Origin of the sequence: Bradyrhizobium sp. BR 1433, assembly GCF_051547665.1 — a bacterium.
Taxonomy (GTDB): domain Bacteria; phylum Pseudomonadota; class Alphaproteobacteria; order Rhizobiales; family Xanthobacteraceae; genus Bradyrhizobium; species Bradyrhizobium australafricanum.
This window is the reverse complement of sequence record NZ_JBPUGG010000001.1, coordinates 8555046-8612231: the sequence shown is the minus strand read 5'-3', so window position 1 is coordinate 8612231 and position 57186 is coordinate 8555046. Positions and strand designations below refer to the sequence as shown.

General features: G+C 64.7%; 47 protein-coding genes, 1 tRNA gene and 7 pseudogenes (1 of these 55 cut by a window edge). 25 read left to right on the top strand and 30 right to left on the bottom strand.

The features are described from left to right. The first annotated feature begins 160 nt into the window (after positions 1 to 160). The 4 genes from ACSKB9_RS41245 (at position 161) to ACSKB9_RS41230 (ending at position 4958) form a co-directional block, all read left to right on the top strand. Complete coding sequence (locus ACSKB9_RS41245) at positions 161 to 1189, top strand: LacI family DNA-binding transcriptional regulator (protein WP_438079948.1); 1029 nt, start codon at positions 161 to 163, stop codon at positions 1187 to 1189. Between the two features lie 210 nt (positions 1190 to 1399). Next, positions 1400 to 3238: an IlvD/Edd family dehydratase gene (locus tag ACSKB9_RS41240; RefSeq protein WP_253609134.1), complete on the top strand. Its 1839-nt coding sequence runs from the start codon at positions 1400 to 1402 to the stop codon at positions 3236 to 3238. Positions 3239 to 3351: 113 nt separating this feature from the next. Continuing rightward, the gene (locus tag ACSKB9_RS41235; protein WP_438079946.1) at positions 3352 to 4086 is read left to right on the top strand and encodes an SDR family oxidoreductase; all 735 of its coding nucleotides are present in this window, start codon (positions 3352 to 3354) and stop codon (positions 4084 to 4086) included. A gap of 125 nt (positions 4087 to 4211) precedes the next feature. Next, positions 4212 to 4958, top strand: a complete 747-nt coding sequence (locus tag ACSKB9_RS41230; RefSeq protein ID WP_438079944.1) for an SDR family NAD(P)-dependent oxidoreductase — start codon at positions 4212 to 4214, stop codon at positions 4956 to 4958. Here the strand turns inward: ACSKB9_RS41230 and ACSKB9_RS41225 are convergent. Further along, entirely contained in the window at positions 4955 to 5827 is an 873-nt protein-coding gene (locus ACSKB9_RS41225; protein WP_438079943.1) for a LysR substrate-binding domain-containing protein, read from the bottom strand. The genes ACSKB9_RS41230 and ACSKB9_RS41225 overlap by 4 nt on opposite strands. 92 nt (positions 5828 to 5919) lie before the next feature. Between ACSKB9_RS41225 and ACSKB9_RS41220 the strand changes: the two genes are divergently transcribed. The 4 genes from ACSKB9_RS41220 (at position 5920) to ACSKB9_RS41205 (ending at position 9532) form a co-directional block, all read left to right on the top strand. Next, positions 5920 to 6822, top strand: coding sequence for a DMT family transporter (locus ACSKB9_RS41220; protein WP_438079941.1), 903 nt, complete (start codon positions 5920 to 5922; stop codon positions 6820 to 6822). Positions 6823 to 6907: 85 nt separating this feature from the next. Beyond that, positions 6908 to 7588, top strand: coding sequence for a site-2 protease family protein (locus tag ACSKB9_RS41215; protein WP_438079939.1), 681 nt, complete (start codon positions 6908 to 6910; stop codon positions 7586 to 7588). Positions 7589 to 7691: 103 nt separating this feature from the next. Further along, positions 7692 to 8099, top strand: a complete 408-nt coding sequence (locus tag ACSKB9_RS41210) for a hypothetical protein (RefSeq protein ID WP_438080621.1) — start codon at positions 7692 to 7694, stop codon at positions 8097 to 8099. 284 nt (positions 8100 to 8383) lie between these two features. Then, positions 8384 to 9532 (top strand): ABC transporter substrate-binding protein, encoded by a 1149-nt coding sequence (locus tag ACSKB9_RS41205; protein ID WP_438079938.1) that lies wholly within the window; start codon positions 8384 to 8386, stop codon positions 9530 to 9532. Positions 9533 to 9670: 138 nt separating this feature from the next. Here the strand turns inward: ACSKB9_RS41205 and ACSKB9_RS41200 are convergent, their stop codons facing one another. The 7 genes and pseudogenes from ACSKB9_RS41200 to ACSKB9_RS41170 all read right to left on the bottom strand — a co-directional run bounded on the left by ACSKB9_RS41200 (position 9671) and on the right by ACSKB9_RS41170 (position 16358). Next, on the bottom strand, positions 9671 to 9802 hold the full coding sequence (locus tag ACSKB9_RS41200; protein ID WP_438079936.1) for a hypothetical protein: 132 nt from the start codon (positions 9800 to 9802) through the stop codon (positions 9671 to 9673). A gap of 672 nt (positions 9803 to 10474) precedes the next feature. Further along, positions 10475 to 10939, bottom strand: a complete 465-nt coding sequence (gene exbD / locus ACSKB9_RS41195; RefSeq protein WP_137479631.1) for a TonB system transport protein ExbD — start codon at positions 10937 to 10939, stop codon at positions 10475 to 10477. Between the two features lie 3 nt (positions 10940 to 10942). Then, positions 10943 to 11989, bottom strand: coding sequence for a tonB-system energizer ExbB (exbB, locus tag ACSKB9_RS41190; RefSeq protein WP_438079934.1), 1047 nt, complete (start codon positions 11987 to 11989; stop codon positions 10943 to 10945). 3 nt (positions 11990 to 11992) lie between these two features. Further along, a pseudogene (locus ACSKB9_RS41185) lies at positions 11993 to 12682 on the bottom strand (Fe2+-dependent dioxygenase). A gap of 20 nt (positions 12683 to 12702) precedes the next feature. Next, positions 12703 to 15270 (bottom strand): TonB-dependent receptor, encoded by a 2568-nt coding sequence (locus ACSKB9_RS41180; RefSeq protein ID WP_438079932.1) that lies wholly within the window; start codon positions 15268 to 15270, stop codon positions 12703 to 12705. Between the two features lie 259 nt (positions 15271 to 15529). Next, entirely contained in the window at positions 15530 to 15769 is a 240-nt protein-coding gene (locus ACSKB9_RS41175) for a hypothetical protein (RefSeq protein WP_438079930.1), read from the bottom strand. A gap of 127 nt (positions 15770 to 15896) precedes the next feature. Next, a complete protein-coding gene (locus ACSKB9_RS41170; RefSeq protein ID WP_438079929.1) occupies positions 15897 to 16358 on the bottom strand; it encodes a MarR family winged helix-turn-helix transcriptional regulator in 462 nt (153 codons plus the stop codon). A 182-nt stretch (positions 16359 to 16540) separates the two neighbouring features. Here ACSKB9_RS41170 and ACSKB9_RS41165 point away from each other — a divergent pair, with 182 nt between their 5' ends. The 3 genes from ACSKB9_RS41165 to ACSKB9_RS41155 all read left to right on the top strand — a co-directional run bounded on the left by ACSKB9_RS41165 (position 16541) and on the right by ACSKB9_RS41155 (position 21471). Next, entirely contained in the window at positions 16541 to 17710 is a 1170-nt protein-coding gene (locus ACSKB9_RS41165) for an efflux RND transporter periplasmic adaptor subunit (RefSeq protein ID WP_076826513.1), read from the top strand. After that, the gene (locus tag ACSKB9_RS41160) at positions 17707 to 20859 is read left to right on the top strand and encodes an efflux RND transporter permease subunit (protein ID WP_310884787.1); all 3153 of its coding nucleotides are present in this window, start codon (positions 17707 to 17709) and stop codon (positions 20857 to 20859) included. The genes ACSKB9_RS41165 and ACSKB9_RS41160 overlap by 4 nt, the downstream gene beginning before the upstream one ends. A gap of 105 nt (positions 20860 to 20964) precedes the next feature. After that, positions 20965 to 21471, top strand: a complete 507-nt coding sequence (locus ACSKB9_RS41155; protein ID WP_438080619.1) for an invasion associated locus B family protein — start codon at positions 20965 to 20967, stop codon at positions 21469 to 21471. A gap of 10 nt (positions 21472 to 21481) precedes the next feature. On the opposite strand, the gene ACSKB9_RS41150 is transcribed toward ACSKB9_RS41155, so the two are convergent. The 3 genes and pseudogenes from ACSKB9_RS41150 to ACSKB9_RS41140 form a co-directional block, all read right to left on the bottom strand. Next, positions 21482 to 21889 carry a GNAT family N-acetyltransferase gene (locus tag ACSKB9_RS41150; protein WP_283062031.1) on the bottom strand — a complete coding sequence of 136 codons (408 nt, stop codon included), beginning with the start codon at positions 21887 to 21889 and terminating at the stop codon, positions 21482 to 21484. A 183-nt stretch (positions 21890 to 22072) separates the two neighbouring features. After that, positions 22073 to 22146: transfer RNA gene (locus ACSKB9_RS41145), tRNA-Gln, on the bottom strand. A 183-nt stretch (positions 22147 to 22329) separates the two neighbouring features. Continuing rightward, a pseudogene (locus tag ACSKB9_RS41140) lies at positions 22330 to 24811 on the bottom strand (penicillin-binding protein 1A). 466 nt (positions 24812 to 25277) lie between these two features. Here ACSKB9_RS41140 and ACSKB9_RS41135 point away from each other — a divergent pair. Continuing rightward, on the top strand, positions 25278 to 25706 hold the full coding sequence (locus tag ACSKB9_RS41135; RefSeq protein WP_253587137.1) for a hypothetical protein: 429 nt from the start codon (positions 25278 to 25280) through the stop codon (positions 25704 to 25706). 118 nt (positions 25707 to 25824) lie between these two features. Here the strand turns inward: ACSKB9_RS41135 and ggt are convergent, their stop codons facing one another. From ggt to ACSKB9_RS41095, 8 genes and pseudogenes are all read right to left on the bottom strand, one after another. Next, entirely contained in the window at positions 25825 to 27561 is a 1737-nt protein-coding gene (gene ggt, locus ACSKB9_RS41130) for a gamma-glutamyltransferase (RefSeq protein ID WP_438079926.1), read from the bottom strand. An 84-nt stretch (positions 27562 to 27645) separates the two neighbouring features. Next, positions 27646 to 29145, bottom strand: a complete 1500-nt coding sequence (locus ACSKB9_RS41125; protein WP_438080617.1) for an amino acid permease — start codon at positions 29143 to 29145, stop codon at positions 27646 to 27648. Between the two features lie 146 nt (positions 29146 to 29291). Beyond that, positions 29292 to 29600: a BA14K family protein gene (locus ACSKB9_RS41120; RefSeq protein WP_438079924.1), complete on the bottom strand. Its 309-nt coding sequence runs from the start codon at positions 29598 to 29600 to the stop codon at positions 29292 to 29294. 137 nt (positions 29601 to 29737) lie between these two features. Then, a complete protein-coding gene (locus tag ACSKB9_RS41115) occupies positions 29738 to 30238 on the bottom strand; it encodes a c-type cytochrome (RefSeq protein WP_438080615.1) in 501 nt (166 codons plus the stop codon). A 34-nt stretch (positions 30239 to 30272) separates the two neighbouring features. After that, the gene (soxC, locus tag ACSKB9_RS41110; RefSeq protein WP_438079923.1) at positions 30273 to 31550 is read right to left on the bottom strand and encodes a sulfite dehydrogenase; all 1278 of its coding nucleotides are present in this window, start codon (positions 31548 to 31550) and stop codon (positions 30273 to 30275) included. Between the two features lie 221 nt (positions 31551 to 31771). Continuing rightward, a pseudogene (locus ACSKB9_RS41105) lies at positions 31772 to 32241 on the bottom strand (DUF1801 domain-containing protein). Between the two features lie 160 nt (positions 32242 to 32401). Further along, positions 32402 to 33358 carry a catechol 2,3-dioxygenase gene (locus ACSKB9_RS41100; protein ID WP_438079921.1) on the bottom strand — a complete coding sequence of 319 codons (957 nt, stop codon included), beginning with the start codon at positions 33356 to 33358 and terminating at the stop codon, positions 32402 to 32404. A gap of 180 nt (positions 33359 to 33538) precedes the next feature. Next, a complete protein-coding gene (locus ACSKB9_RS41095) occupies positions 33539 to 35431 on the bottom strand; it encodes a putative bifunctional diguanylate cyclase/phosphodiesterase (protein ID WP_438079919.1) in 1893 nt (630 codons plus the stop codon). Positions 35432 to 35829: 398 nt separating this feature from the next. Here ACSKB9_RS41095 and ACSKB9_RS41090 point away from each other — a divergent pair, with 398 nt between their 5' ends. From ACSKB9_RS41090 to ACSKB9_RS41080, 3 genes are all read left to right on the top strand, one after another. Further along, entirely contained in the window at positions 35830 to 37578 is a 1749-nt protein-coding gene (locus ACSKB9_RS41090; RefSeq protein WP_438079918.1) for an ATP-binding protein, read from the top strand. A gap of 98 nt (positions 37579 to 37676) precedes the next feature. Then, on the top strand, positions 37677 to 38255 hold the full coding sequence (locus tag ACSKB9_RS41085) for a peroxidase-related enzyme (protein ID WP_438079916.1): 579 nt from the start codon (positions 37677 to 37679) through the stop codon (positions 38253 to 38255). 13 nt (positions 38256 to 38268) lie between these two features. Then, the gene (locus ACSKB9_RS41080; protein ID WP_092085555.1) at positions 38269 to 38781 is read left to right on the top strand and encodes an MgtC/SapB family protein; all 513 of its coding nucleotides are present in this window, start codon (positions 38269 to 38271) and stop codon (positions 38779 to 38781) included. Here the strand turns inward: ACSKB9_RS41080 and ACSKB9_RS41075 are convergent. After that, a complete protein-coding gene (locus ACSKB9_RS41075) occupies positions 38742 to 39368 on the bottom strand; it encodes a ParB-like protein (RefSeq protein ID WP_016848428.1) in 627 nt (208 codons plus the stop codon). The two genes, ACSKB9_RS41080 and ACSKB9_RS41075, sit on opposite strands and share 40 nt — an antisense overlap. A gap of 409 nt (positions 39369 to 39777) precedes the next feature. Between ACSKB9_RS41075 and ACSKB9_RS41070 the strand changes: the two genes are divergently transcribed. The 6 genes from ACSKB9_RS41070 to ACSKB9_RS41045 all read left to right on the top strand — a co-directional run bounded on the left by ACSKB9_RS41070 (position 39778) and on the right by ACSKB9_RS41045 (position 44600). Further along, positions 39778 to 40119: a hypothetical protein gene (locus ACSKB9_RS41070; RefSeq protein WP_057019710.1), complete on the top strand. Its 342-nt coding sequence runs from the start codon at positions 39778 to 39780 to the stop codon at positions 40117 to 40119. Positions 40120 to 40300: 181 nt separating this feature from the next. Then, entirely contained in the window at positions 40301 to 40600 is a 300-nt protein-coding gene (locus ACSKB9_RS41065) for an acyl carrier protein (protein WP_028334296.1), read from the top strand. Positions 40601 to 40609: 9 nt separating this feature from the next. Then, complete coding sequence (locus ACSKB9_RS41060) at positions 40610 to 41086, top strand: 3-hydroxyacyl-ACP dehydratase FabZ family protein (protein WP_438079914.1); 477 nt, start codon at positions 40610 to 40612, stop codon at positions 41084 to 41086. After that, positions 41079 to 42263: a beta-ketoacyl-ACP synthase gene (locus ACSKB9_RS41055; RefSeq protein ID WP_438079913.1), complete on the top strand. Its 1185-nt coding sequence runs from the start codon at positions 41079 to 41081 to the stop codon at positions 42261 to 42263. Before ACSKB9_RS41060 ends, ACSKB9_RS41055 begins: the two co-directional genes overlap by 8 nt. Positions 42264 to 42369: 106 nt before the next feature. Then, on the top strand, positions 42370 to 43647 hold the full coding sequence (locus ACSKB9_RS41050; protein ID WP_028334293.1) for a beta-ketoacyl-ACP synthase: 1278 nt from the start codon (positions 42370 to 42372) through the stop codon (positions 43645 to 43647). 17 nt (positions 43648 to 43664) lie between these two features. Next, positions 43665 to 44600, top strand: coding sequence for a lipid A biosynthesis lauroyl acyltransferase (locus tag ACSKB9_RS41045; protein ID WP_057019707.1), 936 nt, complete (start codon positions 43665 to 43667; stop codon positions 44598 to 44600). Between the two features lie 92 nt (positions 44601 to 44692). Here the strand turns inward: ACSKB9_RS41045 and ACSKB9_RS41040 are convergent. The 7 genes and pseudogenes from ACSKB9_RS41040 to ACSKB9_RS41010 form a co-directional block, all read right to left on the bottom strand. Further along, positions 44693 to 45803: pseudogene (locus ACSKB9_RS41040) on the bottom strand (polyamine ABC transporter substrate-binding protein). Positions 45804 to 45809: 6 nt separating this feature from the next. Next, positions 45810 to 46978 (bottom strand): annotated as a pseudogene (locus ACSKB9_RS41035) (aminotransferase). An 8-nt stretch (positions 46979 to 46986) separates the two neighbouring features. Further along, positions 46987 to 47316 (bottom strand): rhodanese-like domain-containing protein, encoded by a 330-nt coding sequence (locus ACSKB9_RS41030; protein WP_016848419.1) that lies wholly within the window; start codon positions 47314 to 47316, stop codon positions 46987 to 46989. A gap of 137 nt (positions 47317 to 47453) precedes the next feature. Next, positions 47454 to 49379, bottom strand: a complete 1926-nt coding sequence (locus tag ACSKB9_RS41025; RefSeq protein ID WP_028334288.1) for a potassium transporter Kup — start codon at positions 49377 to 49379, stop codon at positions 47454 to 47456. 155 nt (positions 49380 to 49534) lie between these two features. Continuing rightward, positions 49535 to 51433, bottom strand: a complete 1899-nt coding sequence (locus tag ACSKB9_RS41020) for a potassium transporter Kup (protein ID WP_438079909.1) — start codon at positions 51431 to 51433, stop codon at positions 49535 to 49537. A 112-nt stretch (positions 51434 to 51545) separates the two neighbouring features. Beyond that, positions 51546 to 52377, bottom strand: a pseudogene (locus tag ACSKB9_RS41015) (flagellar motor protein MotB). 28 nt (positions 52378 to 52405) lie between these two features. Then, the gene (locus ACSKB9_RS41010) at positions 52406 to 53179 is read right to left on the bottom strand and encodes a motility protein A (RefSeq protein WP_016848416.1); all 774 of its coding nucleotides are present in this window, start codon (positions 53177 to 53179) and stop codon (positions 52406 to 52408) included. 374 nt (positions 53180 to 53553) lie between these two features. Between ACSKB9_RS41010 and ACSKB9_RS41005 the strand changes: the two are divergent. The 3 genes and pseudogenes from ACSKB9_RS41005 to ACSKB9_RS40995 form a co-directional block, all read left to right on the top strand. Then, positions 53554 to 53817, top strand: a pseudogene (locus ACSKB9_RS41005) (alcohol dehydrogenase catalytic domain-containing protein); the annotation flags it as partial. Positions 53818 to 53938: 121 nt separating this feature from the next. Further along, the gene (locus ACSKB9_RS41000) at positions 53939 to 54535 is read left to right on the top strand and encodes a zinc-binding dehydrogenase (protein ID WP_438079907.1); all 597 of its coding nucleotides are present in this window, start codon (positions 53939 to 53941) and stop codon (positions 54533 to 54535) included. Positions 54536 to 54828: 293 nt separating this feature from the next. Next, positions 54829 to 55017 (top strand): hypothetical protein, encoded by a 189-nt coding sequence (locus tag ACSKB9_RS40995; RefSeq protein ID WP_016848414.1) that lies wholly within the window; start codon positions 54829 to 54831, stop codon positions 55015 to 55017. Between the two features lie 6 nt (positions 55018 to 55023). On the opposite strand, the gene ACSKB9_RS40990 is transcribed toward ACSKB9_RS40995, so the two are convergent. Then, positions 55024 to 55335, bottom strand: coding sequence for a hypothetical protein (locus ACSKB9_RS40990; RefSeq protein ID WP_229189756.1), 312 nt, complete (start codon positions 55333 to 55335; stop codon positions 55024 to 55026). 42 nt (positions 55336 to 55377) lie between these two features. On the opposite strand from ACSKB9_RS40990, the gene ACSKB9_RS40985 reads away from it, so the two are divergent. Next, positions 55378 to 55611 (top strand): hypothetical protein, encoded by a 234-nt coding sequence (locus ACSKB9_RS40985; RefSeq protein ID WP_057019701.1) that lies wholly within the window; start codon positions 55378 to 55380, stop codon positions 55609 to 55611. 20 nt (positions 55612 to 55631) lie between these two features. Here ACSKB9_RS40985 and ACSKB9_RS40980 read toward each other — a convergent pair whose 3' ends face one another. Both ACSKB9_RS40980 and ACSKB9_RS40975 read right to left on the bottom strand, forming a co-directional pair. Next, positions 55632 to 56903, bottom strand: coding sequence for an NAD(P)/FAD-dependent oxidoreductase (locus ACSKB9_RS40980; RefSeq protein WP_438079905.1), 1272 nt, complete (start codon positions 56901 to 56903; stop codon positions 55632 to 55634). A 42-nt stretch (positions 56904 to 56945) separates the two neighbouring features. Continuing rightward, a protein-coding gene (locus ACSKB9_RS40975; RefSeq protein WP_253587145.1) for a thiamine pyrophosphate-binding protein crosses the window boundary here: on the bottom strand, positions 56946 to 57186 show its final stretch. 1421 nt of this gene lie beyond the right edge of the window; the window shows 241 of its 1662 coding nt (coding positions 1422-1662); the start codon falls outside the window, past its right edge; the stop codon is at positions 56946 to 56948.

The window sequence follows — 57186 nt, the reverse complement described above, 5'->3', positions numbered from 1 at the left end:
ACCGCTCTGTTTTGTTCCGGCCGCGCTGGGTGCGCGGCGCTGTTGGACTGACGTTATTGTCCGCAGTTTATCCGGTTTTGGCAATCGTTCGATTAGCAATCGCTTGGTAGCGCTGTCAATATCAGTTTGTCTGCGACGAACGTCGTGATATGAGCGGCAAATGGCCCGAAAGCGCATCACGCCAGGCAAGATCCGGCTCGCCGAAGTCGCGAAGCTCGCCGGTGTCAGTCCGATTACGGCCTCACGGTTCTTCAGGAATCCGGAAGCACTTTCGGCCGGCAAGCGCGCGCGGGTCGATAGTGCGGCAAAAGAACTCGGTTACGTGCCCAATCTCGCGGCACGCGCGCTTGCGTCGCAGCGCACCGAGGTGATCGGTGTCCTGATCCCGTCGCTGACCAACAACGTGTTCTCCGACGTGCTGCGCGGCATCTATGATGCGCTCGACGGCAGCCGCTACAGCATTCAGCTCGCCAACACCCGCTACAGCATCCTGCAGGAAGAGCGCCTGCTGCGTCTGTTTCTGGCACAAAAGCCCGCCGGGCTGATCATTACCGGCATCAACCAGACCGCCGATTCCCGCCGCATCATGGAGACGGTCGATTGTCCGATCGTCCAGATCATGGAGGTCGGTCCCTCCCCGATCGACATGATGATCGGATTCTCGCATTTTGACGCCTCAAAAGCGGCCATCGCCCACCTGCTCGCGCAGGGCTACCGGCGGATCGGATTCCTCGGCGCGCGGATGGATCCGCGGGTGCAGCGCCGGCTTGACGGCTATCGCTCCGCGATGACCGACGCTGGGCTGTTCGATCCACAGCTTATTGTGACAACGGCGGTCCCGACCTCGGTCACGCTCGGCGGCACGCTGTTTGCCGACCTGCTCGCCAAGGCGCCCGACATCGACGCCGTGTTCTGCGTCAATGACGACCTTGCGCTCGGCGCGCTGTTCGAATGCAAGCGGCGGCACATGGCAGTGCCGGAGCAGATGGCGATCGTCGGCTTCAATGACCTCGAATTCATGGCGTCGAGCGAGCCGACCTTGAGCAGCGTGCGTACCAATCGTTACGAAATGGGCAGAAACGCTGCCGTGATGGTGATCGAGACGCTGGAAGGGCGCCGGCCCGCCGAACCCGTCGTCGATCTCGGCTTCAGTGTCATGGAACGGCAAAGCTCGGCGCGACGCAATTGACGTCGCCCGGCAGCTGCCGGTCACAAGGGACGCGAAAAATGATAAAATGATAGCGCAACCAAGACCCTTCAACTAAGGTCCAATCCATCACACGAAACACCTGTGCGTGATCGGTCGGGTTTGTAATGCACGACGATTTGCGCAAGGTAGCAACGACGTTGAACCAGAGCCCTTGAATGGGCCCACCAGTTTGCATTGCGGGAGAAACCAATGACAAAATCCCCCACCAACGGGCACGACGCCGCAGGCGCGACCAGCAAGGGCAAGGGCCGCAGGCTCCGCTCCCAGGAATGGTTCGACAACCCGCACAATCCGGGCATGACCGCGCTCTATCTCGAGCGCTATCTCAACTACGGCCTGACGCGCGAGGAATTGCAGTCGGGCAAGCCGATCATCGGCATCGCACAGACCGGCAACGACCTGTCGCCCTGCAACCGGCATCACCTCGAGCTCGCACACCGCGTCCGCGAGGGCATCCGCGCCGCCGGCGGCATCGCCATGGAGTTTCCCACCCATCCGATCCAGGAGACCGGCAAGCGCCCGACCGCGGCGCTCGACCGCAACCTCGCCTATCTCGGCCTGGTCGAGGTGCTGTTCGGCTATCCGCTCGACGGCGTGGTGCTGACCACCGGCTGCGACAAGACCACGCCGGCCTGCATGATGGCGGCGGCGACCGTCAACCTGCCGGCGATCGTGCTATCGGGCGGCCCGATGCTGAACGGCTGGCACGAGGGCCAGCGCACCGGCTCCGGCACCGTGGTGTGGAAGGCGCGCGAGCGGCTCGCTGCGGGTGAGATCGACTATGAGCAATTCATCGAGATCGTGGCCTCCTCGGCCCCCTCGGTCGGCCATTGCAACACGATGGGCACCGCCTCCACCATGAACTCGCTCGCGGAAGCGCTCGGCTTCTCGCTGCCGGGCTGCGCGGCGATCCCGGCGCCGTATCGCGAGCGCGGCCAGATCGCCTACGAGACGGGAAAACGCATCGTCGACATGGTCTGGGAGGATTTGAAGCCGTCGGACTTCCTGACGCGCGAGGCGTTCGAGAACTGCATCGTGGTCAACTCCGCGATCGGCGGCTCGACCAATGCGCCGATCCACATCAATGCGCTGGCGCGCCATGTCGGCGTCGAGCTGTCGATCGACGACTGGCAGAAATATGGCCATGACGTCCCGCTGCTGGTGAACATGCAGCCGGCCGGCTTCTACCTCGGCGAGGAATATCACCGCGCCGGCGGCGTGCCCTCGGTGGTGCGCGAGCTGATCAAGCACAAGCGCATCCACGAAGGCGCCCTCACCGTCAACGGCCGCACCATGGGCGAGAACTGCAAGGAAGCACCTGCGCCCGACGGCGACGTGATCTGGGGCTACGACAAGCCGCTGGTGAAGGACGCCGGCTTCATCGTGCTGCGCGGCAATCTGTTCGATTCCGCGATCATGAAGACCAGCGTGATCTCGAAGGAATTCCGCGACCGCTACCTGTCCAACCCGAAGGACCTCAATGCCTTCGAGGGCCGCGCCATCGTGTTCGAGGGGCCGGAGGATTATCACAACCGCATCGAGGATCCCGCGCTCGACATCGATGAGCACTGCGTCCTGTTCGTCCGCGGCACCGGCCCGATCGGCTATCCCGGCGGCGCCGAGGTGGTGAACATGCAGCCGCCCGCCGCGCTGATCAAACGCGGCATCCTGTCCCTGCCCTGCATCGGCGACGGAAGGCAGTCCGGCACCTCGGGCTCGCCCTCGATCCTCAACGCCTCGCCCGAGGCCGCCGCCGATGGCGGGCTCGCAATCCTGAGGACCGGCGACAAGGTGCGCATCGACCTCAACAAGGGCAGCGCCAACATCATGATCTCGGAGGATGAGCTGCGCACCCGCCGCGCCGAGCTGAAGGCCAAGGGCGGCTTCCCGCACCCGGCCAACCAGACGCCGTGGCAGGAGCTCTATCGCAAGACCGTCGGCCAGCATGCGACCGGCGCCTGCCTCGAGCTCGCGACGCGCTATCACGACATCGCCGGCAAGGTCGGCGTGGCGCGCGACAATCACTAGGACGCAAATCGTCATTGCCGGGCGCGACCCGGCAATCCATCGTTCTTCGAAAGATGGATGCGCGGGTCAAGCCCGCGCATGACATTCCCAATCGCCAAAGAAGGAAGAAACGCATGTCAGACCGCCTGAAGGGCAAACGCGCATTCGTAACCGCAGCGGCCGTCGGCATCGGCCGCGCCTGCGCGCTGGCCTTTGCCCGCGAGGGTGCGACCGTGTTCGCGACCGATATCGACGAAGGCAAACTTGCGCTGCTCAAGCAGGAAGGCGTCGCCGAGGTTGCGAAGCTCGACGTGCGCGATACCGCAGCGGTCGAGGCAATGGCAAGACGCGCCGGCAAGACCGACATCCTGCTCAATGCCGCGGGCTTCGTGCATCACGGCACAGTGCTGGAGTGCTCGGACGACGACTGGGACTTCTCCTTCGACCTCAACGTCAAGTCGATGCACCGCACCACGCGCGCTTTCCTGCCCGGCATGCTGGCGCAGGGCGGCGGCGCCATCGTCAACATCGCCTCCGCCGCCGGCGCGGTGAAGGCGGCGCCGAACCGCTACGTCTATAGCGCCACCAAGGCCGCGGTCGCGGCACTGACGCGCTCGGTCGCGGCCGACTTCATCGCCAGGGGCATCCGCTGCAACTGCATCTGCCCCGGCACCATCGAGACGCCTTCGATGCTCGAGCGTGCGGCGGCTGCCGGCCCGCAGGGACGCGAGATGTTCGTTGCGCGCCAGCCGATGGGCCGGCTCGGCACTGCCGAGGAAATCGCTGCGCTCGCCGTCTATCTTGCCAGCGACGAAAGCTCGTTCACGACAGGCGTCGCGCACGTCATCGACGGCGGCTGGACGCTTTAGCTCGAACCTCTCCCCGCGCTTCTGCGGGGAGAGGTCGGATTGCGAAGCAATCCGGGTGAGGGGCAAGGCACGACATCTCCGCCAACGGATGTGGAGCATCTGAGGAAACGTCAAAGGAAAAAGCAATGAACAAGATCGATCTCAACGGCCGCTGTGCCGTCGTCACCGGCGGCGCGCAGGGATTTGGCCGCGCCATCACCGAGCGCTTTGTCGCGTCGGGCGCCAAGGTCGCGATCTGGGATTTCGACCAGCCGCTGGCGGAGAAGACCGCGCGGGCGATCGGCGAGAACGTGATCGCGATCAAGACCGACGTCACCAATCCCGACGCTGTCGACGCCGCGCGCGATCAGACGCTGCGGGCGTTCGGCAAGATCGACATTCTCGTCAACAACGCCGGTATCACCGGAGCCAACAAGCCGGTATGGGAAACCGATCTCGACGACTGGCGCAGGGTGATGCGCATCAATCTCGAGGGTCCCTTCATCTGCTGCAAGGCGATCGTGCCGACCATGATCGGCCAGAAATACGGCCGCATCGTCAACATCGCCTCGATCGCCGGCAAGGAAGGCAATCCGAACGCCGCGCATTATTCGTCGTCGAAGGCGGGCCTGATCGCGCTCACCAAATCGCTCGGCAAGGAGCTCGCGCAGCACGACATCCTGGTCAATGCGGTGACGCCGGCCGCGGCGAAGACCGCGATCTTCGACCAGATGACGCAAGCGCACATCGACTTCATGCTGTCGAAGATCCCGAAGGCCCGCTTCGTCCAGGTCGAGGAACTCGCCTCGATGGTGGCGTGGCTGGCGTCGGAGGATTGCGCCTTCTCCACCGGCGCGGTGTTCGACATCTCCGGCGGCCGCGCGACCTATTAACTCGCCGCTCGCCTCGCCGGCTGTCGCAGCGCCGCGACGAGATGATTGGCCAGCAGTGACGCCGCGTGCGACAGGTTTTGCGCGCGATGCAGCCGTATCTCGGCCCGCGGCAGCAGCGGCATGCCGTCGCGCGCGGTCAGCCGACGCAGCGTCGGCGGAAACGTCCCCGACTTGACCACGGTCACGGCAAGACCCTGCGCCGCGATCGCCTCGACCGCGGACAGGCTGTGGCTGACAAAGGCGAGCCGCCACGGCCGGTTCGCCTCGTCCAGCGCCTGCATCGCCCAGCTCCGGAACAGGCAGCCCTGCGGATAGAGCGCGACCGGCAGCGGATCGAGCTCCTCGACGCGATGCGCAGCGCTCGCGGCCCACACCGCCTGCTCGGTGCGCAGCAACTCGCCCTCGCCGCGTCCCTCGGGGTGCATCGCGATCACGAGGTCATAGGCTTCGCCGAGCCGATCGGTCATTGTCGACGTCAGCCCCGTCTCCATCTCGACATGGATCAGCGGATAGCTGGCGATGAAGTCCTTGAGCAGCGGCGGGACGATCATCGTCCCATAGTCGTCCATCACGCCGAGGCGAACCCGTCCATCCGTGCCGTGCGCGCGCACCCGGCCGACCGCCTCCGCGTTGAGGCTCAGAATGCGGCGGGCATAGCCGAGCAATCCCTCGCCTGCCGCACTCAGGTCGACACTGGACGTGCTGCGGTGAAACAGTTCGGCCTGCAGCCGCTCTTCCAGCCGCTTCACCTGCATGCTGACGGCGGATTGGGTCCGGTTCAGCGCCGAGGCCGCGCGGGTGAAGGAGCGATGCTCCGCCACCGCGACAAAGGCCTGCAGAAGATCGGGGTCCAGGATGGGGGCGCTCATAACGATCTGTGATTTAGTCGATCAAATCTATTTCATTCCCTGATTATGTCGCTGTCCCTAGATTGCGCAAGCAAAACCAAGGGGCGAACGGAATGGGCGAGATCTGGGGGGTGTTGGCGGCGGTGGCATCGAGCGCGCTCGGCGGCACTTCGATCGGGGCGACGCGGTTTCTGGTCGGCGCCATCGACCCGCTGGCGATCGGCGCGTTCCGCTTCGGCATCGGCGTCCTGCTGCTGCTGCCGCTGGCACTGCTGCAACGCCGCAGCTGGCCGACGCGGCACGACTGGCTCGGCGTCGCCGGCCTCGGCCTACTGTTCTTTGCGGCGTTTCCGGTCCTGTTCAACGCCTCGCTGATTTTCACGACCGCCGCGCGCGGCGCGCTCGCGCTGTCGACACTGCCGCTGCTGACCATGCTGGTCGGCGCGGCGCTGGGCGCCGAAGCGCTCACCGCACGCAAAACCGCAGGCGTCCTGATCACCATCCTCGGCGTCTCGATGGCGCTGCTCTCCGGCCTCGCCACGGCGCCACCCGGCGCCTGGCGCGGCGACCTCTTGATGGTCGCAGCCGCGCTGTGCATGGCGCTCTACAGCATCTGGTCAAAACCCTATATCCGCCGCTCCGGCCCGATCCCCTTCACCACGCTCGCGATGGCCGCCGGGGCGGTGGTGCTCATCGTCGCCTCGCTGCTGCGCGGCAGTTTTGCGCCGGTTGCCGATTTCGGCGCGCCGCAATGGTTCGGCGCGATCTATCTCGGCGCCTTCGGCGCCGCACTCACCTTCTATCTCTGGGCCTTCGCGCTGGATCGGACGACGCCGACCCGGGTGGCGATCTCGGTCACCGTCAATCCGATCGCGGCCTCGCTGGTCGGCGCAGCCCTGCTCGGCGAGCCGCTGAGCTGGAATCTGGTGGCCGGCATCGTCACCGTTTTTGTCGGCATCTGGATCGCGACCACCCAGCCGCCCCTGACGAACGCGGTCGCCCCCGACATGCGTTGACCTGCGGCAACGCTCGCCAGCAAGGCCTTCGGCGAATCCGTGCTAGCCTGACCTCCGGTCCCAGCGAACCCGAGGCGGCACGCCATTGAACATCTCCCTCTATGACATCTCCGTCTGGGTACTGCCGGTGATCATTGCGATCACGTTTCACGAAGCCGCGCACGGCTTCGTCGCGCACCGGCTCGGCGACGACACCGCCTGGCAGCTCGGCCGCGTCAGCTTCAACCCGCTGAAGCACATCGATCCGTTCGGCACGCTGATCCTGCCTGCGGTGCTGCTGTTCGCGCATTCGCCGTTCCTGTTCGGCTATGCCAAGCCGGTGCCGGTGAACTTCCGCAAGCTCAATCATCCCAAGCTCGATATGGTGTGGGTGGCGCTGGCCGGCCCGGCCACCAACATCATCCTGGCGATCGCCGCGGCGCTGGCATTCCACGCGCTGCCATTGGTGCCGGCCGATGCCGCAAAATGGACCGCGGACAATCTGAAAAACGCCTTCCTGATCAACATCGTGCTCGCGATCTTCAACATGATGCCGATCCCGCCGCTGGACGGTGGCCGGGTCGCGGTCGGACTGCTGCCAAGGCCGCTGGCGATCCCGCTCGCCCGGCTGGAGCCCTACGGCATGCTGATCCTCATCGGGCTGTTGATCCTGCTACCGGTGATCGGCCAGCAAGTCGGCCTAAATCTTGATGTTATTTCAACGATACTAGGAATTCTGACCGGCTATGTGAGGAACGCCCTTCTCCTCATTACCGGAAACACATAGCCTTGATTTGCGCACGACCCGATCGAAAAACCGGTAGCCAATTTTCCCGGTCATGCGTTGAGGACAGGAACGCTTCGAGGCCATGGTGATCAAAGCTGCCGATATGCTGATTGCACGACGCGCCGACACCCGCGCGCGGGCCGACTTTGCGACCTGGAAGATGATGGCCAAGCTGAACGGCGCCTCCGCCTTGCCGCCTGAGGCGCAGAATTTCCTGGCCATTTACAACAAGCTGCTGGGACAGATGAGCGAAGCCGACGCCGGCGAGGCGACCATCCAGGAGATGTACCGCACCTACTATGTCGAGATGGGCGGCGCCGGCAAAGCGCCGGAGGTTCCGGCGCGCGCGCGCGAGCCGGTCGCCGACAATGGCAACGTCACGACGTTCCGCCGCCTGCCCCCCAAGAAGACGAGCACCTTCGACCCGAACGCCAAGCGTTCGATGCCGGTGGCACTGATCTTCGCCTGCCTCGTCGTGGTCTACGTCGCGATCCGGTACTACTGGAAATAGCGCCGTCCGCGCTTCACCCTATCCGCGTCTGATGATCGAACTCCGCGCACCGCGGCATCCCGTCGCGCGTCACCGGCTGCGCAATCGCCGTGGCGTGGAATATCGCGCGCGAGCGATCGCGCCGGCGCTCTAGGCGATGCGCCCGATGCCGGGCATAATCCGGAACTGAAAAAAACAAAATCATACTGGAGGGAAGATGAAGCGTTCCATTGCAGCCTCGGTCACGACGGCCTTGGTCATGGCCACGAAGTCTTGCGTTCTGCGGCGGTGCGTCGGCGCAGACGATGGACAAGGTCGCCAAGGTCGGCGCGCTCGGCGATCAGTCCGGCCTCTATCAGGATATCGGCGGTCCCGGCTCGACGGTGGCGGCGCAGATGGCGATCGAGGATTCCGGGCTGCTGGCGAAGGGCTGGAAGATCGATCTGATCTCGGCCGATCACCAGAACAAGCCCGATGTCGCGGTCAACATCGGCAAGCAGTGGATCGACGTCGAGAAGGTCGACGTGTTCGTCGATCTCGCGGCCTCCAATGTCGGGCTCGCGATTGCCAACCTTTCGAAGGAGAAGAACGTCGTCAACCTGAACTCGGGCTCCGCCTCGTCCGATCTCACGGGCGCGCAGTGTTCGCCGAACACGGTGCACTGGGTCTATGACACCTACATGCTCGCCAACGGCACCGGCAAGGCGCTGGTCAAATCCGGCGGCGACACCTGGTTCTTCCTCACCGCGGACTATGCGTTCGGCCAGGCGCTCGAGCGCGACACCTCGGCGGTGGTCACCACGAACGGCGGCAAGGTGCTCGGCAGCGTCAAGCATCCGCTCAACAATGCCGACTTCTCGTCCTTCCTGCTGCAGGCGCAAAGCTCGAAGGCCAAGATCGTCGGTCTGGCCAATGCCGGCGGCGACACCACCAACGCGATCAAGCAGGCCGCGGAATTCGGCATCGTCTCGGGCGGCCAGCGGCTTGCCGGCATGCTGCTGTTCATCACCGACATCAACGCGCTCGGCCTCAACGTGGCGCAGGGGCTGAACTTCACTGAGACATTCTACTGGGACATGAACGACCAGACCCGCGCCTTCTCCAAGCGCTTCATGGAGCGCTTCAAGAAGAACCCGCCGACCATGGTGCAGGCCGGCGTCTATTCGTCGCTGATCCACTATTTCAAGGCGCTGGAAGCGCTCGGCGGCAATCCGCATGACGGCCGCGCCGTGGTCGCCAAGATGAAGGAGATGCCGACCGACGATCCTCTGTTCGGCAAGGGCTCGATTCGCGTCGACGGCCGCAAGATCCACCCGGCCTATCTGTTCGAGGTGAAGAAGCCGTCCGACTCGAAATATCCGTGGGACTATTACAAGCTGGTCGCCACCATCCCCGCGGACGAGGCCTTCCTCCCGCTCGAGAAGAGCGTCTGCCCGCTGGTGAAGAAGAGCTGAGGCAACGTCGTTCCGGGCCGCGTGAAACTGCGAACCCGGAATCGACCAGCGGCACATTCAATGGAGAAATGGATTCCGGGTTCGCGACTTGTCGCGCCCGGAATGACGCCGGGTCTGATCGCAGCGGGCCGCGGCTCGCTACTTCTTCGGCTTGTTGTAGTTGACGTCGAGGCTGAACGAGAACTGATCCTGGTTCAGTCCGGCCGGCGGTGCCGGGACCGGATCGGAACGGTGGACCATCGAGATCGCCGCGTCGTCGAAAGCGGGCATCGCCCGACAATTCCATCACCGCGACCGACAACACCTTGCCGACGCGGTTGAGCACGAGAGCGATCTTCACCTTGGCCGCTTTGGCCTTGCCGTTCTCCGGGAATTTCTTGTGCAGGTCGAGATAGGCGCTGATCTTCTTGCCCCATTGGGCGGTCAGCAGCAGCTTGTCCTTGCCGATGCCGGGGTTGGGCGCCTTGGTGGTCTCCGACTGACGGGCGTCCTCCAGCTTGGTTGGCGATTGGTCTTGGTGCTTCTCGGCGGCCTCGCTCGTCTCGGTCTGTACCTTGGCGACCTGGGCTTCCTCCTCCGTCGGCTTCTTGCTGTTGTCTTCCGTGACGATGCGGTCGGCGTCCTCGGTCTCGGTCGGCTTGGCCTGCGGAAGGTCGGTCTCCTTGACCTCCGCCCTCTGCTGGGTCATTTCCGGCGCAGCTTCCTGTGCACGGTCCTCCGGTCCGGGGGGCGCCGGGTTATCCTCGTCGGTTGCTGAGGCGAGCTCGACGGCGTATTCCGCACCGGCAGCGCCGAGCCCCTCGCCGTCGTCGCCGCGCAAATTGGTCAGTGCCAGCGCGGCACCGCCTAGATGCAGCCCGACTGCCGTCACGGCAGCGATCACCCAGAGCCGCTTCGAGGTCCGCAGATCGAGATCGGGGTTGGTGGACATCGCGTTCGCCGTCAGGGTTTGGCAGGATCGGCCTGCGCCGCCGCGGGCGCTCCCGGAACGCCCTCGAGCGCGACCAGCTTCACGTGCGTGTAGCCGCCGGCGCGCAGCAGCTCCATCACGCCCATCAGCTCGCCATAGGGTACCATCCGATCGGCCCGCAGGAACACGTATTTGTCCCGGCTCATGTCGGGCACGGCATCCAGCGAATTGACCAGGTCGACGCGCTTCACCGCGTTCTCCCCGATCGCCAGCGTCAGATCCGGCTTGATGCTGACATAGGTCGGCTTGTCCGGCTTCTTCTGCGGCGTCGCGCTGGAGGTCGGCAGATCGATCGGAAGATCGACGGTCGAAAGCGGTGCCGCCACCATGAAGATGATCAGCAGCACCAGCATGACGTCGATGAACGGCGTGACGTTGATCTCGTGGGATTCCGCGAAATCGTCGTCGCCGTCGTTCTCGGAGATCGAGACCGCCATCGCCTACTCCGCCGCAGCGGCGCGCGCATGCGCGCTGCGCGGAACGTCGCCATGGGTGCGGTCGAGATCGCGCGACAACAGCCGTCCCGCGGCGCCCGAGGCGCGGTTGACCAGCTCGAGATAGACCTTCGTGACGCGCGAGAAGTGGTTGTAGATGATGACCGCAGGGATCGCCGCGACGAGGCCGATCGCGGTCGCGAGCAACGCTTCCGCGATGCCCGGCGCCACCACGGCAAGGTTGGTCGTCTGCGACTTCGAAATGCCGATGAAGCTGTTCATGATGCCCCAGACGGTGCCGAACAGGCCGACGAAGGGCGACGTCGCGCCGATGGTCGCGAGCAGGCCCATGCCGATGCGGATCTTGCGGGCTTCGGCGCGCACGATCTCGGCGAAGCTCGACGCCGCGCGCTCCTTGATGCCGCTGTCGCTCGAGATGCCCGCCGACAGGCGCCCCTCGCGCATCGCAGCTGCGATGAACGACGACAGCACGCTGCCCTTGGCGCCGAGCGCGAACTGCGCTTCGGCCAGCGAGCGCGATTCAGCGATCTTGGCCAGCGCGCCGCGCAGCTTGCGCTGCGCCACGGTCAGCTCGACCATCTTGGCGATGAATACGGTCCAGGTCACGAGCGACGCGAAAGCGAGACCGAGCATCACCGCCTTCACGATGATGTCGGCGTTCAAGAACATATTCCACGGCGACAATTCGTGCAGGCCGGTCGAGGTCGACTTCAGCGACTTGCTGTCGCCGCTCGCGGGCGCAGCCAGGGACGCCTCGTTCGCCGTCGGAGCCGGAGCCGCCACCGCAGGGGCCGGCGCAGCCTGAGCCTGCGGCGCCGCTTGTGCCGGCTGGGCGGCCACCGGCGCGGCCTGGGCGGCCGGCGCGGGCTGGGCAGCCGCCGGCTGGGCTGCGGGTGCGGCCTGAGGCCGGGTCACGGGTGCGGGCTGCGCTACGGGCGCCGTTTGCTGCTGCGCCGAAGACGGCGCGGCCAGCATCAGCATCGCCAGCGAGGCGATCATGGCGGATGCAGCGGGGAACTTGAATGTCATCATCAGTTACACTTCAGCCCAGTGACGGATCAGGTTGTGATAAATCCCGGTCAATTTGACCGTTTCGGGGTCATCGCGCCCAGCCGCTCCACCAGAGCCTGGATCGCGGTATCGAGATCAAAGATCAGGCTGCGCCCGTGTGCATCCCGTACCATGCTCTGCAGCCAGAAAAAAGACGCTACCCGGGTCCCCCGCGTGACCGGCGTGACCAGATGCAAACTGGAAGCGGGATAAACTACGAGATCGCCCGCCGGCAGCTTGATTTCATGGGATCCGTAGAGGTCTTCGATGACGAGCTCGCCGCCGTCGTAGTCCTCCGGCTCCGATAAAAACAGCGTGACCGATAGGTCGGTGCGGATCCTCATGCCCGTCAGCCTGTCGCCGCGCACCGCATTGTCGACGTGCAGGCCGAAATGGTGCCCGTCGCTGGCGGCATAGCGGTTGAACAAGGGTCGGAAAGATTCTAAGCGGGATCGCCGCCGAGATGAAGCGCGGGCTCGCCGACAGCGCCGACAGGATGCGGTTGCCGAGCTGCCGTGCGACCTCGCTGTCGGGCGGCAGCTGCTCGTTGCGCTTGACCATCGCGGACGCGGCGCCGGCGGTCGAGCGGCCGTCCTCCCATTCGGCTTGCGCCATGATGCGGCGGAAGTCCGCCACATCAGCCTTGCTCAGTACGTTGGGAACACAGACCAGCATCTCGTGCCGCGAAGCCTCCGTCAGTAACGCGCAGAAACAACCAGATACGCGGCGCGTCCCGGCGCTTCGAGCACGAACGGCGCCGCGCTCTGGTACAGCGCGTCGTAGTAGCGCTTGTCGAAGATGTTGTTGACGAACAGCTTCATGGTCCAGTGCTTGTCGATCTTAGCTTCGGCAAAGGCGTCGAAGCGCCAATAGCTCGGGATCGAGGTGCCCTGGTTGGCCGCGAGCAGCGTGCCGCCATAGACCTTCGAGCGATACACCGCCTGCCCGCCAAGCTCCCACATGTCGGTGAGCTGGTACTTGGTCAGCATGCTGAACGACTGATGCGCGACGTTGGCGAGCGGCAGTCCGACATTGCTGGAATACAGGATGGTGTTGGCCGGCGGCGCCAGCGACCTCGTCACTGCCGACTGCATCAGCACGAGACCGCCGAACACGCTCCATTTGTCGGTGATCTTGCCGCCGACGCCGAGATCGATGCCGCGGATGCGGTAGGCCGCGCCCGCGGTGATGCAGGAGATATTGCCGGTCGTCCCGGTCGGATAGGAGCAGCCAAGCGCCGCGGCCGCGGTTGCGTTGTTCACGTTCTGCGATTCGCGCGCATTTTCCTTCTCGGTCTGGAACAGCGCCGCCGTCACCAGCAGATGACGATCGAACAATTCCCACTTGGTGCCGACTTCGATCGCCTTGTTCTTTTCCGGCCCGAAGATCTGGGTATTGCCGCCGTTCAGCACGGGAGACAGGCCGCCATACGCCGTGCTGGTGCCGTCGAATTCGGCGCCAACCGGATTGGATGAGGTCGCATAGGCCGCATAGACGCTGCCGTTCGGCAACGGCTTCAAGGTGAGGCCGAGGTTGAAGTTCGGCATCCCGAAGTCGGCCGACTGACTGCCGAATGTCGTCCTGCCGCCCGAAGTCAGATATCCCGACGTGTTGATCTTGTAGTCGTCGTAGCGGATGCCGCCATTGAGGATCACGAAGTCATTGTAGTTCGCGGTATCCATGATGTAGCCGCTGGTGGTGTCGATCCCGATCTTGGTCGGCAGCCCGGACAGCCCCGACGGAATCGGGAACGGAATGTTGGTGTATTGCGGATTGAACACGCTGACGCCGGAGAGCGATCCGCTTCCCGTGAATGCCGATGTGCCGGTCGTTATTTCCGAGCTCAGGCCGAGATATCTGTCGATCGACGACCGCTCGTTGTCGTATTCGACGCCGGCCGTGGTCGTGTGCTTGAAGCCGAGGCCGTCGACCGACTTGTAGGTCGCCTCGGTCTGGTTGGCGAACACGTCGGTGACCTGGTAGCGGCTTTGCGGATTGGCGCTCAGCGTATACGCCGTGAACGGAGCGCCGGCGGCCAGCGTCGGCGCTTCCGGCAGCGTGCCGATGTAGTTCTGGGTCGAACGCGATTCCCGGATCTTGTTGCTGACCACGAGGTCCGGCGTGATCTGCACCTCGGCGTTGATGGTGCCGATGTCCTGCCCGGTCCTGAAGAAGTCGCGGTTGACGAAACCGTACCAATTGTTGCGGTTGACGCCGAAATCCGGGAACGGGCCGCCGGCCGTGCTCGCGGTGCTCGGCCGGTAATACGGCACGCCGAAATCCGGGAGTCCGGTCAGTTCAGTGTGGATGTAGTTGCCGGTGATCTTCACCGCATCGACCGGCTTCCATGTTCCGGCGACGAACGCGCCGTTGCGGTCGTCGGTGACATAGCTGCGGCCGGCGACGCCGGCATCCTGGAACAGGCCGCCGGCGCGGATCGCCAGCGTCGGGCTGATCACCTGGTTGACGTCGAGCGTCACGCGCTTGGTGCGATCGGTGCCGAACGTGGTGTCCATGTTGTAGAAGCTGTTCTGCGTCGTCGCCTGCTTGGTGACGATGTTGATCGCGCCGCCGGTGGTGCCGCGGCCGGCAAAGGACGAGCCCGGGCCGCGCAGGATCTCGACCTGCTCGGTGAAGAAGTTCTCGCGGACGCTGACGCCGGAGTCGCGCACGCCGTCGATGAAGATGTCGTTGCGTGCGTCGAAGCCGCGGATGAAGAAGCGGTCGCCGAAGGCATTGCCGCCCTCGCCCGTGCCGAGCGTGACGCCGGCCGTCGACAGGATCGCCGACTTCAGCGATGTGGCGTTCTTGTCTTCGAGCACGTCCTTGGTCAGCACCGTGACCGATTTCGGCGTGTTCAGGATCGGCTCGGGATATTTCCCGGACGACTGCAAACGGTCGCCCTTGTACGGCGCGGCCGGATCCGCATAGGGATCGCGGTCGGCGGGAAGACCGCCGGCGTTGGGAAACGGCACCGGCGCTTGCTGTGCCTGCTGGTTGTTACGGCGCGCGGCGCGGCGCAGCGCGTTGCGGGCGCGGACCTGGTCCGCAGTGGGCCTTGACGTCACGGGCCGCGGGCGAGCGACCGGGGCATCGACATTCACCGGCGGCAGGTTGGATTGCTGCGCTTCAGCCCCCGAAAACGACGCCACCGCGATCAGGCTCGCGACTGCGGAGACCTTCGTGGCGGAATAACCGGTGTCATCAGCCGAACCGATCGCTGCATCAAAGCGCAGCGATCTCGGCGCCTTCACATTGCTCATGTCTTGCTCGCCCCAGAAAAATCAGCTCGTTCGCGAAATGAAGCTGCGACGAACTGTCTCCATCGGTTATCGAGCGTGACCTTTTTTATCAATGCGGCGAGCGCAACAGTCGGCTTAAATCGCCCCAATTCAAAGCGATTCTAATCTACGGTTTGAAATCGTTCTAAACTGTAGTTTTTAAGCGTTCTAATAATCCTTCTAAATCGCTGCCACCCGTCATTCGCTGCCGCGTGCGGGCGCTGTCCATGCGACTACGCGATCACTCGGCGCTTGGCGGCTTCATCAGCGAAAACAGCTCGTCGATCGTCCGCTGCGCGACCTGCCGCACGCGGTCGCTGTTCTCGAGGCCGGCGATGTTGACGCCGTTGACGACCGCTTTGATCTCGTCGCGGAAGTCGGTCGAGAAACGCAGCGGGTCCCGCTGCTCGTTGGCGACGCGCGCGATCAATCCGGTGACCAGGATCTGGCATGCCATCATGCGCCCGTTCAACTCATCCATTGCAGCCCTCGTCCTGTCGCATCGTCGCTGCGCGATATGAACGACATCCCGCGACAATTCAACCGGCTCGCGCACGCTGCGACGGTTGAATGGATGGAGCGAAGGAAGCTGCGCGCGATGAGATGCGCTATTTCGCAGCGATGCGCTCCGCCTCCTCGCCGAGCGCCTTAATGCGATCCTTGACCTCGCGCAGCGTGGCGAGGCCGCTTTCGACATGCTTGTCCGAGACGTCGCGCAGCACATCGCCGGCGATCGCGTCGCGCAGCTGTTCGAGATCGTCGACGAGGCGGCGCCCGCTCCTGGTCAGGAACAGGCGATTGGCACGGCGATCCCTGGGATCGGGACGGCGTTCGAGCAGGCCATGCTCGACGAGGCGGTCGAGCAGCCGCACCAGCGAGATCGGCTGCAATTCGAGGACGTCGGCGAGATCGACCTGGGACAGTCCCTCCTGCTCGCGCAGGCGGAACAGCACGATCCATTGCGCGCGCGTGGTGCCTCGCGCCTTGGCGCGATGATCGATATAATTGCGCAGCAGTCGGGAACTCTCGACGAGCTGCGCGATAAATTGGCGTTTGAGATCGAGCGACATAGGGGTCCTCGGTGCGTTTCCCAGGCGAATTGTTTCTGCTCGTTTCTGACCTAAACCTTTCCAAATGTTTAGGATTCTCAAGCCTTGGTGTGTTTACACATTAAGTGCACGCATATTATATCCGCAAGCTCTGTGAACCGTTTCGATCAGCCTTTATTGTTACGTCGAACCCAAGAGTCCGCATGTCAAAGTCACGCACCATCGGTTGGGTTTTAGTGATCGCTGCGGTCGGCGCCGCCGGTTATTTCGGCTGGCAGAAACACACGAGCAACCAGCAGGCGATCGAAGCCGCGCAGAAGCGATCCGCCCAACGCCCGGCCGTTCCGGTCAAGATCTCGCCGGTCGAGAAAGCCGACTTCCCGGTCTATCTCACCGGCCTCGGCACCGTGCAGGCGTTCAACACGGTCCAGGTCCGCACCCGGGTCGACGGTCAGATCACCAGGATCGCTTTCAAGGAAGGCCAGTTCGTCAAGGCAGGCGACACGCTGGTCGAGATCGATCCGCGGCCCTATCAGGCGACGCTCGACCAGGCCAAGGCCAAGAAGGCGCAGGACGAAGCCAATCTCGCCAACGCCAATCTCGACCTGCAGCGCACCACCAGGCTCGGCGAGTTCGCGACACGCCAGCAGCTCGACACCCAGCGCTCCACGGTGGCGCAGCTGACCGCCCAGATCTCGGCTGACGAGGCCGCCATCTTCAACGCCCAGACCCAGGTGGACTACACGACCGTCAAATCCCCGATCGACGGGATTGTCGGCCTGCGACTGGTCGATATCGGCAACATCGTCAATGCCTCGGCCCAGACCGGCATTGTCACGATCACCCAGATCGAGCCGATCACGGTGATCTTCACCGCGCCGGAAGACCAGCTGCCGGATATCAAGGCGGCGCTGGCCGTGGCGCCGCCCAAGACCATTGCCCTGACCACCGACGGCAAGCGGGTGCTATCCACGGGAACCCTGGCGCTGATCAACAATCAGGTCGACACGTCAAGCGGGACTGTCCGGCTGAAGGCGGTGTTTGATAACAAGGACCACGCGCTGTGGCCGGGCCAGTCGGTCTCGACCCGCCTTCTGGTCAGGACCTTGAAGGATGCCACCGTCGTCCCGGATGACGCGGTGCAGCATGGCACCGATGGCCTCTACGCGTATTCAGTCAATCAGGAGAACAAGGCCGAGCTTCGCAAGATCAAGGTCAGCCAGTCGATCGACGGCAAGTCGGTGATCGACGAGGGCCTGTCGCCCGGACAGCAGGTGATCACCGCGGGGCAGTACAAGGTCTCGCCGGGAACCCCGGTGACAACGGCAGTGGCGAGCTCGGATCCGTCCCAGTCGAAGGTTGCGCAGGAATGAGCGTCGGCGCCGGAATTTCCGCACCATTCATTCGTTTCCCCATCGGCACCTCGCTGCTGATGGCGGGCATCCTGTTCGTCGGTCTCGTCGCCTATCCCCTGCTGCCGGTCGCGCCGCTGCCGCAGGTCGACTTCCCCACCATCCAGATCACTGCGACCCTGCCCGGCGCCAGCCCGGAAACGATGGCGACATCGGTCGCCCAGCCGCTGGAACGCCAGTTCGCGCAGATCCCCGGCATCGCGCAGATGACCTCGACCAGCTATCTCGGCACGGCGGCGGTCACCATCCAGTTCGACCTCAACCGCAGCATCGACGGCGCCGCCAACGACGTGCAGGCCGCCATCAACGCGGCCAGCGGCCAGTTGCCGAAAACCCTTCCCTCGCCGCCGACCTACCGCAAGGTCAACCCGGCGGACTCGCCGATCATGCTGCTGTCGGCGACATCGGACACGCTGCCGCTGACGACGGTCAGCGATGCCGTCGACGCCCAGCTGGCGCAGCAGATCAGCCAGATCTCGGGCGTTGCGCAGGTCATCATCGGCGGCCAGCAGAAGCCGTCGGTTCGCGTCCAGATCGACCCCGCCAAGCTCGTCGCCAAGGGCCTGTCGCTGGAGGACGTCCGCGCCGCGATCAACATCGCCACCGTCGACAGTCCGAAGGGCAACATCGACGGCGCCACCCGCGCCTATACCATCTACGCCAACGACCAGCTGCTCACGGCGAGCCCGTGGAACGACGTCATCATCGCCTACCGCAACGGCGGGCCGCTGCGGATCCGTGACATCGGCCAGGCCGTCACCGGGCCCGAGGACGCCAAGCAGGCCGCCTGGGCCAACGGCAAGCGCGGCGTATTCCTGGTCATCTTCAAGCAGCCCGGCGCCAACGTCATCGACACCGTCGACAAGATCAAGGCGGCGCTGCCCCGACTGGTCGCCGCGATCCCGCCGGCGATCAAGATCGACGTGATCAGCGACCGCACCACCACGATCCGCGCGGCGGTCGAGGACGTCCAGTTCACCCTGCTGCTGACCATCTTCCTGGTCGTGATGGTGATCTTCGTCTTCCTGCGCAGTTTCTGGGCGACCGTGATCCCGACGGTCACGGTGCCATTGGCGCTGCTCGGCGCCTGCGCGCTGATGTGGGTGTTCGGCTACACGCTCGACAATCTGTCGCTGATGGCGCTGACGATCGCGGTCGGCTTCGTGGTCGACGACGCCATCGTGATGCTGGAGAACATCAGCCGCTACATCGAAGAGGGCGAGAAGCCGATGGCTGCCGCCTTCAAGGGCTCGCAGGAAATCGGCTTCACCATCGTTTCGATCAGCATCTCGCTGGTCGCGGTGCTGATCCCGCTGCTCCTGATGGGCGGCATTATCGGCCGCCTGTTCCGCGAATTCGCGGTCGTGCTGGCGATGACCATCTTCGTCTCGATGTTTGTGTCGCTGACGCTGACCCCGATGATGGCCTCGCGCTTCCTGCGCGCCCACAATGACGAGAAGCACGGTCGGTTCTACCAGCTCAGCGAGCGCGGCTTCGACGCCATGCTGCGCGGCTATCAGAGCGTGCTCGACCTCGCTTTGCGCTGGAAGTTCACGACGCTGATGATCTTCTTCGGGACGCTGGCGCTGTCGGTCTACCTGTTCGTCGTCATCCCGAAGGGCTTCTTCCCGCAGCAGGACGTCGGCCTGATCACCGCGACCTCGGAAGCCAACCAGGATATCTCCTTCGCCGACATGAAGCGGAAGCAGGAGGAACTCGGCAAGATCGTGCAGCAGGATCCCGCGGTGGCGACGGTGGCGATGGCGATCGGCGGCAGTGGTCGCGCCGGCAACAACGGCGCGATGTACATCACGCTGAAGCCGCTGAAGGATCGCGACGCCAACGCGCAGCAGGTCATCGCCCGGCTGCGGCCGAAGCTGGAGAAGGTCGAGGGTGCCCGGCTGTTCATGCAGGCGGCGCAGGACGTTCGCCTCGGCGGCCGCCCGACCCGCACCCAGTTCGAATTCACGCTGCAGGATGCCAACCTCGCCGAACTGAACGAATGGGCGCCGAAGATTCTCGGCAAGATGCAGACGCTGCCGCAGCTGCGCGACGTCGCCACCGACCAGCAGACCAACGGCACCACGCTCGAATTGAAGATCAACCGCGACACCGCCTCGCGCTATGGCATCCAGCCGCAGCTGATCGACGACACGCTCTATGATGCGTTCGGTCAGCGCCAGGTGACGCAATATTTCACCCAGCTCAACAGCTACCACGTCATCCTCGAGGTGTTGCCTGAGCTGCAGGGCGCGATCGACACGCTGAACAAGATCTACATCAAGTCGCCGCTGACCGGCGAACAGGTGCCGATCTCGACCTTCGCGACCTGGACCAGCGTGCCGGTACGGCCGCTCTCGATCAGCCACCAGGGCCAGTTCCCGGCGATCACGATCTCATTCAACCTGGCGCAGGGCGTTGCGCTCGGCCAGGCGACGGAAGCGGTGCAGAAGGCGATGGTCGACCTCGGCGCGCCGCCGACCCTGAGCTCGAGCTTCCAGGGCACCGCGCAGGCGTTCCAGCAATCGCTGTCGACCGTGCCGCTGTTGATCCTCGCGGCGCTCGTGGTCGTCTACCTGATCCTCGGCATTCTGTACGAGAGCTACATCCACCCGATCACGATTCTATCGACGCTGCCGTCGGCCGGCGTCGGCGCGCTCGCGATCCTGATGGCGGCCGGCTTCGACTTCTCGCTGATCGCGCTGATCGGCATCATCCTTCTGATCGGCATCGTGAAGAAGAACGGCATCATGATGGTCGACTTCGCGATCGCGGCCGAGCGCGACCAGCACATGGAGCCTGTGGCGGCAATCCGCCAGGCCGCCCTGCTCCGCTTCCGCCCGATCATGATGACGACGATGGCCGCCTTGCTCGGCGGCGTGCCGCTGATGTTAGGGACCGGCACCGGTTCGGAAATCCGCCAGCCGCTCGGCTACGCCATGGTCGGCGGCCTGATCGTCAGCCAGGCGCTGACGCTGTTCACGACGCCGGTCGTCTACCTCTATCTCGACAGGCTCTCGAATGCGTTTGCGAACTGGGGCCGCTCGCCGCGCACCGACCACGATGCTGACGACGACGAGCATGGATCGGTCAAGGAGGCCGCCGAGTGACTTGACTTTGCTGGCATCCCGGCACATCCGAAAGATGTTCATTTCGGAGCCGGTACCGTGAAGATTGTCGCCAAGTCGCTCTTCGTCCTGCTGACCGCGTTCGGCATGGCCCACTCTGGCCACGCCCAGACGGCCAAGAGCAAGAACGCGCCCGCTCCGGCAGCTGCGCCCGCGGCTCCTCAGGGTGATACAGCAGCCCCCAACAACTCCGGCTGGATCGCACGCTGCACCAGTGCGAGCCGCGACGCTCCGCTCGAATGCGCGATGGAACAGACCGCGGTGCTCACCAAGACCGGCCAGCTCATCGTGCTGGTCAATATCCGCGTTCCCGGCGACACCCGCACGCCGGTTGCATTGATCCAGCTTCCGCTCGGATTGAACCTGCCGGTCGGCGCCAAGCTGCAGGTCGACGACGGCAAGGCCGTCGACGTGCCGATCCAGACGTGCGAGGCACGCGGCTGCTACATCAATACGCCGATCGCCGCCGATGTCCTGACCCAGCTGAAATCGGGCAAGCAGTTCAAGGTGTCGTTCCAGAATCTCGGCAAGGAAACCATCTCCATCCCGATGCCGCTCGCCGACTTCGCGACGGTCTACGACAAGATCAAGTAACGCCGCGCAGTTATCGCTCCCGCTTGTAGAGGAACGCGTTGTCCGGCTGCGGCATGCCGATGGTCTTGTAGAACCCGATCGAGTCCGGCGCCGACAACAGCAGGCACATCGATTCAGGTCCGGCGAGGCGCCGCGTTTCCGCGATCAGACGCTTGCCGATGCCATGTCCCTGGTACGCGCGATCGACTGCGAGATCGGACAGATAGCAGCAATAGGCGAAATCGGTCAGCGCGCGCGACACGCCGACCAGCTTGCCCGCCTTCCGCGCCGTCACGATCAGATTCGCATTGGCGATCATGCGCTCCATCCGGTCGGTATCCGCCAGCGGTCGCCGCTCGCCGAGGCCCGACTGCCGCAGCACCTCGATGAACTCGTCGACGCCGATCGACGCTTCGCGGGCATAGAGAATTTCGTCCATCACCTTAAACCTCTACTGCAACGAGCCGGACCACACGCGCGAGACCATGGTCGATTACGCCGGACCAATCCACCCTCATGCCGTGATGGCATGCACCGGTTTGCGATCGCTCCCGCATCGGAGCCGGCCGTCCCCGGCAATCTCATCGAGATTTTGCAGAATGGCCGCGCCATGGCGGCAGATTGGCTGGGGAACCTGGATTCGAACCAAGACAAACAGAGTCAGAGTCTGTTGTGCTACCGTTACACCATTCCCCAAGAATAGTCCGTGGTATCAACAGCTTAGCTGAATGACTGGACATCTCGGTGCAGCGGGTTCGCCTGCCAAATCAGCGCCCGCGCGAGTGCGACCTTCTACCCGCTTGATCCCGCCCTTGGCAAGCATTGTTGGCGGGGAACGGGCGTGAAAATCGCTGCCCGCGAAGGCCCTTCCACCAAGCGTCAGTACAGCCCGCCCGTCCCTGACCGCATCACGGCCCGATCGGCATCCGGCGAAATGCCCTGCTGGGTGCCGTCGATCACGTCGGTGCCGGCGACCATCCCGGGATCATTGAACGGCGGCGCCTGGCCCGGCTTGAAGGCTTCGAGCACCACGCCCCTGTTCTGGCCAGGCGTGGCACGCAGGCCGGTCTTGGCATCGACGAGGACCAGCCGGATGCCGACCGGCTGCTTGAACGGGGTGGCGGGCTTGTCGGCCAGCGCGAGCTTCAGGAAGTCGCGCGCGATCGGCGCCGCGGTGTGGCCGGCCTGCGCGTTGCGGCCGAGCGAGCGCGGCTTGTCGTAGCCGACATAGAGACCGACCACGAGGTCCGGCGAGAAGCCGACGAACCAGAGATCCTTGGCCTCGTTCGAGGTGCCGGTCTTGCCGGCGAGCGGCTTGCCGACGTCCTTCAGCGCGGTGCCGGTACCGGCCTGAATCACGCCCTCCATCAGCGACGTGATCTGGTAGGCGGACATCGCGTCGAGCACCCGCTCGCGGCGGTCGAACGAGCTGCGGCTCCGGCTGGTTCTTCCAGCCCTCCGGCGCGTCGCAGCCGCGGCATTCGCGCTGATCGTGCTTGAAGATGGTGTGGCCGTAACGGTCCTGGATGCGGTCGATCAAGGTCGGCTTCACGCGGACGCCGCCATTGGCGATCATCGAATAGGCCGTGGCCATCCGCATCACCGTGGTCTCGCCGGCGCCGAGCGCATAGGCAAGATAGTTCGGCAACTCGTCATACACGCCGAAGCGCTTTGCATACTCGCCGATCAGCGGCATGCCGATTTCCTGCGCCAGCCGCACGGTCACGGTGTTGAGCGACAGCCGCAGCGCGTTGCGCAACGTCACCTGGCCCTGATACTTGCCGGTGGAGAAGTTTTCGGGCCGCCAGATGTTGCCCTGCCCCTGGTCGATCTCGATCGGGGCGTCGATCATCATGGTCGATCCGGTGTAGCCGTTGTCGAGCGCCGACGAATAGACGATCGGCTTGAAGGTCGAGCCGGGCTGCCGGTAGGCCTGCGTCGCGCGGTTGAACTGGCTCTGGTCGAACGAGAAACCGCCGACCATCGCCAGCACGCGGCCGGTATGCGGATCCATCGCCACCATCGCGCCCGACAGTTCGGGGATCTGGCGCAGCCGGTACTGGCCTTCGACGCGCTGGCCGTCCTTGCTGAAGAGCGGGTCGGCGTAGATCACGTCGCCTGGCTGCAGCACCTGCGCCACCGATGTCGGCGTCTTGCCCTTGCTCTTGGCCCAGCGCGCGCCGTCCATCGTGATGATGCCGGTCTCGCGCTGCTTGCTGATGGCGCCACCGAGCTCGCGGCCCGGCTGGAAGCCGATCCGTGCCGACTGGTCGTTGCTCTCCAGCACCACCGCCATCCGCCACGGCGAGATGTCGGACAGCGACTTGATCTCGGCGAGCGGCACGCCCCAGTCACTGGTCAGGTCGAGCTTTTGGATCGCACCGCGATAGCCCTGCTGCTCGTCATAGTTGACGAGCCCGGCCACCATGGCCTTGCGCGCCATCACCTGGATCTTGGGATCGAGCGTGGTGCGCACCGACAGGCCGCCCTCATAGAGCTTCTTCTCGCCATAGCGCTCGAAGATGTCGCGGCGGACTTCTTCCGAGAAGTATTCGCCGGCGAAGGTGTGCGCGCCATTGCTGCGGTTGGTGACGGTCAGCGGCTCCTTGCGCGCCTTGTCGGCGTCGGCGGCGGTGATCCAGCCGTTCTCCTGGAGGCGGTCGATCACGTAGTTGCGGCGCTCGACGGCGCGCGCGCGGTTGCGCACCGGATGCAGGCTGGCCGGCATTTTCGGCAGCGCCGCCAGATAGGCCGCTTCCGCGACCGTCAGCTCATTGACGGACTTGTCGAAATACACCAGCGAGGCCGCCGCGATGCCGTAGGCGCCGAGGCCGAGATAGATTTCGTTGAGATAGAGCTCGAGGATCTTGTCCTTGGAATAGGCGCGCTCGATGCGCATCGCCAGCAAGGCTTCCTTGATCTTGCGGGTGAACGACACCTCGTTGGTCAGAAGGAAGTTCTTGGCGACCTGCTGGGTGATGGTCGAGGCGCCCTGCGGCCGCCGGTTGGAACCGAAGTTCTGGATGTAGGCGACACCGGCGCGCGCCATGCCGGTGTAGTCGACGCCGCCATGCTCGTAGAAATTCTTGTCCTCGGCGGCGAGGAACGCGTTGATCACGAGCTTCGGCACTGCCTGGATCGGCAGATAGAGCCTGCGCTCCTTGGCGTATTCGCCGAGCAGCGAGCCGTCGGCCGCGTGCACGCGGGTCATCACCGGCGGCTCGTAGTTCTGGAGCTGCGAATACTCGGGCAGGTCCTTGGAGAAATGCCAGAACAGCCCTGCGACCGCGGCCAGACCAGCCAGGAACAGGATGGTGCCTGCGGTGAACAGGAACCCGAAGAACCGCAACAGAAATTTCATCGACCAGATTTCCGTGGCGAATACGTCGCTCGTTCTGAGCGCGCTGCGTGCCACTTAGGTCGCCCGGTATATCGGTCGCTCCATGGACCTGCAATTCAACACCGGAGAATTAAAGCAAGCCAGGCGTCAAACTTATGCCATAGAGCCCGGCTCGCGCCCGCAGCCAAATCGGCAGACCTCGCCGGCTGGCGCCGCCCGCAGAGGCTGCATCGATCTTCGCTGCAGCGCTGAGCGTTTCGCGCGCCGCGCCCGATAGCGCTGCGGTCTCGATACGCTTGCGCGGAGAGCACGTTACGAAAGAAAAGCGCGGGCCGGACGGATCGATTCCCCGATCCGGTCGACGATTTGGGTGCTGCGACATCAGAAACCGGTGGACAGCGCCGGCGCGCCAATCACATTAAGGATTTGTTAACTATAACTACCGCAAGTTGTTGGCATACACCAACTTCGCGACGGGCTGATTTGGATGGCACTGCGCGGATTTAAACGGCCATTTACGGCCGACCCTAACGTTCTTGGATTTCCAAGACCACCCGCATCGGCCATGGGCACAGAAGCCTTGGACCTCGTCTATCAGGCGGCGGATTTGTTCCGCAGCATCGAGGACAGGGCCCGCGCCGGCGAAGCGCGCGCCGAGGCCGCCGAACAGGCGCAGCTCGAAATCATCGCCGCCACCGAGCGCAAATTGAGGGATGCGTCTCGGGCGCTTGAGGAAGCCCGACGGCGCATCGAGTCCCAACAGGAGCAACTCGATGCGGCCGAATTCCGCGCCCAGGCCGCCGAAGCCGAGGCGCGCGAAGCCAAGCAATCCCTGGCTCTGATCGAAGACGCGATCCGCCAGCGCTTGCTGCTGACCAGCGGGCAAAAGGACGGCAGGTCGACCGCCGTCGCCTGACCGCAGCGCGGATCAATTGGAGCGGCAGCCCGCACGAGCGGAGCGACATGCGGGAGCTCAACAAGACCCGGATATCGCTTCGCTCATCCGGGCTACGGATTGTCGCTAGCCGTCACGATCAATAGCCCGCGGCGAGCCCCGAATTGCGCCGCGGGTCGTTCGCGCCATAGAAGCGGTTGTTGCCGACCGGCTTGCCGCCCAGCGACGGCGCGCCGATGATGATCACCGCGAGGTGGTTGGCCGGATGCGGCGGGCCGAATTTGTGGCCCATGCCCTCCAGGATCTTCCGCGTATCCGGCGACAGCGTGTAGTCCTCGAGGTTGGTCACCTCGGGAAGCCACTGCTGGTGGAAGCGCGGCATGTCCACGGCCTCCTGCGCGTTCATGCCATAGTCGATCGCGTTGATCATCGTCAGCAGCACGGCGGTGATGATGCGGCTGCCGCCCGGGGTGCCCATCACGATGACCGGCTTGCCGTCCTTGGAGACGATGGTCGGACTCATTGAGGACAGCGGACGCTTGCCGGGGACGATCGCGTTGGCCTCCCCCTGCACCAGCCCATACAGGTTCGGCACGCCGACCTTGGCGGTGAAGTCGTCCATCTCGTCGTTCAGCAGCACGCCGGTCCTGGCCGCCGTCACCTTGGCACCGAACCAGTCGTTCAGCGTGTAGGTGACCGACACCGCATTGCCGTCCTTGTCGGCAATCGAATAGTGCGTGGTGTTGCTGCCCTCATGCGGCGGAACGCCGGGCTTGATGTCCCTGGACACACCGGCCTTGGCCGGGTCGATCGCGGCACGGATCTTCGCGGCGTAGGTCTTGTCGAGCAGGCGCTCGAGCGGATTCTTCACGAAGTCCGGATCGCCGAGATAGCTGTTGCGATCGACATAGGCGTGGCGCATCGCCTCGATCTGGTAGTGCACCGCCTGCGCCGAATGGTAGCCGAGCTCCTGCAGCGGATAACCCTCGAGGATGTTGAGCACCTCGCAGATCACCACACCGCCCGAACTGGGCGGCGGCGCCGAAACCACGTGGTAACCGCGATAGTCACATTCGACCGGCGCCAACTCGCGAACCCTGTAGTTGTCCAGATCCTCCTGCGTCAGCAGTCCCTTGCCGGCCTGGCTCGCGGCGACGATCGCCGCACCGACCCAGCCCTTGTAGAAGCCATCACCGCCGCGCTTGCTGATCTCGCGCAGCGTCTCGGCGAGCTCATGCTGCGTCAGCCGCTCGCCGACCTGGAACGGCTTGCCGTTGTTGAGGAAGATCGCGGCCGAGGCCGGATCGTCCTGAAAATCCTTGGTCGAGGTCTGCAGCATGCTGACGTCGCCCTGGTCCAGCACAAAACCATCCTCCGCCAGTTGCAGCGCCGGCGCGATGACGTCAGCGCGCTTCATCGTGCCGTATTTCTCGCGCGCATATTCCATCCCGGCCACCGAGCCCGGTACGCCGACGGCGAGATGCCCCTTGGTCGACAGCCCGGGGATGACCTTGCCGTCCTTGTCGAGATACATGTCAGCTGTGGCGCCCTTCGGCGCGGTCTCCCGGAAATCCAGGAAGGTCTTGCGGCCGTCGGCGAACTGGATGGTCATGAACCCGCCGCCACCGAGATTGCCGGCGGCGGGATAGGCCACCGCAAGCGCGTAACCAACGGCGACCGCCGCATCGACCGCATTGCCGCCCTGCTTCAACACCTCGACGCCGACCTGCGTGGCAAGATGTTGCGCGGACACCACCATGCCGTTCTCGGCCGCGACCGGCGTAACCGAGGCTGCCCGACCGGGAGCAGCCGACACGATGCCTATCGAGACGAGCGCGGCGACCATCCATCGCGCGCGGGCCGTTGGATTTTGCATAAAAGTCTCCCCGGGGAATGCCGGCCTGTCGCGGCTTGCGGTGCTATCTCAACGCGTACATCTAGCAGGCCGCACGCGCGCGCACTATAGGTCCGCGCGGTCCCCGCCGCCTGCCCGCAGCCGGCTGTGCCGTCTGCCATAGGCCGCATAGATCACAAGCCCGATCATTAGCCACACCGCGAGCCTGATCCAGGTGTCGAGCGGCAGGCCGAACATCAGGAACAGCGAGGTTGCGGCGGCAGCCGGGGCCACCAGCCAGATCGCCGGCGCCTTGAACGGACGCGGCAATTCCGGATCGCGCACGCGCAGCACCAGCGTGCCGATCGAGACCACCGCGAATGCGAATAGCGTGCCGATCGAGACCAGTTCGCCGACCAGCCCGATCGGCAACAGCCCGCCGAGAAGAGCGGCGACGGTGCCGGCGAAGATGGTCGAGACATAGGGGGTCTGGAACCGCGGATGGATCTTTGCGGCAAAGCCCGGCAGCAATCCGTCATGCGCCATGGCGCGAAAGATCCGCGGTTGCGCCAGCAGCATGATGAGGATCACCGATGTCAATCCGAACAGGATGCCGAGCTTGATGAACGGACCGAGCCAGCCGATACCGATCGCATCGATGCCGACGGCGATCGGATCGGGCACGCTGAGCCGGTCATAGGGCACGATGCCGGTCAGCACGAATCCGACCGCGACATAGAGCGCGGCGCAGATCACGAGCGAGCCGAGAATGCCGATCGGCATGTCGCGCTCCGGCGTCTTCGCTTCCTGCGCCGCGGTCGAGATCGCGTCGAAGCCGATATAGGCGAAGAACACCACCGCCGCACCGCGGACCACGCCGGACCAGCCGAACACGCCGGGACCGGCATTCGGCGGGATCAGCGCGCCCTCCGGGTTGCTCGCCGTCACCCAGTTCGCCAGCGTCACCGAGGAAGCCGCGGTGGCGAGAAACAGCGCGATCACGACGAGCTTGACCACGACGACGAAGCTGGTGAAGCGCGCGGACTCGCGAATGCCGACCACCAGCAGCGTGGTCACGAAGGCGATGATCGCCATCGCCGGGATGTTGATGACCGCACCGGTCGACGACCACGCGCCGGTGTTGACGTCGTAGGCGAGCGGCGCCGAGGTGAATTGCGGCGGCAGGTTGATGCCGAAATCGCGCATCAGACTGACGAAATAGCCGGACCACCCGACCGAGACCGCGATCGCGCCGACCGCGTATTCGAGGATCAGGTCCCAGCCGATGATCCAGGCGATCAGTTCGCCGAGCGTGGCATAGGCATAGGTGTAGGCGCTGCCGCAGATCGGCACCGTCGACGACATCTCGGCGTAGCACAGGCCGGCGAAGGCGCAGGCCACCGCACCAAGCATGAAGGAGAGCGTGACCGCGGGACCGGCATTGGCAGCGGCCGCGTGCCCGGTCAGCACGAAGATGCCGGCGCCGATGATGCCGCCGATGCCGAGCGTGACCAGTTGCAACGCCGACAGCGAGCGCCTGAAGATCGGCGTCTCCGCGTCGCCATCGGCGCGCGCCGCCTCCCGCAACAGGTCCGAGGTCGACTTTCGGTCCCAGAAACCGGCCAGAGCATCTGTCACGCCGGGCGTCCTCCGCCGCTCGGGTCCGGCGGGACCCGACACGATCGGCGGACTATAACGCGCCTAACGTCCAGTCGTTCGCGCGCCGGGCGAGTGCCGGCGCCCTTATCCACCGCCAAGCGCGGTGCAGGGCCTTATCGGCAGGGATGGCGGCGGCCGTCGCGGCCAAGGAAGGTACCGGACGCTGGATCGAATGAACGGTAACGCGCGCAGGCGGAAGATGGCTCCGCCGCAGGCATGGCACCGTAGGCGTTCGCCGGATTGCGCCCGCGCTGCGCGGCCTCCTGGGCCTCACCCCATGGCGTCAGGGCGCCGCCGTTGATTGCGCTGCGCCCGGGATTTTGCGCGTCGAAATATGCCGGCTCCGACATCTGGGCCGCGACCGGCGTGAACGTCATTCCCACGAGCAGCACAACGGCTGCGCCTGCCCACGACCTGGTCATGCGGCCTCTCCTATCGATCAATAAACATGTGCCGGAAGACGGCCGAGCCGCCCCCAAACGGACATAGGGACGGCAATCCTCCGGGCACAGGGGCCACGACGTCACGATGCTGCGAGCCACCCGGCCGTGCCTGCCGCTCAGTGGTTGTGCACGTCGGGCCGCGGGTCGGAGACGAAGCCGTCGCGGTTCGGCATCTTGATGGCGGCGAGCGACTTGGCGTCGAGCACCGCATTGGCCGGCACGATGCCGTTCAGGCTGAGGATGTAGGCGGACACCGCGTAGACGTCCTCATTGCTCAGCGACTGCGGCGCGTTCTGCGGCATTGCGCGGCGGATGTAGTCGAACAGCGTCGGGGCATAGGGCCAATAGCTGCCGACGGTGCGGATCGGTTTTGGGCTCGCCAGCGTGCCCTGTCCGCCGACCAGGCGGTCGCCGACGCCGCCGCCCTGCCCGCTGTCGCCGTGGCACGCCGCGCATTGCTCGCTGAACACCGTGCGGCCGCGCTCGACGCTGCCGTTGCCCGGCGGCAGGTTGGAGCCGTCACGGCCGATATCGATGTTCCAGCCGGCGATCTCGGCAGGCGCCGCCGCACGCCCGATGCCAAAGCGATCCTCGGCCTGCCCGGCAGTCGCGAGCATGGCGACCGCACTCGCAAGGAACGCCGCCTTGAGCTTACGCCTGGCCATTGGTCACCTCACCATTCGCATCGATGCGCCAGGGCCAGATCGCGTTGTTGTGGTAGAACGAGTTGAGGCCGCGCACCTTGACCAATTCCGCCAGCGTCGGCTGCACGTATCCGGTCTCGTCGATGGCGCGGCTCTGGATCACGGCGGGTTTGCCGTCCCAATGCCAGGGTAAGCGGAAGCGCGTGAGCGCGCGCGTCAGCACCGGCTCCTGCAATTCGGCCTGCTGCCAGCTCTTGCCCTCGTCGATCGAGACCTCGACGCTCTTGATCTTGCCGTGACCGCTCCACGCGATGCCGGTAATCTCGTGAAAGCCCTGCGCGGTCAGCTTCTGCCCGCCGGACGGCCGCGTGATGATCGACTTGGCTTCCATATAGAAGGTGAATTCGCGCGACGTGCCGTCGGGCATCGGGTCGGTGTATTTCGAGGTCTCCTCGCGCGAATAGGCCGGCTCGGCGACGACCTTGAGCCGGCGCAGCCACTTCACGTTCATGTTGCCCTCGAAGCCGGGCAGCAACAGGCGCAGCGGATAGCCCTGCTGCGGGCGCAGCCGCTCGCCATTCTGGCTGTAGACCAGCATGGCGTCGTCGAGGCATTTCTCGATCGGGATCGAGCGCGTCAGCGCAGCGGCGTCGGCGCCTTCGGCCACGATCCATTTGGCGCCGGCCTGCAGGCCCGCTTCGTCCAACACCGTCTTCAGCGGCACGCCGGTCCATTCCGCACAGCTCAGGAGGCCGACGAGGTCGGAGGCCGTCTTGCCGTAGGGCTTGGTGTAGACCGGATTGCCGGAGCACTCGAGGAAGTGGATGCGCGACTGCGATGGAAAGCGGCGGATGTCCTCCATCGTGAACACCAGCGGGCGATCGACCATGCCATGCAGCACCAGCCGGTGCTCGGCCGGGTCGATGGTCGGCACGCCGCCATGATGGCGTTCGTAGAACAAACCGTTCGGCGTGATGATGCCGTCGAGCTCTTGCAACGGCGTGCGGCCCGAAGCGGAGATGTATTGCGGCAGCGTCTTCGAGATGTTCTTGACGACAGCCTTCTCGTGAACCGACGGCGTGCCATAGGGCTGGCTTCCCATCGGGTCGCCGGGCGCTTTCATCCATTCCGGCACATTGGGCGGAAGATTATTCCCCTGTTCGGCAAGCGCGGTAGAACCGGCAACTCCCGATATGGCGGAGCCACCGGCCAGTGCTGCGCCGGCCTGAAGGAATCGCCTGCGAGACGCCTCTCGCACGCGCTTGTCCGTCGTGTGTTCGCTCATCGACGTTTTCCTCTGACGTTACCAGAGCATGATCCGGAAAAGTGCGAAGCGGTTTTCCGAAAAGATCATGCCAGGACAACAATCCAAAGCGCGATGGCGATTCATCGGGCTTTGGTGCAGCCTAACACCAAAGGGCTGAGGCGAGGCAATGCTCTATCGCGCAGAGCTGCATCGACAGCGCGTCGTGGCCGCTGCTTACCGGTCCTGACCTGCGTTGCCACTCACATCCGTTCGCCGGGCAATTGACTGGCTTGCTTCACCCACGCGGTGAACTGGGCTTCGTCGAGCTCGTCGTTCTCGTGAATGTCGAGATAGCGCGTGTGCTGCTGCTTGGACTCGCCCGGCGGCACCGGATGCAGCGACGCACCGCGAAAGAAAGCCACCTTGACGTAGTGCGTGAAGACATGGATGCCGAGGAACCAGCCGTCGCCTTCCATGCCGTAGAGCGGCGAGTTCCACTTCACCGCCTTGTGCACGCCGGGGACGGCACGCACGATGAGCGCGTCAAGCTTGCGCCCGACGTCGCGCTTCCACCCGGGCATCGCGGCGATATAGGCTTGCACCGGAGCATCGCCATAGCCTTTTGCGATCTGCGGATTGCCGCCCGCGAGCAGACGCGGCTTTGCAGAGCCACGCTTCGCGGCGCTCTTTTCGCCCCCTTCGCCGACGTCTTTGGCGTCTTGCCAGCCATTGTGCCCGCTCTCACCGGTTCACGTCTCGCGCGCAGCGCAGCGTGCGTCCTCTCGAGCCGGATCATATCGGTTGCGCGTCGATGTTGTCGTCAGCGAGCGCGCGTGTTCGCGGCGGCGTATCGACGCGCTCGGGCGGCGTTTCGTGCGGCGGTCTCGCATCTAGTCGATCATGGGCGGGGTGCCGTGGGTGTGGAACGACTCGATCGTCTTCAACCCCCACGCCTGTCCCTTCTTGCGCTCTTCCTCGGTCCACACGATCGGCTTCCAGTCCGGCGCGAGGATCAGGCGTGCGCCGGCGTTGGCGACCTCGACGCGGTTACCGCCGGGTTCATAGACATAGAGGAAGAAGGTCTGCTGGATCGCGTGCTTGTGCGGCCCGGTCTCGATATGCACCCCGTGCTCGAGAAAAATATCCGCAGCACGCAGGATCTCCTCGCGGCTGTCGAGCGCGTAAGTGACATGGTGAAACCGGCCGCGCTTGCCGTAATGGTCGCATGTATAGGCGAAGTCGTAGCTCTTGTTCGACATCGTCATCCACATCGCGGCTTCCGTGCCGTCGTTGAGCACGATCTGCTCGGTGGTGCGGCAGCCGAGGTAGCTTTCGAAGAACAGGCGGTTGGCCTTGATGTCGACCGCGAGGCAATTGAGATGGTCAAGCCGACGGACATTGACGCCGCGCGCCGGAAAGCGCTGCGCCTGGTTTTTCAGCGCGGGCTTCAGCTCGGCCGGCGCCTCGTACCACTCGGTCTCGTAGTAGAGCTCGATGACATGGCCGTCGGGATCGCGGCAGCGGAATGCCGGCCCCTGCCCCATGTCACCGTCGACCCAGCCGATATCGAAGCCCGAGCCCTTCAGCGCGGCAACGCGACGTTCGAGCGCCTGCGGGCTGCGCGCCCTCAGCGCCATGTGCTCCATCCCTGAAGTCTTCGACGCCGTCAGCTTCAGCGAATAGCGCTCGTAATCGTCCCAGCCGCGCAGATAGACCGACTCGCCCTCGCGGCCGCTGACGGTCATGCCCATGACGTCGACGAAGAATTTCAGGCTCTCGTCCGGCTTCGGCGTCAAAAGCTCGATGTGCCCGAGATGCGCGAGATCGAAGATCGGTTCCGGCTGCATGGACGGTCTCCTCCGTGACGACGCCGGATCGACGACTTGCGGTCGGACAGGTGAGCGGCGCGTCGATTTGTACTAGTGTACAAATGATTAGGTCACGTCAACAAATTACTGGCGACGGCAATTGCGCTCGCACGGCATTCCATCGCCGGAATCACCTCGTGAAAGCGGTCAAGGCAGGCGTCAGGCGACCGAGACGGCCTTCTCGCGATCCGACGACAGGAGCTTGCGGATTTCAGCCGATGACACCGGCCGGCTGAACAGATAGCCCTGCATCTCGGTGCAGCCGAGGATGCGCAGCAGGTTGCGCTGCTGCTCGGTCTCGACGCCCTCCGCGGTCGTGGTCATGTCGCTGGCAGCGGCGATGTTGACGACGGCTTGGACGATCGTGGACGACGCGCCGGTCCCGGCGAGATCCTTGATGAAGGCGCGATCGATCTTGATCTTGTCGAAGGGGAAGCGCTGCAGATAGCTCAGCGAGGAATAGCCGGTGCCGAAATCGTCGAGCGCGATACGGACGCCGAGTTCGCGCAGCTGATGCAGGATATCGAGCGCAGCCTCGTCGTCGCGGATCAGCACCGCCTCGGTGATCTCGAGCTCGAGCCGCGAAGGTGCAAGCCCTGTCGCGGCGAGCGCGGCGGCGACGTTGAGCGCCAGCGTCTGGCTCTTGAACTGGATCGGAGACACGTTGACCGCGACATGAACATGCTCTGGCCAGTTCATCGCCTCGCGGCACGCGGTGTTGAGCACCCAGTGACCGAGATCGTTGATCAGGCCGGTGTCCTCGGCGATCGGGATGAAATCCGCCGGCGAGATGGTGCCGCGTTCGGGATGACGCCAGCGCACCAGCGCCTCGCAGCAACTGACCTGCCCCTCCTCGAGATGGAGCAGCGGTTGATAGTGCAGCTCGAAGCTGCCGTCGGCGATCGCCTGGCGCAGTTCAAGCTCGAGGCTGCGCCGCGCCTTGGCACGTGCGTCCATGCCGGCCTCGAAGAACCGGTAGGTGCGGCGGCCGTCGCTCTTGGCTCCGTAGAGCGCGAGGTCGGCATTGCGCAGCAATTGATCGATGTCGAGGCCGTCGGCGGGCGCAACGGCGATGCCGATGCTGGCATCGGTGGTGATCATATGCCCGCTGCAGTCGATCGGCCGACGGATCGCCTGATAGATCGCAGCGAGGAGCTGCATGGTCTCGGTCTGATCGCGGACGGCGGTCTGGATCACGGCAAACTCGTCACCGCCGAGCCGCGCCGCGACGTCGGTGTCCCCAACGCAGCCGCGCAGGCGGTTGGCGATCGCCCTGAGCAATTCGTCGCCGATCTGATGGCCGAGCGCGTCGTTGACGGCCTTGAACTCGTCGATGTCGATATACATGACCGCGAGCTGCTGATCCGGCCGGATCGCCTTCAGCGCCCGCTCCAGGCGTTCGCGGAACAGCACGCGGTTCGGCAGGTCGGTCAGCGCATCATGATGCGCCATGTGGGCGATCTTGTTCTCGGTGCGCGTGCGCTCCGTGACATCCTGGATGGTCGCCACCCAGCCGCCTTCCGGCAGCGGCTTGTTGACGATCTCGATCGCGCGCCCGCCCGGCGCCTGCGTCAGCTGACGCGTGGCGCGGCCAAGCTTCACGTTGCCGATGATGGCGTCGCAGAAGTCGTCGACGTCGCCGTCGAACGAGCCCGTCTCCTGTCTGTGCGCAATCAGCCGGTGCATCGTGCAGCCGGGCTTGGCGACGTCGGGCGAAAGCCCGAACATCTCGATGTAGGGGCGGTTGCAGATGATGATGCGCGCCGATGCATCGTAGAGCACGAGGCCCTGCGGAATGTTGTTCACGGCGGTCATGAGATTGCGACGTTCGGTGGCGAGCCGCTCGTCGGAGATTTCGTGCCGCTTGAGCAACAGGAAGACGATCACGGCCATGATCGCGAATGCCGCCATCAGCAGGCCTTCGCGCTCACTCCATTGCGCGGTCGCGCTTCCGAGCAGGCTGCCGACCAACAGGCCGGCACAGAACGCCAGCCCCTTGGTCGAGCCAGCATCGGCATTTCCTGACGATGAATTGCGGTGTTCGATGCGCACGCTGATCTCTCCCAGGGCGCGGCATCGTTACGCAGCACAAATGGAAAGGTCGTTACAACTCGCAGTTAGCAATCGGTTACGCGATACCGGGCGACAGCGTATGACAAATCGCGCCCAATGCCCCGTAAACCCACGGAGCTGCCAATGCACTCCTCGGAGATGGTGAATCCCGCCTTAACGGAAAAACCGGGAAACAAACGCGGCTGTGCCGGAAAGCGACGATTCCGCCGCCGATGCGCGCGACAGCGCGTAGTCTCGCGGTACGATAGAAACAAATCGTCACCGGGAAGGTGTAGATTTAGCCGATGCGGAACCCCGGCGATTTAACGGTTTTTCCAATCCCGGGCGGGCATATTGGTCCGGACATTTAGATTTTGAGAACGAGCCAGGCTGGAACTGTGACACCCTTCGGACGTGTGATCTCTGTGCGCGGCTCGCAGGCCCGGGTTGGGCTGCTGGCGGGCGGCCAGATGCAACTTTTAGAAATGCGAGCGACCGTCGGCCGGTTCGTCAGTATCCGCTGCGCAAGTTCGGTCATCGTCGCCATGATCACCGAAGTGACGTGCGAGAACCTGCCGGCATCCGACGAATACATGGCGACCGCCTCGGTCGACCTGCTCGGCGAAATCCTGGGCGGCGACCGCCCGAAATTCCAGCGCGGCGTCACCCATTATCCGACCATCGGCGACAGCACCGACCTGATCACGAACCAGGAGCTGCGTACGGTCTATGCGCCGAGCGGCTCGGACCAGATCAATGTCGGCACGCTGCAGCAGGATCGTTCTGTCATCGCCTATGTCGACGTCGAGGAGATGCTGTCCAAGCACTTCGCGGTGCTCGGCTCGACCGGCGTCGGCAAGTCGACCGGCGTGTCGCTGCTGCTCAACGAGATCCTGAAGTCACGGCCGAACCTGCGCATCTTCCTGCTCGACGTGCACAATGAATACGGCCGCTGCTTCGGCGAGCGCGCGCAGGTGCTCAACCCGCGGAACCTGAAGCTGCCGTTCTGGCTGTTCAACTTCGAAGAGATCGTCGACGTGCTGTTCGGCGGCCGGCCCGGCGTGCCCGAGGAGCTCGACATCCTCGCCGAAGTGATCCCGATGGCGAAGGGCATCTACACCCAGTACCAGAACTCCGACCGGGTCGGTCTCGGGCTGAAGCGCATCGACCCCAAGCAGGTCGGCTACACCGTCGATACGCCGGTGCCCTATCGCCTCGTCGACCTGATCTCGCTGATCGACGAGCGCATGGGCAAGCTGGAGAACCGCTCCTCGCGCATCATCTATCACAAGCTGATCTCGCGCATCGACGCGGTGCGCAACGATCCGCGCTACGCCTTCATGTTCGATAATGCCAATGTCGGCGGCGATACCATGGCCGAGGTGATCAGCCATCTGTTCCGCCTGCCCGCCAACGGCAAGCCGATGACGATCATGCAGCTCGCCGGCTTCCCCGCCGAAGTCGTCGATTCCGTGGTGTCGGTGCTGTGCCGCATGGCGTTCGATTTCGGGCTGTGGAGCGACGGCGTCTCGCCGATGCTGTTCGTCTGCGAGGAAGCGCACCGCTACGCTTCCGCCGACCGTAATATCGGCTTCGGGCCGACCCGCAAGGCGGTGTCGCGCATTGCCAAGGAAGGCCGCAAATACGGCGTCTATCTCGGCCTGATCACCCAGCGTCCGGCCGAGCTCGATGCGACCATCATCTCTCAGTGCAACACGCTGTTCACGATGCGCCTCGCCAACGACCGCGACCAGGCGCTGCTGCGCTCCGCCGTCTCGGACGCCGCCGCCAACCTGCTGTCTTTCGTGCCCTCGCTCGGCACCCGCGAGGTGCTGGCGTTCGGCGAAGGCGTGGCGCTGCCGACCCGGCTGCGCTTCAAGGAGGTGCCGCCGCACCAGCTGCCGCGCGGCGAGGCCACCATCGCCACGGTACCGTCGGTCACCGCCGGCCACGACATGCATTTCGTCAGCGCCGTGCTGGAGCGCTGGCGCGGCGCCACCTCGCATCGCGATAGCCCGAGCGGCGACGCCAACTTCAACTCTCCGGCGCCGGCGCGCACCATGGCGCCGGCCGAGGCGCCGATGCTGCAGCCCTCGCTCGGCCTCGATCCGGACCGCTTCTCGCTTCTGAAGAAGCCGCTGCGTTAGCCGAATTCCGCCAGGGCGCCGATGCGCCTTGCGCCCAAGGCGTCATCCACTATGGTCTCGCGTGACGCCGCATCCAGGCGGCACGCCGGAACCATCTCATGACGCAGCCGACCGCAAATCGCTTCCCGACGCCCGCTCTCGACAAGCTCCCCGAGGACATCCGCGCCCGCATCCTGGCGGTGCAGGAGAAATCCGGCTTCGTGCCGAACGTCTTCCTCACCTTGGCCTATCGCCCCGACGAGTTTCGCGCCTTCTTCGCCTATCACGACGCGCTGATGGAGAAGGACTCCGGCCTCTCGAAGGCCGAGCGTGAGATGATCGTGGTGGCGACCAGCGCCGCCAACCAGTGCCAGTATTGCGTGATCGCCCACGGCGCGATCCTGCGCATCCGCGCCAAGAATCCGGAGATCGCCGACCAGGTCGCGGTCAACTACCGCAAGGCCGACATCACGCCGCGGCAGCGCGCGATGCTCGACTTCGCCATGAAGGTGAGCCGCGCCGCCGAGAAAGTCTCGGAGTCGGACTTCGCCGCGCTTGCCGCCCACGGCTTCAGCGACGACGACGTCTGGGACATCGCCGCGGTTGCGGCGTTCTTCGCGCTGTCGAACCGGCTCGCCAACGTCACAGGCATGCGGCCGAACGGCGAATTCTACATGCTCGGCCGGCAACCGAAATGAAATAGAGGACGCCTTGGCGGACTGGAGCGAGATCGTCCTGCGTCTCGGCGCGGCCACCCTTGCCGGCTGCGCGATCGGGCTCGACCGCGACCTGCGCGGCAAGCCGATCGGCCTGAAGACGCTGGGTCTCGTCAGCCTCTCGACGGCCATGGTCGTGCTGCTGGCATTGCAGGCCGTCGAGCCTGGCAAATTCACCGACGCGGTGAGCCGCGTGATCCAGGGCGTGCTGACCGGCATCGGATTCCTCGGCGCCGGCGTGATCGTGCGGCAGGGTGACCGCTTCCAGGTCCGCGGCCTGACCAGCGCCGCATGCGCTTTCTTCGCCGCTTGCGTCGGCATCGTCTGCGGCGCCGGACATTGGCCGATCGTCGTCACCGCCGTCGCGCTGGCGTTCCTGCTGTTGACCTTCGGCAAGCGGACCGAGCGGTGGCTGCACCACGCGCTCGGCGGCAGGGAGGATCAGCACGGGCCGGCGGTGGCGGCAGATCAGTCGTCAGATGCCGGCCCGCACCAGCCGGGCAAATAGACCGCGTCCTTGCTGCGGCCGAGCGCCAGTCCCTTCTCCAGCGCCTTGGCGAAATTATTCTCCACCGTCTTGCGCGGGATGTGGCGGCGCAGGAAATCGGCCCACAGGAATTCGCTGAACGGCGTCGTGTCCTTGGCAAAACCGCCCGCCCGGCGCATCTCGCCGGCGAGGCTGCGGAACGGATCGTCCCTGAGATCCTTGATCGATTTCGGAATGTCCTTGAAGTGGCGGCGCTCGCCCTTGGAATCGTAGGGATAGACCCAGCGCTTGTTGTCCATCACGCCCCAGAACACGTCACGCTCGACCATCGTGAGATCGCCGATCACCGTGACCAGGATGTCCTTGACGCCCTCCTCGTGCAGCGCACGCGCCATGTGATGGTGATCGACCACGTAGTAGCGATCGTCGGGACCATGGACGACCGGAATCATGTGCTTGCCCAGCAGTTCGGCGCGCTTCTTGTCCGACTTGTGCTCGCGCCAGCGCTTCCGCTTCTCCGTCACCTCCTGCATGCCGACCGTCATCTGGGTCGGCCGCAGCGACAGGATCGGGACCGGTTTGACGTAAGGCTCGCGCGTGTGGGCCATGATTTATGCTCCCTTTGACCGGCACTCCGGAACGGGTTCCACTATGTCATGAGCCCGCAGGCGGGTGAAAGAGTCCGGTGTGCCGGAATGGCTTCACGAAGCGGTGGGCCGATGGCCGGATGGTCCGGCCTCGGCTGTCGATACTCCCGGGCTGTCAATGCCCGGGCACGCAGCCTCAACCTCCGTGACGGCGTTGCAGCGCAAACTGTGCGTGCGCGAAGGTCGAACGAGTGTGTCGACATCGGCTTGGTCATCGCAATGCCGAACATCCCGCGCGCCGCAGCAGCCGCCTCGACAGTTCCTGGAGGTGATCGACGCATGAATACCACCTCTGCGCGCACCAAGATTTTAGGTGTGAAGTGCAGCGAACATGCTAAACATAACCGGCGACGCGACCGGACTGACAACAGTGAAGACGCAGCGGCCAATTTCCTCGGATGCCGAGCACGTGGTGCTCAAATTCCGGCCGCGTACCTCGGCGCAGCCGCCCGGCAAGCGCGAGGAGCCGCACCGAACGACGCGCCCGGCTTCCGTTGCCAACGATCTCTCTCGCTATGAGAAGCCGCGCGAGGAGCCCGACGATTTCCGCCAGCGCATGCTCGCCAACATCGCCGCCTTCGCCTTCACGGTGGCGCTCACCGCGATCGGCATCTGGCTTGCCATGAGCATCGCCGATTTGCGCAAGACCCAGGATTGCGTGCTGATGGGCCGCCGGGATTGCGCGAAGATTACGGTGATGCCGCGCAGCTAGGCTGGCCGGAACCCTGCCCAAAAACCGTCCTTGCGAGGCCGGCCAAGCTCCATTGAACTAACGGCCCTGCTCCGATATACGGGCACACGACTCCGGCACCAGCAATCGGGCATTCCGGGGCAACGCGCCCGCCTCCTCTGAGCCGACCCGGAATTACCTTCAATATATCAAAGGCTTAATGATGTCCTCCACATTCGAGCAGATCGCCAACATTATCGCGGAGACCTGCGACATCCCGCGCGACACGATCAAGCCGGAGAGCCACGCGATCGACGATCTGGGGATCGACAGCCTCGACTTCCTCGACATCGCCTTTGCCATCGACAAGGCCTTCGGGATCAAGATGCCGCTCGAAAAGTGGACCCAGGAGGTCAACGACGGCAAGGCCACGACCGAGCAGTATTTCGTGTTGAAGAATCTCGCCGACCGCATCGACGAGCTGGTTGCAGCCAAGAACGCGGGCACGGGCTCGGGCTCGTAATCGCCCATCATGCAGCTCGAGATCTTTCAGCTGATTGATCGAATCGTCGACCTCAACCTCGACGCAAGGACCATTGTCGTCGAGGCGGATGTTCCGCCCGACAGCCATTCGGTGTTCGCGGGGCACTTCCCGGGCTACCCGATCATGCCCGGCGTGCTGCTGACCGAAGCAATGGCCCAGAGCTCGGGCTGGCTGATTCTCGGTCTGACCAAGTTCGAGCGCATGCCCTTCCTCGCCATGGTCAAGGAAGCCAAGATGCGCGGCTTCGTCAGCCCCGGTTCGCTCCTGACCATTGAGGCCAAGATCGAGCACGAAGGTTCAGGCTTCGCCGTGACCTCGGCGAAGGTTCGCGTCGGCAAGGAGCTCAAGTGCAATGCCGAGCTGACCTTCCGTCACATCCCCTTCCCCAGCCCGGACTTGCGCGTGCACATGGATGCGATGGCCGCCAAGATCGGGTTTCCGCAGCAGGCAATGAGTAATGGCTGAGAAGGAAGTCTGGATCACCGGCGTAGGCCTGCTCTCCTCGCTTGGCGAGGGACTGGATGCGCATTGGGAGGCGCTCGGCGCCCGGCGCGTCAATGCCGACGAGAAGCGTCTCGCGCCATACGTGATCCATCCGATCGCCCCCGTCAGCTTCGACGCCCAGATCCCGAAGAAGGGCGATCAGCGTCAGATGGAAGCCTGGCAGCGGATCGGTACCTATGCCGCAGGGCTGGCGCTCGATTCCGCCGGCGTCAAAGGCAATCAGGAAATCTTGTCGCGGATGGACATGATCATCGCAGCCGGTGGCGGCGAGCGTGACCTCAATGTCGACCTGGCGATCATGAACGCCGACGCGCAGGGCAAGCTGCCGCCCGCCCTCCTCAACGAGAAGCTGATGAACGAGCTGCGCCCGACGTTGTTCCTGGCGCAGCTCTCCAACCTGCTCGCCGGCAACATCGCGATCGTTCACGGCGTGTGCGGGACCTCGCGCACCTTCATGGGCGAGGAAGCCTCGAGCATCGACGCGGCACGGATCGCGGTCGCGCGCATTGGAGCCGGCCAGAGTGACATCGCCTTGGTCGGCGCCGCTCATAACGGCGATCGCGGCGACCTCTTGATGCTCTATGCATTCGGCGATCTCGCCCTCAAGGACCAGCATAGCTCGGTCTGGGCCCGCAGGAACAACCCGGGTTTTGCCATCGGCTCGGCCGGCGCCTTCCTCGTGATGGAATCGCGCGAACATGCCGAGGCCCGCGGCGCAAAGCCGTACGCCAAGCTGACCAAGGTGGTCGCCGACCTTGCCCGGCGCAAGGAGCCGGGCGCCGTGACGAAGTCGCTGCAGGCATTGTGGCCGCAGCTCGGCGTCAGCGGCGACACCGGTATCCTGATCACGGGCGCGACCGGCGCCGAGCCAGCGACCGCCGAAGAGCGCGCATTCCTCAGCCAGCATGCCGGCTTTGCCGTCCGCGCCACCGGAACGACCTTTGGCCACACCATGGAGGCGCAATTCCCACTTGGGCTCGCGCTGGCCGCGTTGTCGATCTCGCGCGGCGCGCTCTATCCGGCCAACGACCCGACCGGGCTGGAGGTTGAAAAGACCGAAGCACCAACCCAAATTGTGGTGTTGGGGGTCGGCCACTGGCAGGGCGAAGGCATGGCACTGGTCGAGGCCGTCAGTTAGAGCATGATCCGGAAAAGTGTTTCCGAACATCATGCTCAAACAAACAACTAGGGTGCGATGAAGCTCATCGCGCTTTAAGTCCGGCGCAAGCACCGACGGGGAAACCATGACAGCACCACGCGATAAATTCGGCCGACCGATCGTTGTCGTGACCGGCATGGGAATCGTGACGTCGCTCGGCGGCGGCAAGACCGACAATTGGAAGCGCCTCACCGCGGGTGAGTCCGGCATCAAGACCGTGACACGCTTCCCACTCGACAGTTTGAAGACGACGATGGCCGGCGCCGTCGATTTCGTCACCGTCGACCCGTTCTCGTCGACCAGCCTGTCGCAGCGTCTGGCGGAGATCGCGACCGAAGAAGCGCTCGAGCAAGCCGGCATCGGCAGCAAGGGCGACTTTCCCGGCCCGCTGTTTCTGGCAGTCGCCCCGATCGAGACCGAGTGGCCGCAGCGGCTCGAAGTCGCGCGCGAGGTTCCGACCAAGGACTTTGGAATCATCGAATACCTGGCGACCTGCAGCGGCGGGAAGTTCGCGCACTTTCACCGGCGCTTCACCTTCGGCTCCGTCGCGCTCAACCTCGCCGAGACCTTCGGCACCAAAGGGTCGCCGATTTCGCTGTCGACGGCTTGCGCGTCCGGCGCAACCGCGATCCAGCTCGGCGTCGAGGCGATCCGCCGCGGCGAAACGGATGCAACGCTGTGCATCGCGACCGACGGCTCGGTCAATCCCGAAGCCATGGTGCGCTTCTCGCTGCTGTCGGCTCTCTCCACCCAGAACGACCCGCCGCAGGCCGCCTCGAAACCGTTCTCGAAGAACCGCGACGGCTTCGTGATGGCCGAGGGCGCCGGTGCGCTGGTGCTCGAGAGCTACGACGCCGCGATGGCGCGCGGCGCGCGCATCCTCGGCGTCGTTGCCGGCTGCGGCGAGCTTACCGATTCCTTCCACCGCACCCGCTCGAGCCCGGACGGCAAGCCGGCGATCGGCTGCGTGCGCAAGACGCTCGCCGATGCCGGAATGGAGCCCGAGCAAATCGATCACATCAACGCGCACGGGACCTCGACGCCGGAAAACGACAAGATGGAGTATCTTGCGACGTCGGCCGTGTTTGGCGAACACACCAAAAACATTCCGGTGTCGTCGAACAAGTCGATGGTCGGCCACACCATCTCGGCCGCCGGCGCAGTCGAGGCGATCTTCTCGCTGCTCACGCTCGAGCATCAGCGGATTCCGCCGACGATCAACTACGAGGTGCCCGATCCCGCGATCCCGTTCGACGTGGTCGGCAACAAGGCGCGCGATGCCAAGGTGACCGCCGTGATGTCGAACTCGTTCGGGTTCGGCGGGCAGAACGCTTCACTAATCCTGACGCGCGAGCCGGCCTAGCGCCCTCGCATCATCAGATGAAACGTCTGCTCCTTCGCACCAGGGCGCACCTGCGTGACGCCGCGAAGCCCGTGACCGACGCGGCGATCGGCGGGCTGACGATCGGCCTGCTGCGTACGACGCGCTATTTCGATCCCGAGAAGACCGCAAGGTTCTTCGGCCGCGCCGCGCATTTCATCGGCCGCCGGCTGCGCGAGGATCGCATCGGCCGCGAGAACCTCAAGGCCGCCTTCCCGGAAAAGTCGCCGGAGGAGATCGAGGAGATCCTGACGGGCGTCTGGCACAACCTCGGACGCATCGGCGCTGAATTCGCGCACATCGACCGCATCTGGGACCACGACCCCCAGAATCCCGATAAGCCGGGTCGCGTCGAATTCTCGGCGCGCAGCAAGCAGCTGTTCGACCAGTTGCGTGACGACGGCAAGCCGGCACTGTTCTTTGCCGCACATCTCGGCAACTGGGAGCTCTCTCCGATTGCCGCCGCAGCGCATGGGCTCGACGCCACCATCCTGTTTCGGCGGCCGAACATCGAAGCCGCCGACCGCGCCATCGAACGCATCCGCGCGGTTAATCTGGGCACGCTGGTGCCGGCCGGCCGCGACGCGCCGCTCAAGCTGGCGCAGGCGCTGAAGAACGGCCAGCACGTCGCGATGCTGGTCGATCAGTATTTGACCAACGGCGTTCCCGTCACCTTCTTCGGCCGCAAGACCACGGCAAATCCGCTGCTGGCGCGCCTGCGCCGGCAGATCGATTGCCCCATCCACGGCACGCGGATCATCCGCCTGCCCGACGGCCGCTTCCGCGGCGAGGTCACCGAGGAAGTCAAGCCGGTGTTCGACGCATCCGGCCAGATCGACATCCAGGGCACCATGCAGGCGATCACCGACGTGGTCGAGGGCTGGGTCCGCGAATACCCGGATCAGTGGCTCTGGCTGCACCGGCGCTGGCGGTAGGCTGGCAGCCCTACCTCGTCATTGCGAGGAGCGAAGAGCCTGTCGTCGGGCGCGCGTTCGCGCGATCCGTTGGCTCGCAATGACGGATAGACCTACTTCCCGGTCTTCACCCGCGTCCACAGGCGATTGATGATCCGCTGCGTCGCCGGATCGCGCGCGGTGATCACGAACAGCTTCTTCTGCATCGCTTCGTCGGGATAGATATTCTTGTCGTTGAAGATCTTCGGATCGATCAGCTTCTGGCTCGCCAGATTGCCGTTGGCGTAGGACAGGAAGTTCGAGTTCTTCGCCGCAATCTCGGGACGGTAGAGGTAGTTGATTAGCTCGTAGGCCTCAGCGACGTTCTTCGCATCCGCGGGGATCGCGAGATTGTCGAAGAACATCTGCGCACCCTCCTTCGGGATCGTGTAACCGATCTCGACGCCGGTGTTGGCTTCCGCCGCCCGGCTGCGCGCCTGCACTGATGTCGCCCGACCATCCGACCACGAAGCAGATTTCGCCCGAGGCCAGCGCGCTGAGATATTCGGACGAGTGGAATTTGCGCACATAGGGCCGGATCTTGATGACGAGATCGGCGGCCTTCTCGAGGTCGGCCTGCTTGGTCGAATTCGGATCGAGGCCGAGATAGCTCAGCGCCGCCGGCAGGATGTTGTCGGCGGAATCCAGCATGTGGATGCCGCAATCCTTGAATTTGGCGAGGCTCTCCGGCTTGAACACCATGTCCCAGCTGTCGATCTTCGCGTCGGGACCGAGAATCTTCTCCGCGATCTTGACATTGTAGCCGATGCCGGTGGTGCCCCACATGTAGTTGGCGCCGTAGCTATTGCCGGGATCGTAGGTGGCAAGTTGGCTCGTCACCACGGGCCATGCATTGGCGAGGTTTGGCAGTTTCGACTTGTCGAGCTTGAGGAACACCTTCGCGGTGATCTGGCGCTGCAGGAAGTAGCCGGTCGGCACCACGACGTCATAGCCCGACTTGCCCGCGAGCAGCCGCGTCTCCAGCGTCTCGTTGGCGTCGAACGTATCGTAGACCACCCTGATGCCGGTTTCCTTGGTGAAGTCCTCGAGGACTCCCGGCGCCATGTAGTTCGACCAGTTGTAGAAGTTGACCGTGCGCTCCTCGGCGTCGGCGGACGCCGAGAGCAGCAGGACCGTCGCGACCGCGCCGACGAAGCTGACGAGACGACGGTTCTGCTCTCGCATTCTGGCCTACCTCTTGCGGCGGTGGACAGCGTCCGACAACCGCTCCAGCGCGGCGTCGAGTGTCGAGTTTTCTTGGCGAAGCAAAAACGCACGACCGACGTCACCGCATCCTGCTCGTAGAACGCGGAGACCGGGATCGCCGCGACCTTGTAGTCCTGCACGATCCGCCAGCAGAACTCCGCGTCGGTCTCGTTGAGCCCGAGCGGCGACAAGTCCACGGTGAGGAAGTAGGTCCCCTGCGACTTCAGCACCGGAAAGCCGATGCTCTCCAACCCCTTGGTCAGGCGGTCGCGGCTCCGCGCCATGTCCTTGCGCATGTCGAGGAAATAGTCGTCGGGCTTGCCGAGGCCATATGCCACCGCCGCCTGCAGATTGGGCGCCGTCGTGAAGGTGAGGAACTGGTGCACCTTCGCAGCGACGCGCAGCAGCGGCGGCGCGGCGCAGACGAAGCCGATCTTCCATCCGGTCAGCGAGAAGATCTTGCCGGCGCTGCCGACCTTGATGGTGCGGTCGCGCATGCCCGGGATCGTGATCAGCGGGATGTGCTCGCGGCCGTCGAACACCACGTGTTCCCAGACCTCGTCGCAGATCGCGACCGCGTCGAATTCCTGGCAGAACCGCGCCAGCAGTTCGAGGTCCTCGCGCGGATAGACCACCGCCGCCGGATTGAGCGGATTGTTGAACAGCACCGCCTTGGTCTTGTGGTTGAAGACGCTGCGCAGCATCTCCTCGCTCAGCCGCCACTCCGGCGGTTCGAGCCGCAGCAGCCGCGGAATGCCGCCGGCCTGGCGGATGATCGGCAGATAGGAATCATAGACCGGCTGGAAGCACACCACCTCGTCACCGGGCTCGACCACGGAGAGGATCGAGGCGGTCAGCGCCTCGGTGCCGCCGGAGGTGACCATCACCTCGGTCATCGGATCGAGCTTGAGTCCGTGCCAGTGGCCGTAATGCGATGCGATCGCCTGACGGAGTTCCGGGATGCCCATCATCGACGGATATTGATTGTAGCCGTTGATCGAGGCGTCCGCGGCGGCGCGGCGGATGTCCTCCGGACCGGGATCGTCGGGAAAGCCCTGGCCGAGATTGATGGCGTTGTTGTCGCGCGCGGCCTGCGACATCGCCTCGAAGATGGTGACAGGAAGGTCCGCGAAGACCTTGTTCATGGAGGTCATATCAGGGATCAGCCGCCGGTCTTGGTCGGCAGTCCCGCCGCCTTCCAGCCGATGATGCCGCCCGCCAGGTGCTTGTCATAGGGCAGGCCCGCGGCCTGGGCGGCCAGCGAAGCCGTCACCGAGCGCTTGCCGGAGCGGCAGGCGAACACCACCTGCTTGCCCTGCGGATCGGGAATCGCCGCCGGATCGAACGTCGACAGCGGCACTACGACGCCATCGGGATAGGCCTCGACGGCGACCTCGTTGGGCTCGCGGACGTCGACCAGCAGATAGCGGCCTTCCGCTATGCCCTTCGACACCTCGTCCGGAAACAAATCTTCCACCTTGTGGTCCGCCACGGAAATATCCTCCCGACATGATCTTTGGCGAGCGTCGCGCCGCTCGCCGTTCCGGGCCGCAAAGTCGCCTCTTGCGCGGAGAAAATCAAGCGTCCGAAACGAGTTAGATGCCACGCGGAAAAGCTGGATCGTGGCTCCTAGATCGTGACCTGCGTGCCGACCTCGACCACCCGCCCGGTCGGGATTTGGAAATAGTCGGTGGCATCGTTCGAGGAGCGGCTCAGCGCGATGAACAGATGGTCCTGCCAACTCGGCATGCCCGAATGCGCCGCCGGCTTCAGCGCACGGCGGGAGAGGAAGAACGAGGTCGACATGATGTCGAACTGCCAGCCAAGCTTGCGGGCGATCGCCAGCGTCTTCGGCACGTTCGGCTGTTCCATGAAGCCGAACTTCAGCGTCACCTTGGAGAAGGTCTCGCTCAGCTGCTCCATCCGCACCCGCTCGGACGGATCGATCCGCGGCGTCGGCGCGGTCTCGATGGTCAAGATGACGTTCTTCTCGTGCAGCACCTTGTAGTGCTTGAGGCTGTGCATCAGCGCGGTCGGCGCGCTGACGGGATCGCTGGTCAGGAACACCGCGGTGCCGGAGACCCGCTGCGGCGGCCGCTTCTCCAGCATCGCGACGAGATCGGCGAGCGGGAATTCCAGCTTGCGCGACTTCTCGAACAACAGCCGGCTGCCGCGCCGCCATGTGTACATCACCACGATCATGGCGCCGCCAAGCGCGAGCGGCACCCAGCCGCCCTCGAACACCTTGAGCAGGTTGGCGGCCAGGAAGGTGATGTCCAGGAACAGGAACGGCGCGACCAGCGCGGCGGCCGCGATCGGCGACCAGCGCCAGACCTTCCAGATCACGACAAAACCCATCATCGCCGTCACCACCATGGTGCCGGTCACCGAGATGCCGTAAGCCGACGCCAGTGCGCTCGACGAGCGGAACATCAGCACCAGCACGATGACCGCGATGAACAGGAAACGGTTGATGCGCGGCATGTAGATCTGCCCGGAATGCGCCTCCGAGGTGTGGCGGATCTCGAACCGCGGCAACAGGCCGAGCTGGATCGCCTGCCGCGTCAGCGAATACGCGCCGGTGATGACGGCCTGGCTCGCGATCACGGTCGCCATGGTCGCCAGCGCAACCATCGGGATCAAGGCCCAGTCCGGGAACATGAGGAAGAACGGGTTCTCGATGCCCTTGGGATTGCCGATCAGGAGCGCGCCCTGCCCCAGATAGTTCAGCGCCAGCGACGGCAGCACGATGAACAGCCACGCGGTCTGGATCGGGCGTTTGCCGAAATGGCCGAGGTCGGCATAGAGCGCCTCGGCGCCAGTCACCGCGAGGAAGACCGCACCGAGCGTGATGAAGCCGATCACGCCGTGATGCAGCATGAACGACACCGCGAGAATCGGATTGAGCGCGTATAGCACTTCGGGATGCCGCACGATCTGCGGCAGCGCCGCGACCGCGATCAGGGCGAACCACACGCACATCACCGGGCCGAAGAAGGCCGCGACGCGCGCGGTGCCGCGCGACTGCACCGCGAACAGGACGACAAGGATCACCACCGTGAGCGGCACGACATAGGGATCGAATGTCGAGGTGACGAGCTTGATGCCCTCGATTGCCGACAGCACCGAGAGCGCCGGCGTGATGACGGCGTCGCCATAGAACAGCGCGCCGCTGATGATGCCGAGCAGCACGATCGCGGCGCCGCCCTTGGTCGCCGCGCGCTGCGCCAGCGCCATCAGCGCCAGTGTGCCGCCCTCGCCATTGTTGTCCGCGCGCAGCAGGATCACGACGTATTTCAGCGTGACGACGACGATCAAAGCCCAGAGGATCAGCGAGAGCACGCCGAGCACCGCATGCGCCGTCACCGCGCCCTCGCCGCCGGCGGCGGCAACGACGGCCTCGCGCAAGGCGTAAAGCGGGCTGGTGCCGATGTCGCCATAGACGACACCGATGCTGCCGAGCATCAGGGCCTTGAAGGTGGCGGTTGAATGCGCCTCACCATTGCCGTTTGCCGCCGGCGTTTCCGCCGCGGTGATCGCACTCTCGGATGACATGGGGAAGCTGTGCCTCTGTCTTCTGCCGCACCGCACAATGCCGGGTCGCAGCGCTATACTCCCGGCAGGAATGCATAGGTTAGCCCGGATTCAGGCCTCCGCCATGCACATCACGCATGGGTCACGGCCGATCAATGTCAGAATCGTGCGCCCGGTCAGATAGTTACCTGGGTACCCACTTCAACCACCCGGCCGGTCGGGATCTGGAAATAGTCGGTGGCATCATTGGCGGACCGGCTCATCGCGATGAATAGGTGGTCCTGCCATTGCGGCATGCCGGACTGGGCCGACGGCTTCAGCGAGCGGCGTGACACGAAGAACGAGGTCGACATGATGTCGAACTGCCAGCCGAGCTTGCGCGCGACCGCCAGCGCCTTGGGCACGTTCGGCGATTCCATGTAGCCGAAGCGCAGCCGCACCGCGGTGAACTTGTCGCTCACCTTCTCCATGTTGACCCGCTCGGATAGATCGACGCGCGGCGTCGGTGCGGTCTCGATGGTCAGGATCACGTTGTGCTCGTGCAGCACCTTGTTGTGCTTGAGGTTGTGCAGCAGCGCGGTCGGCACGAAGCTCGGGTCGCTGGTCAGGAATACCGCGGTGCCCTTGACGATATGCGGCGGCCGCTTCTCCAGACTGTGGATCAGGTCGCGCAGCGGCACCTCGATGCGCCGGGTCTTGGCGACCAGGATGGCGGCGCCGCGGCGCCAAGTCCAGATCATCGTCGCCATGACCACGCCGAACAGCAGCGGCACCCACGCGCCCTCGAACAGCTTCAGGAGATTGGCGCTGAAGAAGGTCATGTCGACGATCACGAACGGCAGGATCAATGCCGCCGCCGACGCCATGCGCCAGTTCCACAGCTTCCAGATCACGATGAAGCCCATGATGCCGTCGGCGACCATGGTGGTAGAGACGGCGATGCCGTAGGCCGACGCCAGCCCGCTCGAGGTGCGGAACAGCAGCACCAGCAGCAGCACGCCGATCAGCAGCAGCCGGTTGACGCGCGGCAGATAGATCTGACCGGCATGGGTCTCCGAGGTGTAGCGGACCTCGAAGCGCGGCAAGAGCCCAAGTTGCACCGCCTGGCTGATCAGCGAATAGGCGCCGGTGATCACCGCTTGGCTCGCGATCACCGTCGCGGCGGTGGCGAGCCCGACCAGGGGCAGCAGCAGCACGTCGGGCACCATGCGGTAGAACGAGTTCTCGATCGCGCTGGGATCGGACAGCACCAGCGCGCCCTGCCCGAAATAGTTCAGCAGCAGCGAGGGCAGCACGAAGAACAACCAGCCGGACTGGATCGGCTTGCGGCCGAAATGCCCGAGATCGGCATACAGCGCCTCGCCGCCGGTCACCGCGAGGAACACCGCGCCCAGCGTCACCAGACCGATGGTGCCGTGGGTCAGCATGAACTGGAGCGCGTAATAGGGATTGATCGCCGCCAGCACCGACGGGTCGTCCATGATGCGAACGAGCCCCATCACCGCCAGCGAGGCGAACCACACCACCATCACCGGACCGAAGGCGGAAGCGACGCGCGCGGTGCCAGAACTCTGCACAGAGAACAGCACGACCAGGATCAGGATCGTCAGCGGCACCACATAGTGCTCGAGATGCGGGGTGGCGAGCTTGAGGCCTTCGACCGCCGACAGCACCGAGATCGCCGGCGTGATCATGGAATCGCCGATGAACATCGAGGCGCCGACCACGCCGAGCGCGAGCAGCGGCCAGCTGCGCCGACCGATCGCGCGCTGGCCGAGCGCCATCAGCGAGAGCGTGCCGCCCTCGCCATTGTTGTCGGCACGCAGCAGCAACAGCACGTATTTCGCGGTGACGACGGTGAACAGCGCCCACAGGATCAGGCTGAGCACGCCCAGCACCATGATGCGGGTGACCGGCTGGCCGTGCGCGGCGCCGCCGACCGCCTCGCGGAATGCGTAGAGCGGCGAAGTTCCGATATCGCCGAACACCACCCCGATGCTGCCGAGTGTCAGGGCCCAGAAGCTGGAGGTGGGTTGCCCTTCCTGAGCTTCGGTAGATGAGACGCTGACAGCCATGGCGAGGTTGGAACGCCCGATCGGTTGATTTGATCCGCGCGGCTATCGACGCTTCCGCTTCGCGTGTCAACCGCGCACCAGTGGTAGTTGACGGTAGTATGGTAACCCGGAGCTACGGCTTCAGATCCGGCGGCAGCGGCGGATTTTCCCGCATCAACGTGATGGTCACGCGACGGTTGGCCGGCAGCGTCGGATCGTCGGGAAACAGCGGCTGGCCGTCGGCCTTGCCGGAAACCGCGAAAATATGCGACGGCGGCAGCCCTTCCCGCTCCAGGATCTGCCGCACCGCGTTGGCGCGGTCCGCGGACAGGTCGAAGCCGTCATAATCACTGCGCGCCGGCACGAAGCCTGCGGCTGTATGCCCCACGATCGCAACCCGCAGCGGCGTCGCCTTCAGCGGCGCGGCCAGCTTCTGGATCAGCCGGCGGGTGCGGTCGTACGGCTCCCTGGAACCGTCCGCGAACATCGAGCGGCCGTCCTGGTCGACGATCTCGAGGTTGAGCCCCTCCTTGGTCTCCTCGAACATGATGTTCTTGGAGATCTCGGTCAGCTCCGGCATGTCCTGCAGCGCCTGGCGGAGCGAGGCCGAGGCGAGCGCGAATTCGCGGTCGATCTTCAGCCGCGCGCCGTTGATCTGGCTGCGCTCCTTCTCGTCCGGCGTCGGATTGGCCGAGGAGTCCTCCGGCGAGATGTGCTCGACGTTCTTCAGCTTCGGCCGGGTCGGCAGGCCGTTCGGATTCGACGATGCCGGAATAGCGCACATTGGTCTGCACGCCGAAGGCATCGCGCATCGAGCCGGCGACGATCTTCAGCTTGTTGTTGTCCATGGTGGAGAACGCGACGAGCATCACGAAGAAGCTCATCATCAGGCCCATCAGGTCGGCGAAGGTCACGAACCAGCCGTGACCTCCGGTATGGGCGTCGCCGCGCTTTTTCTTGGCCATCGCTGCGTTTCCCGAAAGCGCGGTCCGGTCAGGCCGGAACCGGCTCGCCTTCCTCCTGGCGATGCTTCTCCGGCAGATAGGCCAGCAGCATCTCGCGCACCAGCGCCGGGCTCTTGGAGTCGCGGATCATCAGGATGCCGTCGATGATCAGCGTGCGGTTGGTCTCCTCGTCGAGCAGCTTGCCGTGCAGCTTGTCGGCGATCGGCAGGCAGAACAAATTGGCGACCAGCGCGCCGTACAGCGTCGCGAGCAGCGCGGTCGCCATGAACGGGCCGAGCTTGGAGGGGTCGGTCATGTTGGCGAACATCTGCACCATGCCGATCAGCGTGCCGATCATGCCGAACGCCGGCGCGCAGTCGCCGATCGCGCGATAGATCTTGCTGCCCTCGTCGAGGTGCATCAGGAAGTTGTCGCGGTCGCGCTCCATGTTGTCGCGGATGAATTCGAGGTCGTAACCGTCGGCGACGTAACGGATGCCCTTGGCGAGGAACGGCTCGTCGGTCTCGACCTTTTCCAGGCCGACCGGCCCCTGCTTGCGGGCGATCTCGGCGATGCGGGCGAGCTCGTCGACGAGGTCGCGGGCCGACAGCCGGCTCATCGTGAAGGCGAATTTGGCGCCGAGCGGCAGCCCATGCAGCATCACGCCCAGCGGGAAGCGGATCATCGTCGCCGCGATCGAGCCGCCGAAGATGATGATCATGGCGTGTTCGGAGATGAACATGTGCAGGTCGCCGCCCATGAACATCATCACCGCGATGACGATGATGCCAGCCAACAGCCCGGCGCCAGTCATGATATCCATAGGAGACTCCAACGCGTACGCAACCTGCCCGTCCTGGACGGCGCGCAGCCCAAGGCGGGCCGCGTGGAAAACCCTAACGTTAACGCCATTAAGGACGCGTTACCGAATTTGGTAGGGATAACAACGGGTAAACGCCGGTCTTTTCGCGATGTCGTTGAAGATGCTGGCTTTCCGCATGCGAGCCTGCCGTCGCATGCGCAAATCCCCTCCCCGTAGAATAACGGACATGGGATAGGTTTGCCGGAAGCGTTTTCGCGCGAACCGGCTACCGGTCCGCGTGAAGAAAACGCGTTAGCACAAGAATCCGGGGCTCCGTTCCGATTCAATCGGAACGGAAAAGGCCATCGAGGAAACCAACCAATGAGCAGGACAGGATGAAGGCGGTCGTCGTCGAGCAATACGCACCCATCGATCAGATCGGGCTGAGGGAGATCGCCACCCCCGAACCCGGCCCCGGACAGATCCGAGTCCAGGTCCACGCCGCGAGCATCGGCTTCGTCGATGGGCTGAAGGTCGAGGGCCGCTATCAGACCAAGGATGCCCTGCCCTTCACGCCGGGCGCGGAATTCGCCGGCGTGGTCGATGCGGTCGCAGGCGACGTCGCCGGCATCGCGCCGGGCATGCGGGTGATGGGCGCGGCGCGCTCGGGCGCGCTGGCCGAGCACATCGTGGTGCCGCCCGACGCCGTCGAGATCATGCCCGACGGACTGTCGATGGAGGCCGCCGCGGCCTTTCGCACCAATTACCTCACCGCGCTCTATGGCGCTCGGCGAGCGCGGCTCGCTCAAGGCCGGCGAGCAGTTGCTGGTGCTCGGCGCCGCCGGCGGCACCGGCATCGCCGCCATTCAAGTCGGCAAGCTGCTCGGCGCGCGCGTCGTCGCCGCGGCCTCGACGGAGGAGAAGCGCAACTTCGCCGCAAGCTTCGGTGCCGACGCTGTCGTCGACTACACGAAGCCCGACTGGCGCGACGCGCTGAAGGACGCGACCGGCGGCCACGGCGCCGACGTGATCTTCGATCCGGTCGGCGGCGAGGTCTCGCTGCAGGCGTTCCGCTCGATCGCCTGGAACGGCCGCCATGTCGTGGTCGGCTTCGCGGCCGGCAGCATTCCCGCATTGCCGTTCAATCTGCCGCTCCTGAAAGGCGGCCTCCTGATCGGCGTCGATGCCGCCCAGATCGCGCGGCGCGAGCCCGACGCGCAGGCGCGCGTGATGACGCAATTGTCGGCATGGCTGAACGATGGCCGACTGACGCCTGTTGTCGGTAAGGTGTTCGCATTCGACGATTTTCGCGCGGCCTTCACCACCATGCAGACCCGCGCGGCGCTCGGCAAGATGGTGGTGCGGATCGGGTCGTGAGAGAGGCAGCGCTATCGCCTCATCCTCGCTGCGTCCCTGCGAAAGCAGGGACCCATACGCCGCGGCGGACGTCGTGAACAGGGCTCGTCATTCCAGCGAAGCACACCAATCAGCGCTTGTGGTTATGGGTCCCTGCTTTCGCAGGGACGACACTGAATGTCGCAAGCCAAGCTTGCCTTGAGGGTCAGAAAAATACGCGACCCTCGCCAAGGTTCGCGAAAATTATCACAGGTTATTGTTACGCGGTTCTGTGCCGCCTTAGCGTTGCGGAGTACGGCATTCGGGGACGAAAAATGCAGGACATGCTGACGCATCTCGAAAAGCTTCGCCGCGACGCGGCGGAATGTGCGTTGATCCGAGACCTGGCGACTGACATGCGCAAGCGCGAGTTGTTCAGCAAGCTCGCCGAACATCTCACGGCCCTTGCCGCCGAGGTGGAGGAAACCATCAACGCAGCCCGCAAGGAGGACCAAGTCATCTAGCGAGGCCTACGTCGAGCGTTCGAAAGTATCGACACTTGTCGTGACGGCTCGCCACCAGTTCACGGGCTTCAGGGCCGCCGCTTCGCCCTCGCGGACCGCGACCAGCGCCTCGTCCGACATGGCAATTTGCCGGATGGAACCAACGTCGCAACGGCGCATTGTCATTTCACCCATCGGTTGGCAGGTAATATGCCGCCAGTATCGGTAGACGTGCCGATGCTGTAGCATTGCTGGTTCGCCGAGGAGCCTATTCGCCGCAATGTGTTGTATTTCAGGATTCTTTGTCTTGGCACTTTTTGCACATCGAGCATCGAGCATCACGTCGCGATCGCGCGGGCGGATTACCACCAAAGAGGCGCGATGAAGACCGACAAGGCCATCTGGTACGTCTCGTTCGCCATGCGAAATCCTGACGCCGGACATCACCGCTTCGCGCGCCAGACCCGTACCTTCACGACCGAGCAGGACGCCAAGGCGTTTGCGCGCACGCTGCTCGTTCAGACGCAGGACGTCAGCGCCGGAACGATCAATCCGCACGCACCGCGACGCGTGATCGCACCGGCCGCGATCACGGCCTGGGCCGGCGACAGCTGAGGCTTCGCCGCCGTTGCTTCCTACAGGAAGCGCGAGGGCGCAAACGGGGCGAGCGGAATCTCCGGCGCCTTGCCGCTCAGGAGTTGCGCGACCAGCCGGCCGGTCCGGGCCGATCCGACCAGGCCGACATGGCCGTGGCCGAAGGCGTAGACCACATCGCGCGTGGCACGGGCATAACCGATGCAGGGGCGCCCGTCCGGCATGCTCGGCCGATGGCCGAACCAGGTCTTGATCCGCGATGGCGGAATATCCGTCGGCAGCTTCGGGAACATACTGAAGAGGTGCTCGCGCAGGATTTCGGCGCGCTTCCAGTTCGGCGCGGCGTCAAGCCCCGCGATCTCCACCGTGCCGGCGGCGCGCAGGCCCTTGTCGGTCCAGTTGACGACCATCTTGGCATCGGAGGCCATCATCGAATTGCGCGGGCCGGATTCCGGATTTTCGATCATGACGTGATAGCCGCGCTCGGTCTCCAGCGGCAGCGGATCGCCGATCGAGGCGGTCAATTGCCTGGAGCGCGCGCCCGCGGCGACGACGGCGGCGTCGCAGGCGATCTCGCCGCTCTCGGTGATCACAGCGACAAGCCTGTCACCGGCAAGCCTGAGGCCCGTTGCCTTGGCGGCGACGCGTTCGGCGCCGTTCGCGACGGCGTGCGCGGCAAGCGCCGCGACATAGGCGCCGGGATCGCGGCAGCGGCCCGCCTCCTCCACCACGACGCCGAATTTGTAGCGCGGATGCAGATCGGGCTCGCGCTGGCGCATCTCGTCTTCATCGAGTTCCAGCCATTCGATGCCGACGCGCTTGCGGATACGCCAGCCGAGATCGCGGTCGAACGGCGCGCGTGAGGGAAACACATGCATCACCCCGCGCCGCTCGATCAATTCGCCCACGCCGGCTTCCTCGGCGAGCTGCCGGTGCAGCAGCGGTGCATCCTTCAGGAGATCGCGCATCGCCCGCGCGGTGGCCTCGACCTGCGCCTCGGTCCGGCTCGACAGCAGATACTTGACCAGCCACGGCAAGGCCTTCGGCAGATACGACCAGCGGATCGCCAGCGGCCCGAGCGGATCCATCAGATAGCCCGGCACCTTCTTCCAGGTGCCCGGCTCGGCCGGCGGGATCACCGAATGCGACGACAGCCAACCGGCATTGCCGTAGCTCGCCGCCTGGGTGCCGCCGGGCTCGCCCGGATCGATCAAGGTTACGCTGTGGCCCGCACGCAGCGCCTCGATGGCGCTGATGACGCCGACCGCGCCGGCCCCGATGATCGCGACGTGACGGGACTTTTGTCTGGGCATGATCTCCTCGGAAAACCGCTTCGCACTTTTCCGGATCATGCCCTAGCGCGTGGCCTGCGGCGCAAAATCCTTGCCGACCGACAGCGCACGCTGATCGACCAGGCAGTGCAGGATCGCGGGCTTGCCGGAGGCCAGCGCGCGCTCGAACGCGGGCGCGAAGTCTTCGGTGCGCTCGACCCGCTCGCCATGGCCGCCGAACGCCTTGGCGTAAAGCGCGAAGTCCGGGTTCTTGAGCTGGGTGCCGACGACGCGGCCCGGATAGTCGCGCTCCTGATGCATGCGG

What these genes read in the sequence shown, in the direction of transcription:
- ACSKB9_RS41245 (WP_438079948.1), top strand. Translation starts at nt 161, where the DNA reads ATGGCCCGAAAGCGCATCACGCCAGGCAAGATCCGGCTCGCCGAAGTC.
- ACSKB9_RS41240 (WP_253609134.1), top strand. Translation starts at nt 1,400, where the DNA reads ATGACAAAATCCCCCACCAACGGGCACGACGCCGCAGGCGCGACCAGC.
- ACSKB9_RS41235 (WP_438079946.1), top strand. Translation starts at nt 3,352, where the DNA reads ATGTCAGACCGCCTGAAGGGCAAACGCGCATTCGTAACCGCAGCGGCC.
- ACSKB9_RS41230 (WP_438079944.1), top strand. Translation starts at nt 4,212, where the DNA reads ATGAACAAGATCGATCTCAACGGCCGCTGTGCCGTCGTCACCGGCGGC.
- ACSKB9_RS41225 (WP_438079943.1), bottom strand. Translation starts at nt 5,827, where the DNA reads ATGAGCGCCCCCATCCTGGACCCCGATCTTCTGCAGGCCTTTGTCGCG.
- ACSKB9_RS41220 (WP_438079941.1), top strand. Translation starts at nt 5,920, where the DNA reads ATGGGCGAGATCTGGGGGGTGTTGGCGGCGGTGGCATCGAGCGCGCTC.
- ACSKB9_RS41210 (WP_438080621.1), top strand. Translation starts at nt 7,692, where the DNA reads ATGCTGATTGCACGACGCGCCGACACCCGCGCGCGGGCCGACTTTGCG.
- ACSKB9_RS41205 (WP_438079938.1), top strand. Translation starts at nt 8,384, where the DNA reads ATGGACAAGGTCGCCAAGGTCGGCGCGCTCGGCGATCAGTCCGGCCTC.
- ACSKB9_RS41200 (WP_438079936.1), bottom strand. Translation starts at nt 9,802, where the DNA reads ATGCCCGCTTTCGACGACGCGGCGATCTCGATGGTCCACCGTTCCGAT.
- exbD (WP_137479631.1), bottom strand. Translation starts at nt 10,939, where the DNA reads ATGGCGGTCTCGATCTCCGAGAACGACGGCGACGACGATTTCGCGGAA.
- exbB (WP_438079934.1), bottom strand. Translation starts at nt 11,989, where the DNA reads ATGATGACATTCAAGTTCCCCGCTGCATCCGCCATGATCGCCTCGCTG.
- ACSKB9_RS41180 (WP_438079932.1), bottom strand. Translation starts at nt 15,270, where the DNA reads ATGAGCAATGTGAAGGCGCCGAGATCGCTGCGCTTTGATGCAGCGATC.
- ACSKB9_RS41175 (WP_438079930.1), bottom strand. Translation starts at nt 15,769, where the DNA reads ATGGATGAGTTGAACGGGCGCATGATGGCATGCCAGATCCTGGTCACC.
- ACSKB9_RS41170 (WP_438079929.1), bottom strand. Translation starts at nt 16,358, where the DNA reads ATGTCGCTCGATCTCAAACGCCAATTTATCGCGCAGCTCGTCGAGAGT.
- ACSKB9_RS41165 (WP_076826513.1), top strand. Translation starts at nt 16,541, where the DNA reads ATGTCAAAGTCACGCACCATCGGTTGGGTTTTAGTGATCGCTGCGGTC.
- ACSKB9_RS41160 (WP_310884787.1), top strand. Translation starts at nt 17,707, where the DNA reads ATGAGCGTCGGCGCCGGAATTTCCGCACCATTCATTCGTTTCCCCATC.
- ACSKB9_RS41155 (WP_438080619.1), top strand. Translation starts at nt 20,965, where the DNA reads ATGGCCCACTCTGGCCACGCCCAGACGGCCAAGAGCAAGAACGCGCCC.
- ACSKB9_RS41150 (WP_283062031.1), bottom strand. Translation starts at nt 21,889, where the DNA reads ATGGACGAAATTCTCTATGCCCGCGAAGCGTCGATCGGCGTCGACGAG.
- ACSKB9_RS41135 (WP_253587137.1), top strand. Translation starts at nt 25,278, where the DNA reads ATGGCACTGCGCGGATTTAAACGGCCATTTACGGCCGACCCTAACGTT.
- ggt (WP_438079926.1), bottom strand. Translation starts at nt 27,561, where the DNA reads ATGCAAAATCCAACGGCCCGCGCGCGATGGATGGTCGCCGCGCTCGTC.
- ACSKB9_RS41120 (WP_438079924.1), bottom strand. Translation starts at nt 29,600, where the DNA reads ATGACCAGGTCGTGGGCAGGCGCAGCCGTTGTGCTGCTCGTGGGAATG.
- ACSKB9_RS41115 (WP_438080615.1), bottom strand. Translation starts at nt 30,238, where the DNA reads ATGCTCGCGACTGCCGGGCAGGCCGAGGATCGCTTTGGCATCGGGCGT.
- soxC (WP_438079923.1), bottom strand. Translation starts at nt 31,550, where the DNA reads ATGAGCGAACACACGACGGACAAGCGCGTGCGAGAGGCGTCTCGCAGG.
- ACSKB9_RS41100 (WP_438079921.1), bottom strand. Translation starts at nt 33,358, where the DNA reads ATGCAGCCGGAACCGATCTTCGATCTCGCGCATCTCGGGCACATCGAG.
- ACSKB9_RS41085 (WP_438079916.1), top strand. Translation starts at nt 37,677, where the DNA reads ATGACGCAGCCGACCGCAAATCGCTTCCCGACGCCCGCTCTCGACAAG.
- ACSKB9_RS41075 (WP_016848428.1), bottom strand. Translation starts at nt 39,368, where the DNA reads ATGGCCCACACGCGCGAGCCTTACGTCAAACCGGTCCCGATCCTGTCG.
- ACSKB9_RS41065 (WP_028334296.1), top strand. Translation starts at nt 40,301, where the DNA reads ATGTCCTCCACATTCGAGCAGATCGCCAACATTATCGCGGAGACCTGC.
- ACSKB9_RS41060 (WP_438079914.1), top strand. Translation starts at nt 40,610, where the DNA reads ATGCAGCTCGAGATCTTTCAGCTGATTGATCGAATCGTCGACCTCAAC.
- ACSKB9_RS41055 (WP_438079913.1), top strand. Translation starts at nt 41,079, where the DNA reads ATGGCTGAGAAGGAAGTCTGGATCACCGGCGTAGGCCTGCTCTCCTCG.
- ACSKB9_RS41050 (WP_028334293.1), top strand. Translation starts at nt 42,370, where the DNA reads ATGACAGCACCACGCGATAAATTCGGCCGACCGATCGTTGTCGTGACC.
- ACSKB9_RS41045 (WP_057019707.1), top strand. Translation starts at nt 43,665, where the DNA reads ATGAAACGTCTGCTCCTTCGCACCAGGGCGCACCTGCGTGACGCCGCG.
- ACSKB9_RS41025 (WP_028334288.1), bottom strand. Translation starts at nt 49,379, where the DNA reads ATGTCATCCGAGAGTGCGATCACCGCGGCGGAAACGCCGGCGGCAAAC.
- ACSKB9_RS41020 (WP_438079909.1), bottom strand. Translation starts at nt 51,433, where the DNA reads ATGGCTGTCAGCGTCTCATCTACCGAAGCTCAGGAAGGGCAACCCACC.
- ACSKB9_RS41010 (WP_016848416.1), bottom strand. Translation starts at nt 53,179, where the DNA reads ATGGATATCATGACTGGCGCCGGGCTGTTGGCTGGCATCATCGTCATC.
- ACSKB9_RS41000 (WP_438079907.1), top strand. Translation starts at nt 53,939, where the DNA reads ATGGCGCTCGGCGAGCGCGGCTCGCTCAAGGCCGGCGAGCAGTTGCTG.
- ACSKB9_RS40995 (WP_016848414.1), top strand. Translation starts at nt 54,829, where the DNA reads ATGCAGGACATGCTGACGCATCTCGAAAAGCTTCGCCGCGACGCGGCG.
- ACSKB9_RS40990 (WP_229189756.1), bottom strand. Translation starts at nt 55,335, where the DNA reads ATGCTCGATGCTCGATGTGCAAAAAGTGCCAAGACAAAGAATCCTGAA.
- ACSKB9_RS40985 (WP_057019701.1), top strand. Translation starts at nt 55,378, where the DNA reads ATGAAGACCGACAAGGCCATCTGGTACGTCTCGTTCGCCATGCGAAAT.
- ACSKB9_RS40980 (WP_438079905.1), bottom strand. Translation starts at nt 56,903, where the DNA reads ATGCCCAGACAAAAGTCCCGTCACGTCGCGATCATCGGGGCCGGCGCG.